This is a genomic window from Pantoea sp. X-Soil-TKNS-1280, from assembly GCF_059730475.1.
Map to the genome: position 1 here is coordinate 1,032,330 of NZ_AP035962.1, position 57,224 is coordinate 1,089,553.

Annotated in this window: 53 protein-coding genes (1 of these 53 only partly in view); 36 read left to right on the top strand and 17 right to left on the bottom strand. The window is 55.2% G+C overall.

The features are described 5' to 3' along the window. Positions 1 to 50: 50 nt before the first annotated feature. The 8 genes from aroL (at position 51) to AC6I8X_RS04740 (ending at position 7,337) form a co-directional block, all read left to right on the top strand. The gene (gene aroL / locus AC6I8X_RS04705; protein WP_299457101.1) at positions 51 to 575 is read left to right on the top strand and encodes a shikimate kinase AroL; all 525 of its coding nucleotides are present in this window, start codon (positions 51 to 53) and stop codon (positions 573 to 575) included. A 116-nt stretch (positions 576 to 691) separates the two neighbouring features. Further along, a complete protein-coding gene (locus AC6I8X_RS04710) occupies positions 692 to 883 on the top strand; it encodes a YaiA family protein (protein ID WP_084873037.1) in 192 nt (63 codons plus the stop codon). A 282-nt stretch (positions 884 to 1,165) separates the two neighbouring features. After that, the gene (locus AC6I8X_RS04715; RefSeq protein ID WP_497840651.1) at positions 1,166 to 1,918 is read left to right on the top strand and encodes an IclR family transcriptional regulator; all 753 of its coding nucleotides are present in this window, start codon (positions 1,166 to 1,168) and stop codon (positions 1,916 to 1,918) included. Positions 1,919 to 2,078: 160 nt separating this feature from the next. Continuing rightward, positions 2,079 to 3,638, top strand: coding sequence for an OPT/YSL family transporter (locus AC6I8X_RS04720; protein WP_497840652.1), 1,560 nt, complete (start codon positions 2,079 to 2,081; stop codon positions 3,636 to 3,638). 14 nt (positions 3,639 to 3,652) lie between these two features. Beyond that, positions 3,653 to 4,585: a DUF1177 domain-containing protein gene (locus AC6I8X_RS04725; protein ID WP_497840653.1), complete on the top strand. Its 933-nt coding sequence runs from the start codon at positions 3,653 to 3,655 to the stop codon at positions 4,583 to 4,585. A gap of 2 nt (positions 4,586 to 4,587) precedes the next feature. Next, on the top strand, positions 4,588 to 5,265 hold the full coding sequence (locus AC6I8X_RS04730) for an AroM family protein (protein WP_299457090.1): 678 nt from the start codon (positions 4,588 to 4,590) through the stop codon (positions 5,263 to 5,265). Between the two features lie 104 nt (positions 5,266 to 5,369). Then, the gene (ppnP, locus tag AC6I8X_RS04735; RefSeq protein ID WP_299457088.1) at positions 5,370 to 5,654 is read left to right on the top strand and encodes a pyrimidine/purine nucleoside phosphorylase; all 285 of its coding nucleotides are present in this window, start codon (positions 5,370 to 5,372) and stop codon (positions 5,652 to 5,654) included. A 273-nt stretch (positions 5,655 to 5,927) separates the two neighbouring features. Next, positions 5,928 to 7,337, top strand: a complete 1,410-nt coding sequence (locus AC6I8X_RS04740) for a hypothetical protein (RefSeq protein WP_497840654.1) — start codon at positions 5,928 to 5,930, stop codon at positions 7,335 to 7,337. Positions 7,338 to 7,497: 160 nt separating this feature from the next. Here AC6I8X_RS04740 and mak read toward each other — a convergent pair whose 3' ends face one another. Continuing rightward, positions 7,498 to 8,409 carry a fructokinase gene (gene mak, locus AC6I8X_RS04745; protein ID WP_497840655.1) on the bottom strand — a complete coding sequence of 304 codons (912 nt, stop codon included), beginning with the start codon at positions 8,407 to 8,409 and terminating at the stop codon, positions 7,498 to 7,500. Positions 8,410 to 8,554: 145 nt separating this feature from the next. On the opposite strand from mak, the gene rdgC reads away from it, so the two are divergent. Further along, positions 8,555 to 9,466: a recombination-associated protein RdgC gene (gene rdgC, locus AC6I8X_RS04750; RefSeq protein ID WP_299457082.1), complete on the top strand. Its 912-nt coding sequence runs from the start codon at positions 8,555 to 8,557 to the stop codon at positions 9,464 to 9,466. 109 nt (positions 9,467 to 9,575) lie between these two features. On the opposite strand, the gene eat is transcribed toward rdgC, so the two are convergent. Beyond that, the gene (gene eat, locus AC6I8X_RS04755; RefSeq protein WP_084873057.1) at positions 9,576 to 10,940 is read right to left on the bottom strand and encodes an ethanolamine permease; all 1,365 of its coding nucleotides are present in this window, start codon (positions 10,938 to 10,940) and stop codon (positions 9,576 to 9,578) included. Positions 10,941 to 11,203: 263 nt separating this feature from the next. Between eat and AC6I8X_RS04760 the strand changes: the two genes are divergently transcribed. Both AC6I8X_RS04760 and qhpR read left to right on the top strand, forming a co-directional pair. After that, the gene (locus AC6I8X_RS04760; protein WP_310616562.1) at positions 11,204 to 12,208 is read left to right on the top strand and encodes a phosphotransferase enzyme family protein; all 1,005 of its coding nucleotides are present in this window, start codon (positions 11,204 to 11,206) and stop codon (positions 12,206 to 12,208) included. 160 nt (positions 12,209 to 12,368) lie between these two features. Continuing rightward, on the top strand, positions 12,369 to 13,424 hold the full coding sequence (gene qhpR / locus AC6I8X_RS04765; RefSeq protein ID WP_409521673.1) for an AraC-like transcriptional regulator QhpR: 1,056 nt from the start codon (positions 12,369 to 12,371) through the stop codon (positions 13,422 to 13,424). On the opposite strand, the gene AC6I8X_RS04770 is transcribed toward qhpR, so the two are convergent. Continuing rightward, the gene (locus tag AC6I8X_RS04770) at positions 13,384 to 13,812 is read right to left on the bottom strand and encodes a cell envelope integrity TolA C-terminal domain-containing protein (protein WP_299457076.1); all 429 of its coding nucleotides are present in this window, start codon (positions 13,810 to 13,812) and stop codon (positions 13,384 to 13,386) included. The genes qhpR and AC6I8X_RS04770 overlap by 41 nt on opposite strands. Positions 13,813 to 13,963: 151 nt before the next feature. Between AC6I8X_RS04770 and AC6I8X_RS04775 the strand changes: the two genes are divergently transcribed. Genes AC6I8X_RS04775 through AC6I8X_RS04785 form a run of 3 tightly spaced genes read left to right on the top strand, consistent with a single transcriptional unit; the run spans position 13,964 to position 15,665 of the window. Further along, positions 13,964 to 14,641, top strand: a complete 678-nt coding sequence (locus AC6I8X_RS04775) for a CsgG/HfaB family protein (protein WP_208714159.1) — start codon at positions 13,964 to 13,966, stop codon at positions 14,639 to 14,641. Positions 14,642 to 14,652: 11 nt separating this feature from the next. Beyond that, positions 14,653 to 15,012: a DUF4810 domain-containing protein gene (locus AC6I8X_RS04780; RefSeq protein WP_084873065.1), complete on the top strand. Its 360-nt coding sequence runs from the start codon at positions 14,653 to 14,655 to the stop codon at positions 15,010 to 15,012. Then, positions 15,009 to 15,665 (top strand): DUF799 domain-containing protein, encoded by a 657-nt coding sequence (locus AC6I8X_RS04785; protein ID WP_313683620.1) that lies wholly within the window; start codon positions 15,009 to 15,011, stop codon positions 15,663 to 15,665. Before AC6I8X_RS04780 ends, AC6I8X_RS04785 begins: the two co-directional genes overlap by 4 nt. 60 nt (positions 15,666 to 15,725) lie before the next feature. On the opposite strand, the gene AC6I8X_RS04790 is transcribed toward AC6I8X_RS04785, so the two are convergent. Beyond that, the gene (locus tag AC6I8X_RS04790; RefSeq protein ID WP_497840656.1) at positions 15,726 to 19,274 is read right to left on the bottom strand and encodes an AAA family ATPase; all 3,549 of its coding nucleotides are present in this window, start codon (positions 19,272 to 19,274) and stop codon (positions 15,726 to 15,728) included. Beyond that, a complete protein-coding gene (sbcD, locus tag AC6I8X_RS04795; protein ID WP_313683622.1) occupies positions 19,271 to 20,488 on the bottom strand; it encodes an exonuclease subunit SbcD in 1,218 nt (405 codons plus the stop codon). The genes AC6I8X_RS04790 and sbcD overlap by 4 nt, the downstream gene beginning before the upstream one ends. 178 nt (positions 20,489 to 20,666) lie before the next feature. Between sbcD and AC6I8X_RS04800 the strand changes: the two genes are divergently transcribed. From AC6I8X_RS04800 to proY, 7 genes are all read left to right on the top strand, one after another. After that, positions 20,667 to 21,557 carry a hypothetical protein gene (locus AC6I8X_RS04800; RefSeq protein WP_313683623.1) on the top strand — a complete coding sequence of 297 codons (891 nt, stop codon included), beginning with the start codon at positions 20,667 to 20,669 and terminating at the stop codon, positions 21,555 to 21,557. A gap of 264 nt (positions 21,558 to 21,821) precedes the next feature. After that, the gene (gene phoB / locus AC6I8X_RS04805) at positions 21,822 to 22,511 is read left to right on the top strand and encodes a phosphate response regulator transcription factor PhoB (RefSeq protein WP_003852491.1); all 690 of its coding nucleotides are present in this window, start codon (positions 21,822 to 21,824) and stop codon (positions 22,509 to 22,511) included. Between the two features lie 14 nt (positions 22,512 to 22,525). Further along, positions 22,526 to 23,839, top strand: coding sequence for a phosphate regulon sensor histidine kinase PhoR (gene phoR / locus AC6I8X_RS04810; protein WP_313683624.1), 1,314 nt, complete (start codon positions 22,526 to 22,528; stop codon positions 23,837 to 23,839). Positions 23,840 to 23,857: 18 nt separating this feature from the next. Further along, positions 23,858 to 24,784: a PstS family phosphate ABC transporter substrate-binding protein gene (locus AC6I8X_RS04815; protein WP_497840657.1), complete on the top strand. Its 927-nt coding sequence runs from the start codon at positions 23,858 to 23,860 to the stop codon at positions 24,782 to 24,784. 175 nt (positions 24,785 to 24,959) lie between these two features. Beyond that, entirely contained in the window at positions 24,960 to 26,066 is a 1,107-nt protein-coding gene (locus AC6I8X_RS04820; protein WP_313683626.1) for a cobalamin-independent methionine synthase II family protein, read from the top strand. Positions 26,067 to 26,469: 403 nt separating this feature from the next. Beyond that, positions 26,470 to 27,789 carry a branched-chain amino acid transporter carrier protein BrnQ gene (gene brnQ / locus AC6I8X_RS04825; protein ID WP_497840658.1) on the top strand — a complete coding sequence of 440 codons (1,320 nt, stop codon included), beginning with the start codon at positions 26,470 to 26,472 and terminating at the stop codon, positions 27,787 to 27,789. Positions 27,790 to 27,856: 67 nt separating this feature from the next. Continuing rightward, complete coding sequence (proY, locus tag AC6I8X_RS04830; protein ID WP_299457027.1) at positions 27,857 to 29,209, top strand: proline-specific permease ProY; 1,353 nt, start codon at positions 27,857 to 27,859, stop codon at positions 29,207 to 29,209. Between the two features lie 142 nt (positions 29,210 to 29,351). On the opposite strand, the gene AC6I8X_RS04835 is transcribed toward proY, so the two are convergent. The 4 genes from AC6I8X_RS04835 to AC6I8X_RS04850 form a co-directional block, all read right to left on the bottom strand. Then, positions 29,352 to 31,304, bottom strand: a complete 1,953-nt coding sequence (locus tag AC6I8X_RS04835; protein WP_497840659.1) for an acyltransferase family protein — start codon at positions 31,302 to 31,304, stop codon at positions 29,352 to 29,354. A 256-nt stretch (positions 31,305 to 31,560) separates the two neighbouring features. Beyond that, positions 31,561 to 32,823, bottom strand: a complete 1,263-nt coding sequence (locus AC6I8X_RS04840) for a histidine-type phosphatase (RefSeq protein ID WP_497841013.1) — start codon at positions 32,821 to 32,823, stop codon at positions 31,561 to 31,563. Positions 32,824 to 32,841: 18 nt separating this feature from the next. Further along, a complete protein-coding gene (locus AC6I8X_RS04845; RefSeq protein WP_313683630.1) occupies positions 32,842 to 33,654 on the bottom strand; it encodes an inositol monophosphatase family protein in 813 nt (270 codons plus the stop codon). A 151-nt stretch (positions 33,655 to 33,805) separates the two neighbouring features. Continuing rightward, positions 33,806 to 34,387, bottom strand: coding sequence for an ACP phosphodiesterase (locus AC6I8X_RS04850; protein ID WP_299457019.1), 582 nt, complete (start codon positions 34,385 to 34,387; stop codon positions 33,806 to 33,808). A gap of 102 nt (positions 34,388 to 34,489) precedes the next feature. Between AC6I8X_RS04850 and queA the strand changes: the two genes are divergently transcribed. Genes queA through secF form a run of 5 tightly spaced genes read left to right on the top strand, consistent with a single transcriptional unit; the run spans position 34,490 to position 39,924 of the window. After that, complete coding sequence (gene queA, locus AC6I8X_RS04855) at positions 34,490 to 35,560, top strand: tRNA preQ1(34) S-adenosylmethionine ribosyltransferase-isomerase QueA (protein WP_313682152.1); 1,071 nt, start codon at positions 34,490 to 34,492, stop codon at positions 35,558 to 35,560. A gap of 30 nt (positions 35,561 to 35,590) precedes the next feature. Continuing rightward, a complete protein-coding gene (tgt, locus tag AC6I8X_RS04860) occupies positions 35,591 to 36,715 on the top strand; it encodes a tRNA guanosine(34) transglycosylase Tgt (RefSeq protein ID WP_084873092.1) in 1,125 nt (374 codons plus the stop codon). Between the two features lie 24 nt (positions 36,716 to 36,739). Then, positions 36,740 to 37,072: a preprotein translocase subunit YajC gene (gene yajC, locus AC6I8X_RS04865; protein ID WP_084873094.1), complete on the top strand. Its 333-nt coding sequence runs from the start codon at positions 36,740 to 36,742 to the stop codon at positions 37,070 to 37,072. A 25-nt stretch (positions 37,073 to 37,097) separates the two neighbouring features. Then, entirely contained in the window at positions 37,098 to 38,945 is a 1,848-nt protein-coding gene (secD, locus tag AC6I8X_RS04870; protein ID WP_084873096.1) for a protein translocase subunit SecD, read from the top strand. A gap of 10 nt (positions 38,946 to 38,955) precedes the next feature. Continuing rightward, the gene (secF, locus tag AC6I8X_RS04875) at positions 38,956 to 39,924 is read left to right on the top strand and encodes a protein translocase subunit SecF (protein WP_299457009.1); all 969 of its coding nucleotides are present in this window, start codon (positions 38,956 to 38,958) and stop codon (positions 39,922 to 39,924) included. 76 nt (positions 39,925 to 40,000) lie between these two features. Here the strand turns inward: secF and AC6I8X_RS04880 are convergent, their stop codons facing one another. Next, complete coding sequence (locus AC6I8X_RS04880) at positions 40,001 to 40,552, bottom strand: SadB/YajI family lipoprotein (protein WP_313682162.1); 552 nt, start codon at positions 40,550 to 40,552, stop codon at positions 40,001 to 40,003. 195 nt (positions 40,553 to 40,747) lie between these two features. On the opposite strand from AC6I8X_RS04880, the gene nrdR reads away from it, so the two are divergent. The 6 genes from nrdR (at position 40,748) to pgpA (ending at position 44,790) form a co-directional block, all read left to right on the top strand. Beyond that, positions 40,748 to 41,197, top strand: a complete 450-nt coding sequence (gene nrdR / locus AC6I8X_RS04885) for a transcriptional regulator NrdR (RefSeq protein ID WP_021185864.1) — start codon at positions 40,748 to 40,750, stop codon at positions 41,195 to 41,197. A gap of 3 nt (positions 41,198 to 41,200) precedes the next feature. After that, positions 41,201 to 42,304: a bifunctional diaminohydroxyphosphoribosylaminopyrimidine deaminase/5-amino-6-(5-phosphoribosylamino)uracil reductase RibD gene (gene ribD, locus AC6I8X_RS04890; RefSeq protein WP_497840660.1), complete on the top strand. Its 1,104-nt coding sequence runs from the start codon at positions 41,201 to 41,203 to the stop codon at positions 42,302 to 42,304. Positions 42,305 to 42,377: 73 nt separating this feature from the next. After that, complete coding sequence (gene ribH / locus AC6I8X_RS04895; protein WP_084873109.1) at positions 42,378 to 42,848, top strand: 6,7-dimethyl-8-ribityllumazine synthase; 471 nt, start codon at positions 42,378 to 42,380, stop codon at positions 42,846 to 42,848. 19 nt (positions 42,849 to 42,867) lie between these two features. After that, entirely contained in the window at positions 42,868 to 43,287 is a 420-nt protein-coding gene (gene nusB, locus AC6I8X_RS04900) for a transcription antitermination factor NusB (RefSeq protein ID WP_084873111.1), read from the top strand. A gap of 44 nt (positions 43,288 to 43,331) precedes the next feature. Next, positions 43,332 to 44,309, top strand: coding sequence for a thiamine-phosphate kinase (gene thiL, locus AC6I8X_RS04905; RefSeq protein ID WP_313682167.1), 978 nt, complete (start codon positions 43,332 to 43,334; stop codon positions 44,307 to 44,309). Further along, positions 44,254 to 44,790: a phosphatidylglycerophosphatase A gene (pgpA, locus tag AC6I8X_RS04910; RefSeq protein ID WP_299456996.1), complete on the top strand. Its 537-nt coding sequence runs from the start codon at positions 44,254 to 44,256 to the stop codon at positions 44,788 to 44,790. Before thiL ends, pgpA begins: the two co-directional genes overlap by 56 nt. Before the next feature lies 1 nt (position 44,791). Here pgpA and AC6I8X_RS04915 read toward each other — a convergent pair whose 3' ends face one another. From AC6I8X_RS04915 to xseB, 4 genes are all read right to left on the bottom strand, one after another. Then, entirely contained in the window at positions 44,792 to 45,766 is a 975-nt protein-coding gene (locus tag AC6I8X_RS04915) for an aldo/keto reductase (protein ID WP_313682170.1), read from the bottom strand. Positions 45,767 to 45,851: 85 nt separating this feature from the next. Continuing rightward, positions 45,852 to 47,717, bottom strand: a complete 1,866-nt coding sequence (gene dxs, locus AC6I8X_RS04920; RefSeq protein WP_299456992.1) for a 1-deoxy-D-xylulose-5-phosphate synthase — start codon at positions 47,715 to 47,717, stop codon at positions 45,852 to 45,854. Positions 47,718 to 47,736: 19 nt separating this feature from the next. Beyond that, the gene (gene ispA, locus AC6I8X_RS04925; protein WP_084873121.1) at positions 47,737 to 48,636 is read right to left on the bottom strand and encodes a (2E,6E)-farnesyl diphosphate synthase; all 900 of its coding nucleotides are present in this window, start codon (positions 48,634 to 48,636) and stop codon (positions 47,737 to 47,739) included. Further along, on the bottom strand, positions 48,636 to 48,878 hold the full coding sequence (gene xseB / locus AC6I8X_RS04930) for an exodeoxyribonuclease VII small subunit (protein ID WP_084873123.1): 243 nt from the start codon (positions 48,876 to 48,878) through the stop codon (positions 48,636 to 48,638). The genes ispA and xseB overlap by 1 nt, the downstream gene beginning before the upstream one ends. A gap of 235 nt (positions 48,879 to 49,113) precedes the next feature. Here xseB and thiI point away from each other — a divergent pair, with 235 nt between their 5' ends. Beyond that, positions 49,114 to 50,562, top strand: a complete 1,449-nt coding sequence (gene thiI / locus AC6I8X_RS04935) for a tRNA uracil 4-sulfurtransferase ThiI (RefSeq protein ID WP_497840661.1) — start codon at positions 49,114 to 49,116, stop codon at positions 50,560 to 50,562. Between the two features lie 70 nt (positions 50,563 to 50,632). Here the strand turns inward: thiI and yajL are convergent, their stop codons facing one another. Then, positions 50,633 to 51,232: a protein deglycase YajL gene (gene yajL / locus AC6I8X_RS04940; RefSeq protein ID WP_313682175.1), complete on the bottom strand. Its 600-nt coding sequence runs from the start codon at positions 51,230 to 51,232 to the stop codon at positions 50,633 to 50,635. Then, complete coding sequence (gene panE / locus AC6I8X_RS04945) at positions 51,186 to 52,106, bottom strand: 2-dehydropantoate 2-reductase (RefSeq protein ID WP_313682177.1); 921 nt, start codon at positions 52,104 to 52,106, stop codon at positions 51,186 to 51,188. Before panE ends, yajL begins: the two co-directional genes overlap by 47 nt. Positions 52,107 to 52,232: 126 nt before the next feature. Between panE and AC6I8X_RS04950 the strand changes: the two genes are divergently transcribed. Continuing rightward, positions 52,233 to 52,724: a YajQ family cyclic di-GMP-binding protein gene (locus AC6I8X_RS04950; protein WP_084873131.1), complete on the top strand. Its 492-nt coding sequence runs from the start codon at positions 52,233 to 52,235 to the stop codon at positions 52,722 to 52,724. Here the strand turns inward: AC6I8X_RS04950 and AC6I8X_RS04955 are convergent. Further along, positions 52,721 to 54,499, bottom strand: coding sequence for a sigma-54-dependent Fis family transcriptional regulator (locus tag AC6I8X_RS04955; RefSeq protein ID WP_313682179.1), 1,779 nt, complete (start codon positions 54,497 to 54,499; stop codon positions 52,721 to 52,723). The genes AC6I8X_RS04950 and AC6I8X_RS04955 overlap by 4 nt on opposite strands. A gap of 290 nt (positions 54,500 to 54,789) precedes the next feature. On the opposite strand from AC6I8X_RS04955, the gene exaC reads away from it, so the two are divergent. Then, on the top strand, positions 54,790 to 56,310 hold the full coding sequence (gene exaC, locus AC6I8X_RS04960) for an acetaldehyde dehydrogenase ExaC (RefSeq protein ID WP_313682181.1): 1,521 nt from the start codon (positions 54,790 to 54,792) through the stop codon (positions 56,308 to 56,310). Positions 56,311 to 56,342: 32 nt separating this feature from the next. Beyond that, a protein-coding gene (gene adhP, locus AC6I8X_RS04965) for an alcohol dehydrogenase AdhP (protein ID WP_313682183.1) crosses the window boundary here: on the top strand, positions 56,343 to 57,224 show its 5' portion. Its footprint extends 159 nt past the window's final position; the window shows 882 of its 1,041 coding nt (coding positions 1-882); it begins with the start codon at positions 56,343 to 56,345; its stop codon lies off the right edge, out of view.

Sequence of the window (57,224 nt, forward strand, 5' to 3'; positions counted from 1 at the left end):
GACCTGATGACAATGCCCGTGCGGCAAAACACGGCGGAGGATGAGCCAGGATGTCATTACCCATCTATCTGATCGGCGCACGCGGTTGCGGTAAAACCACCATTGGCCAGGCGCTGTCGCAGGCACTCGGCTACGACTTCCGCGATACCGACCATCACCTGCAAACCACCACCCAGCGCAGTGTCGCCGAAATCGTGACGGCTGAGGGCTGGGACAGCTTCCGTGCACGCGAAACCGAATCACTTCAGGCAGTCACCGCACCCTGCACCATCATTGCCACCGGTGGCGGCATGGTGCTGGCGGAAGTGAACCGTCGCTTCATGCGCGAGCATGGTCAGGTCATTTGGTTAAATGCCCCCTCCAGCGTACTGGCAGATCGTCTGGAGCGGCAGCCCGAAGCAGATCAACGTCCGACACTGACCGGTCGCCCGATTGCGGAAGAAATGGGCGATATTCTGCGCCAGCGTGCACATTTGTACCATCAATCGGCCCATCATGAAGTGAATGCAATGCAATCGCCGGAATTGGTGGTTGAAGAGATCCTCCGCTCGCTGTCACTGGCCCGCGCCAGCTAACCTCCTCAGATTTCTCCCTGTTTAAATTGCGACCATCCCCGCTTGTCTATACTTAAGGACGGGCAGGGGATTGCTGCTGTCCGTTTGGATAACTGACATACCCAGGAGGGAGATGTATGCCATCAAGACCACCTTATCCGCGACATGCTCGCATCGTCGCCGTTGAAAAAGGCACGCCGGGCAACACCGTGACCTGGTACGAATTACGCGCCGATCATCCACGTCCGGATTCGCTAATCAGCGAACATAAAACTGCTGCTGAAGCGCAGGATGCTAAACTTCGCTATGAAGATGTGGAAAAAGAGTAATATCGGCTGGCAGGGATGCCGGTTATTAGTTTGTGCCGCTCAGGGTCATTTTCTATTCACATGAAATAACTACAAAGCTGCCACAAAGTTACCACCTTTTCTGCATTCAATTTATTCCTCCTGATAAAATCATTTGGTTTTAACTTTATTCCTCATTTTATGCTGCCTTAATTTCCCCCCTGATTTGACCGGTACAAAATTTGCGCTTGACCGCAAAAACCTGACGTTTTACTTTCGGGGTATTGATTCAGGAACTTAGTTCCAAATAGTGAAACTACCTGCATGACCACACTCGAAAATGCCGCCGCAGTACTTAAATTATTTCAGCGCTTTGGCGTGACGCAGGGGCATCCAGGTCTCACCTTTACCGAAGTGGTTGAGGCGCTGGATCTGCCGAAAAGTACCGTTTCCCGTTTACTGGCGACGATGGAAAGCCAGGGATTACTGGAGCGCGATCCCGATAGTCGTTGTTTCCATATTGGCCGCGTGTTGTTGTCGGTGGCGGGACATTATCTTTCCACCCCGCTGGTGGATAGCGCCTCTGCTGCCATGGCGCGCCTGGCGGCCAGCACCGGCTGCATGGGCTATATCTCGGTGCTGGACGGCAACGACATCATCGTGATGCGCATGTACCACGGCCGCCTGTTTACCCAGTTGATCACCCCGCCAGGTACCCGTATGCCTGCGGCGGGCACCTCCACCGGGCGAGTGCTGCTGGCACAAAGCAGCGATGATGTGGTGCGCGAGCGTTTTGCCCATGAGTGGCATGCCGCTTCACAGAACTCACCGCTCGATCCTGATGCGCTGTGCGCTGAACTGGCGACCATCCGCCAGCAAGGCTGGGCGCTGGCGCGTAATGAGACGCTGCCAGGCATCAGCTCGATGGCGGTTGCCGTCACCAACAAGCACCGCGGCGAAAGTGTCGCACTCTGCCTGTCATTTCTTTCACAAGAAGCCGCGCCCGGTTATCCGGAAGCGCTGCTCAATGCATTACGCGCCACTGCGGCCCTGATGGCCGAAAAATATGGCGCATGATTTAACGGCGTAATACTTCGCGCCACACCAGGGAAATAACAGGCCTCCGGGCCTGCTTATTTCAACCATCAGGGAACGATATTTAACTAAAACGCCGCTGTCCCGCGTGACGGGCGGTGCGTAATAACGTTTTCGCCAGGGTGAAAATACGGGGAATACCATGCGTCACCATAATCCAATAAAAAGTGTCGGAGTCGGTTTAATGCTGGTGTTGTTGTCCATTGCGGGCGCGATCATTGGCGTACAATTAATTACTACCATCGGGGTCACCCCCAATACTTCAATTATCGGCGCGCTGTTTGCCATGCTGCTGGCGCGTATTCCGTTGCAATTGTTTCGTCGCTACCGTTCGGTGGAAGTGCAGAACCTGGCGCAAACTGCCATCTCATCTGCCACTTTCGGTGCCGCCAACAGCCTGCTAATGCCGATTGCGGTACCCTGGGCGCTGGGCGAGCCACAGCTGGTGCTACCGCTGTTTGTCGGGGTCAGTGCAGCAATGCTGCTGGATGCTTATCTGCTGTATCGCCTGTTCGATACCCGCGTATTTCCGGCCAGCAATGCCTGGCCGCCAGGCGTTGCCGCAGCGGAAGCGATCAAAGCCGGTGACAAAGGTGGCCGCCAGGCGTGGCTGCTGGTGGTGGGGATTGTCGGCGGGATTGTGGGTTCGATGCTGAAGATTCCGATGTCGGCATTTGGCACGGCGTTTATCGGCAATATTTGGGCGCTGACCATGCTTGGCATGGGTTTCCTGTTACGCGCTTATGCCCAGCCGGTGGCGGGCATTGATATTAACGCGTTGTATATTCCGCACGGGGTGATGGTCGGTGCCGGTGTGGTGGCCCTGATTCAGGTGGTACAGGTGATTCGCAGCCGCCGTCATGATGCGCTCAGCGTCAGTCGCAGCGATAGCGAAGTGAAACGCTCGCTCGGTTTCGGCACCGTCGGCTATATCGTCATTTCCGCACTGCTGGCGCTGGCAGGCGGATTGTGGAGCCAGATGGGCTTGCCAATGCTGGTGCTGTTTATTGTTTACGCTGCTTTTGCTGCTTTTGTTCATGAGTTGATCGTCGGTATCGCTGCGATGCACTCCGGCTGGTTTCCGGCTTTTGCGGTGGCGCTGATTACCCTGATCCTCGGTATTTTGCTCGGCTTCCCGCCGCTGGCGCTGTGTCTGCTGTGTGGCTTTACCGCCGCGACCGGCCCGGCATTTGCGGACATGGGTTATGACCTGAAAGCCGGTTTTATCCTGCGCGGTAACGGTGCGGATGTGCAGCAGGAGTTGTGGGGCCGACGCATTCAGCTGATTGCGGCGATGATCGCCTTTGTGATCGCCATTCCGGTGGTGTGGTATGCCCATACCCTGTTCTTTGCGGAAAACCTGCTGCCGCCGGTAGCCCGCGTTTATGCCAAAACCATTCAGGCCGGTGCGGAGCCGGGTATCGCGGGTAACCTGCTGCTTTGGGCCATTCCCGGTGCGATTATTCAGCTGATTGGTGGACCGAAGCGTCAGCTTGGCGTGCTGCTGGCTACCGGCCTGCTCATCAACAATGCCGCTGCCGGTTGGGCGGTGCTGGTGGGGATAGCATTACGCATTCTGATCCTGCGCGTGTGGGGCGAGCGCGGTCGTTCACCGATGGAGGTGATGGCGGCGGGTTTTATCGCCGGTGATGCACTCTACAGCTTCTTCCACTCACTTTTTGCCAGTAGCAGTAAGAAATAACCAGGGAATCCAATATGAGTTTACAGCAGACATTGCAGGTTTTTGAGTTACTCGATAGCGCCTTTGTGGATGGTCAGCAGGTGGTTGATCTGTTTGCCGCGTATCCCGGCGTCAGCGCCAGCACCAAACGCGTGAGTGGCCCGAAAGGGCGTACCGACTTTGTGCGCATCGATATCCCTGGCACTAAAGGTAAAAGCCAGGGGGGCAGTGCGCCGACCCTCGGCATTATTGGGCGTCTCGGCGGGATTGGTGCCCGTCCGACCCGTATCGGCATGGTGTCGGATGCTGACGGTGCCGTGGCGGCCATCAGCAGCGCGCTGAAACTGGCGCAGATGCAAACCCGGGGCGATGTGCTGGCCGGTGACGTGATCATTACCACCCATATCTGTCCGGATGCACCGACACGCCCGCACGAGCCGGTGGATTTTATGGATTCACCGATTGATGACGTCACCATGAATGACAACGAAGTGGTGGCCGGAGTGGACGCTATCCTCTCCATCGATACCACCAAAGGTAACCGTATCCTGAATCACAAAGGTTATGCCCTGTCACCGACGGTGAAAGAAGGCTACATTCTGCGCGTATCGGAAGATTTGCTGCGCATTATGGAGATGACCAGTGGCCGCCCGGCAGTGACGTTCCCGATCACCACCCAGGATATCACGCCGTATGGCAACGGGGTTTATCACCTCAACAGCATTCTGCAACCTTCAACCGCCACCGATGTGCCGGTGGTAGGTGTGGCCATTTGCGCTGAGTCGGTGGTGCCCGGCTGTGGGACGGGTGCCAGCCACGAAGTGGATATCGCCAGCACGGTGAAATTTGCCGTGGAAGTGGCTAAAGAGTTTGGTCGCGAGACTTGTCAGTTCTACGACGCGCAGGAGTACGCTCTGCTGCTATCTTTGTATGGTAGCCTCAGTCATTTGCGTTCCCGGAAATCCTAAGTATGAAAACATCTCTGGTTACCCTGACCATTGGTCAGTCACCGCGCAGCGACATTCTGCCACTGTTGCAGGCGTATCTGCCCGCAGAGCAGGTGGCGCACGCCGGTTTACTCGACGGCCTCTCTCTGGCGGAAGTGGAGCAGCACTACACACCAGCGGCTGGTGAGAAAGTGCTGGTTTCGCGGATGCAGGATGGACAGCAGGTACGCCTGGCGGCACGTCTGGTGGAGCAGGGATTGCAGCAGAAAATCTACGCACTGGAGGAGCAGGGTTACAACACTATCCTGCTGCTGTGCACCGGAGAATTTGGTGCACTGAAAACACATAAAGCGTTGTTGCTGGAGCCTGATCGCATCATTCCGCCGCTGGTGGGGGCGATTGTGCACGGCCACAAAGTAGGGATTGTGGTGCCGGTGGAAGAACAGATTGCTGAGCAGGCCAGCAAATGGCGTAACCTCGGTACTCCTCCTTGTTTTGCCGTCGCCAGTCCTTATCTGGCGCAGCAGGCGGATCTGATTGAAGCCGGCCTGTCGCTGCAGGAGCAGGGAGCCGATGTGGTGGTACTGGATTGCATCGGCTATCACCAGAAACATCGTGATTTTCTGCAGAAAATGCTGGGGATCCCGGTCCTGCTGTCTAATGTACTGGTAGCCAAACTGGCAGCGGAATTAATCGTTTAATCCACAGGGATCACAACTTGCGATCCCACCTGTCATTTCGCGTGACAGATCAGCGAGTTCCCTTGTAATCTGCCAGTCAACCTAATGTGCTGTGAGGAAGTGACATGCTCAACGTGAGTGAGTATTTTGACGGAAAAGTGAAGTCCATTGGTTTCGAGAGTGTCACCATTGGACGCGCAAGCGTGGGCGTGATGGCGGAAGGTGAATATACCTTCGGTACAGGGCAGCCGGAAGAGATGACGGTGGTCAGCGGTGCACTGAAAGTGCTGCTGCCGGGTGAAACTGAGTGGAAATGGTTTGAAGCTGGTAGCGTGTTCAACGTACCGGGCCAAAGCGAGTTCCATCTTCAGGTCGCTGAGCCAACCTCTTATCTGTGCCGCTATCTGTAAGCAGTTGCCCCAGGCCGCAGATTGCGGCCTTTTTTGTCAGATTTACATCACAAAATTTGTAAATTTAATTTTTTATCCTATCTTCATTTAGAAATAATCACTTCTTTTTTATTCGACGTTTTTCAGGCAGATAAATTAAAGTTAATTAGTCGAATAAGTAATTAATAAGTCGTCATGTTAATTTTTCTGGCGATTATGCTGGTTGCATATTGATTTTATCTGTATTAAAAATGGATCCGTTCGCTGAATAATGATTCTAAAAAGGAGGTTAGCATGTCGATTGGTCGAATATATTCCGCACCGATTTTACCGAAGCCTGTTATTCGTTCTGGTAAAGATAATTCTGAGTTGTCACCGTTTGGTTTTATTCCCCGTGTTTTTTATTCAGCATGTGAAGAACGACCGGTTTCATTTAAGTATCCGGTTAATTCGCGTGCCAGTCTGAATGAATTACCCGCGGCAAATAAACGGTGGTTTGGGGAGGCGGTGCCGCCACTTTCTGAACCTGTTGTCAAACCTGCACCGGTTAAACTCACCTGGGGAGCTTTCTCTCCCTTTAGCGGAGCGCTGAATATCCGCAATCTCCAACCCAAAAAAAACGGCAGCTATTCACTCGTGGAGGCTGCGGCTAAATCCGTGCAAAAGAATTTTGTGCCAGAACCAAAAAAAGTTATTCAGGATGCGGGATGTGTTTCTGGGTTAGGGCAGTTTGTTCGTACAATTAGTAAATCAAATAAGTATCCCGATGATAAAACGCTGGAAGCAATAATGGCTTCACTGGAGACAGGAAGAAACCCTTCCGGGAGTTACCGGAGCTGGCCATTTGATTCTGAATGCAGAACAGTGCCAGAGCCTGTTTCTGAGCATCTGATGCCACCGACGCCTGAGCCAGAGCCTGTTTCTGAGCATCTGACAGCACCGAAGCCTGAACCCGGGTATCAAACGTTTCCGAAGGATATCGAAGAGACCTCTTCGTTGTCCGGCAGTGACTCCGGGTGCGACATTCTTTCTGACAGTGAAGACCCATCCAGGCCACCAATCCCACTTGAGCCAGTTGTTATTATAAAAACGGCAATGGACAGAAAAACAGAGAATTTGCAGGTTAAAGTGGATAATTTTTATAACCAATTTGATGAAAGCCGCACCAGGGAAAATGACGAACGAAGGCCTAATCCTTCTGGTTTTACGCTAAGATCGAAGATGAGCAATCATTATCTTTGTCAAAATGCTAAACCACCCGCTATCGTCAGAACCATTCTTAAAAATGAAGTCCCGACCAGCAAGTATGAGAGCTTTGTCATTCCTTTTACTCATTCTGACTATTTGAAAATGGAGAATGACAGGAATAGAAAATTATCGGTCCGGGATTCTGATGATCAATTCTTAGAGGAGCTGAAAAAAGAAATAAATGATTGTGCTCGTATGTTTGAAGAGAGCCAGGCGTATCATTATTCACGTTATACGAAAATCAGAGAGAAAATTGATGGTCTCAATGGTGTGCTGGAAGCTATCGATGAAGACAGTGTTTTATACCTCCCTCCTAAGGTAGAGTTAAAAGACTATTACTATAGTCTACGCGATGAAGTTATGCAGGCTATTGCAAGCGAGAAAAAGACCATCCTTGTTGATAATGCAGGCAGGAAAATAAATCCGCTGTATGTGGAGGACGAACCTGACTATTAGAAGTATCAACGTTTTTACTGAACTGAACGGACTCGTAGCGGCGCGATTTATCGCGCTGCTACGTACGTGATATCGGAAATAAATGTGCGATTTCCTTTTCCTGCGCGATGCGTCAAAAAAACCGCGCGATAAATCGCGCCGCTACATTAGAGCTCCGCCTTTATTCTTTTAATGGCCATAACCAGGCGGCACCCCGTACACCGCTGGAATCGCCATGCACCGCTTTGAGTACCGGTGTTTCGCACTCACGACCAAAGACCCACTGCTTCATCAGCGCCGGTACGGTCTGATACAACCGATCGTTATTACTCATGCCACCCCCCAGCACAATGACATCCGGGTCGAGCAAATTCACCACCTGAGCCAGCGATTTCGCCAGACGCATTTCGTAACGGTGCATCGCCAGCTCAGCCACCGGGTCCTGCTGTTCTATCAGCTTAATGATCTCTGCCCCTTTCAGCGCTTGTCCGCTCAGACGCTGATAATCGATGGCAAACCCCGTGCCGGAGACAAAGGTCTCGATGCAGCCCTGCAAACCGCAATAGCACGGCACCTCCGCGCGATAACGCAGCTCATCTTCATCCATCCACGGCAGTGGATTATGGCCCCATTCACCGGCATTGCCGTTGCCGCCGATACGCGACTCACCGTTTATCGCCACCCCTGCACCCGAGCCGGTGCCGATAATTACCGCAAACACCAGCGGTTGTCCCGCACCGGCACCATCCACCGCTTCGGATACCGCCAGACAATTCGCGTCGTTAGCGATACGCACGTCACGATTCAGCGCCTGTGCCAGATCCTTATCCAGTGGTTGCCCATTCAGCCAGGTGGAGTTGGCGTTTTTCACCCGCTGAGTATAGGGCGAAATGGTGCCCGGAATGCCGAGTCCGACCGTACCCTGCTGCCCGGTTTTCTCTTCCGCCAGCTGCACCAGATCGACAATCGCCTGAACCGTCGCACCATAGTCATCACGCGGGGTATTCACGCGGTGCCGAAACAGCTCCTGACCCTGGTCTGACAGCGCAATCACTTCAATTTTGGTGCCACCTAAATCGATACCAATACGCACGTTTTATTCCTCATTATTCGTTCTGGTGAGAGATACAGTAGAAGGCCGTTTGGGTAAAGGCAATGAAACCCATCCGATGTTTCGCTATCATGCGCGCTGACTCGTAGACTTGTGCGTCCGATCGCACCCCCGGTAAGGAATCCCGATGTTGTGGTTTAAAAATATGATGGTTTATCGTCTGAATCGTGACATCCCGCTGTCCGCAGACGATCTGGAAAAACAGCTCGACGCCTTTACCTTTTCACCCTGTGGTAGCCAGGATATGGCCAAAACCGGTTGGGTCTCCCCAATGGGTAACCGCAGCGAGGCGCTGACGCACGTGATTAATGGTCAGATTGTGATCTGTGCACGTACTGAGCAAAAAATCCTGCCTTCTCCCGTGGTGAAGCAGGCACTGGAAGCCAAAATTGACAAGCTTGAGGCGGAACAGAGCCGCAAGCTGAAAAAGACCGAAAAAGACTCGCTGAAAGATGAAGTGCTGCATAGCTTGCTGCCGCGTGCCTTTAGCCGCTTCAGCCAGACCTTTATGTGGATCGACACTGTCAACAACCTGATTATCGTTGACTGCGCCAGCGCAAAGAAAGCTGAAGACACGCTGGCGCTGCTGCGTAAAAGCCTGGGTTCGCTGCCGGTGGTACCGCTGACGCTGGAAAAGCCGATTGAAATGACGCTGACCGAATGGGTGCGTTCTGGGGAGCTGCCTGCCGGTTTTGCCCTGATGGATGAAGCGGAGTTGAAAGCGTTGCTGGAAGACGGTGGCGTCATCCGCTGTAAAAAGCAGGATCTGGTGTCAGACGAAATTGCGACCCATATCGAAGCCGGGAAAGTGGTGACCAAACTGGCACTCGACTGGCAGGAACGTATTCAATTGGTAATCGCCGATGACGCATCGGTAAAACGTCTGAAATTCAGCGATACGCTGCGTGAGCAGAATGACGATATCGATCGTGACGATTTTGCCCAGCGTTTCGATGCAGACTTTATCCTGATGACCAGCGAACTGGCTGCGCTGATCAGTAACCTGGTCGAAGCGTTAGGCGGCGAAGCCCAGCGTTAAGCATGACATCCACACTCGTAGCGGCGTGATTTATCACGCGCCTTTCAGCCGGGGCACTTCCCTGGCTGAAAAACAGCGCGATAAATCGCGCCGCTGCGTAATGCTATTGTTATTCGCCCACCAGCATTGAATCCTGCGGTGCGTTGTCGCGCTGCGCTTTCGTGGCAAGGAAGTAGACATAGCCCACCGCCATAATCGCCACAAACAGGCCGCCAATCACCGGGTTAAACCACAGCATCGCCACCAGGCACACCAGCGACAGCACCAGCGCGATACCTGGCACAATCGGATAGCCCGGTGCGCGGAAGCTGCGTTCCAAATCCGGCGCGGTGCGACGAAGTTTAAACAAGCTCAGCATGCTCATCAGGTACATCACAATCGCGCCAAACACCGCCATGGTGATCATGGCCGCCGTCAGGCTCATACCTTGCAGGTTAATCCAGCCGTCACTGTAAATCGCCGCAATCCCAATCAGGCCACCGGCAATAATGGCACGGTGCGGCGTCTGAAAGCGTGACAGTTTCGCGAGGCTTTGCGGCAGATAACCGGCACGCGCCAGCGCAAAGAATTGACGTGAATAGCCCAGAATGATGCCGTGGAAGCTGGCAACCAGGCCAAACAGGCCGATCCACACCAGCATATGCATCCAGTTAGAGTTTTCACCGACGATCATCTTCATCGCCTGTGGCAGCGGGTCATTGATGTCCGACAGTTTGCGCCAGTCACCGGCACCGCCCGCCAGCAGCATCACGCCAATCGCTAAAACCACCAGGGTCAGAATGCCGGTGATATAGGCTTTGGGGATGGTACGCTTCGGATCTTTCGCTTCTTCTGCTGCCATCGCGGCGCCTTCAATGGCAAGGAAGAACCAGATAGCAAAGGGTATGGCGGCAAAAATGCCAGATACCGCAGGCATACCAAAATGTTCGCTGCCCGCCCAGCCGTTGGCGGCGAAATTAGCAATGCTGAAGCCGGGTGAGACTACGCCCATAAACACCAGCAGTTCCAGCACCGCCAGCACCGTAACCACCAGCTCAAACATCGCCGCCAGTTTCACGCCGAGAATATTCAGCGTCATAAACACCACATAAGCCCCGACCGCAGCGGTTTTGGGGTTGAGTTCCGGGTATTGCACATTGAGATAGGCACCAATCGCCATGGCGATGGCCGGGGGCGCGAATACGAACTCGATCAGGGTTGCCAGACCGGCAATCAGGCCACCGGTTTCACCAAAGGCGCGGCGGCTATAGGCAAACGGACCACCGGCATGCGGGATAGCGGTAGTCAGTTCGGTGAAGCTGAAAATAAAACAGGTGTACATGGTGGCGATCAGCGCCGTCGTAATGAGAAATCCCAGCGTCCCTGCTACGCCCCAGCCGTAACTCCAGCCGAAATACTCCCCGGAAATGACCAGGCCAACCGCGATACCCCAAAGATGCAGGGTTCCCAGGGTGGGTTTGAGCTTGCTCGTCATAATCTTATCCCCGTCGTTTTTGTTGAGTGCGGTAACTTCACCGCGCCGGTTTATCGTTTGCGCTACAGTGAAGGGGATAATGCCGCTGCCTCTTACGGGAAAACTTGACGCAGGCGCAGTGAGTTTTGTCCTCCACGGTCAACTCTGACGCAAGAAAAGTGCCAGATGCACGCTGCGGTCAACTTTGGGTCATCTGCGGTCAAGCAGTCAGGACGACGTCATCCCATGCTGATAACACTGTTGTCATCCCTGGAGCCTGATGAATGAGTGCCAAACAATCCGACACCCTGACAAATGCTGAAATCACCGTGCTGGCGCAACAGGCGTTGGCGTGCTATCCCGCCGCGCTACAGGGCGAGCTGAAGCTGCTGTGCCGTTCTGAAAATGCCACCTTCCTGGTGCTGGCAGGCGGCAAACGTTATGCGTTGCGTCTGCATCGCCCGGACTACCACAGCAAAGCGGATATCCAGAGCGAGTTGCTATGGCTGGATGCATTGCGCGACACCGGCATCATGGTGCCGGAAGCGATCCCGGCCAGCGATGGTGAAACTGTGCTGTCGCTGCGCCTGCCGGATGGAGAAGTACGTCATGCGGTGCTGTTTCACTGGATCGAGGGCGATATGCCGACCACCGATGTCGATCCCAAAGCCTTCCAGCAGCTCGGTCACATCACCGCGCGGTTGCATCAGCACAGCAAGCGCTGGCAGAAACCGCAGGGCTTCCAGCGCATCATCTGGGATCATCACACCATGGTGAGCGATCACAGCCATTGGGGACGCTGGCAGGATGCCCCCAACCTGAATCCGGCCGATCATCCTGTTGTGCAACAGGCGATCGCCCGCGTGGGGCAGGAGTTGCAGGATTTTGGCAAAGGCGAGGATCGTTATGGTCTGATCCATGCCGATCTGCGCCTGACTAACCTGCTGCTGCATAAAGGGGAAACCCGGGTGATCGATTTTGATGACTGCGGCCTCGGCTGGTATCTGCACGATCTGGCGGCGGCGATCAGTTTTGTCGAGCATCATCCGCGCGCAGAAGAGTGGGTGGATAACTGGATCCGCGGCTACGAGCAGGTGGGGCATATCACTGATGCGGAAATGGCGCTGGTGCCCACCTTGCTGATCCAGCGTCGTATTCAACTTACCGCCTGGATGGGTTCCCATGCCGAAACCGAAATGGCGCTGAGCCTCGGGCCGCGCTGGGCCGATCATTCAGTACGGCTGTGTCATCGCTATCTGGAGAATAGCCAGCTGCCTGTCGGGGCCTGATGCACCATCAGCGGGCGTGGCTGCGCCGTTACGGTGCTCGCCGCGTCCGCTATCCACCCTAATCGCCTCTTTTTCTGCGTTGCCCGCCTGGTACGAAAATTGCTGGATACGGTAATTCGATTCACTCTGCGTATCCTGTGAGGTCAGCATGAATTCACTGATGAGACAGCCCGAGGCGTTCAACGCCTTGTCAGCGCATGCCAGTGCCTGTAACCGTGGCGTACTGGCGGCAGCGGCCACTGGCCTGAGCGACTTCATTACCGGTAAAGGCGGTGATGTGGATCGCATCTTTGGCATCAGCGGCATTGATTCAGAATTGCTCGCCAGCCCAACCCTCAGTCTGGGCCTGGTGAACTATTGCCGCGTGATGGAAGAAGCGGCGCGACACTCCGGTTTTGATAACTTCGGTTTGCACTACGGCAGGCAGTTCAAACCGCAGTCATTAGGCCTGATTGGCTACATCGGCCTATGTTCGCCAACGCTGGAGCAGGCACTGCATAACGTGGTGAATGCTTTTCCGTGGCACCAGCACGACACCCTGACGCGCCTGGTGGATAAAGGCGACTGCTGGCGGCTGGATTACCAGGTACGCCACGGGGCGATTCTGTCGCGTCGGCAGGATGCGGAGCTGACGCTCGGCATGTTTCTCAACCTGATCCGTCATGTAGCAGGGAAAAACTGGGCACCACGCGAAGTTCACTTCGAACATCCACGCCCGGAGCAGTGGCATGAGCACTGTAAAGTCTTTGATGCGCCGGTGTGGTTCGAACAACCCTTCAACTCGTTATTGATCCCGAAACGCGATCTGTTACGTACCATGCCAGAGCAGGATCCGATGTTGCTGATGGTAATGCAGGATGCGATCCGCCGCCTCAACAGCAGCGCCAGCCAGCAGAGCGTGGTGGAGCAGGCGCGTTCGCAGGTCAATCTGTCGCTGATTCAGGGCGAGCCGGTGCTGGAGGAAATTGCCGACAAGATGGGGCTGTCGAGCTGGTCGTTACAGCGCCGGTTGCGTGAAGAGGGCATCAGTTTCACCGCGCTGGTGGACAAGGTGCGGTGTGAAATGGCCACCCATTATCTGCAACAGAAACAGCTGCCGATTTCCGAAATGGCGCTGTTGCTGGGCTATTCCGAAGTGAGCGCGTTTTCACGCGCGTTTCGTCGCTGGTTTGGCATCAGTCCGCGTCAATGGCGGCAAGATGGACTGGTAAATTAACCTGCTGCGGCGCAAAGCCAAACCACGCTGGCTGCCCACGATCGGGTGGCGGCGGTAATCCTTTCGACTGACCAATCAACTGCCAGGCACGCAGACACAGCGGCTCATCGCCCTGGGTCTGGGTGACGGCATAGCGCCCGCTTTTTTCCCACTCCAGCCGCACCAGGCACCGCTGACCAGCATAATGACTGGCATCACGGAAATCATGTACCAGCTTCAGCTGCATTTCATCAGCCCATTTGCAGGATGCACTCGTGGGTGACTTATCCGGCTGGCAGACATTGCTCGCCTCATCCTGTTGTTGTGATGAGGAATTCTGACAGGCGCTAAGCACTACCCCAATGGTTAGCAGGCCCAATAGTCCCGCCATTCTATTAATTAAATTCATTAATATGCCGTTATTAGCCCTAAAGATCTGATTGTGCCCTGCCGACAGTCTACAGACCGACTCTCTGAATGCTATGGCAATCGTCTTACTGTCGGAAAAACCAGAATTTGCCGCCCCGTGCGGTTTTCTCTTCTTTATTCATGGATCTGAAATGCAAAAAAAATATGCCTTCGCGGCACTCTCCTTGTTATCGGCAGCACTGCTGAGTGGCTGTGCCACTGAGTCTTCGCGCGCCATCGAAGCCCCGCAGGTGCGGGCCGCCAGCCAACCGGCGTACCAGGGCGTGCGTAGCCCGATTGCAGTAGGCCAGTTTGATAACCGTTCGTCGTATATGAACGGCATCTTCTCTGATGGCGTGGATCGTCTGGGTAATCAGTCAAAAACTATTTTGATCACCCATTTGCAGCAAACCGGGCGTTTTAACGTGCTGGAACGCAGCAACCTGAAAGAGTTGCAGCAGGAAGCGAACTTTAAGCACAGCCAGCAAAACATTAAAGGGGCCAACTATATCGTCACCGGCGATATCACCGAGTTTGGTCGCAAAGAGGTGGGGGATCAGCAGCTGTGGGGCATTCTGGGCCGCGGTAAAACCCAGGTGGCTTACGCCAAGGTCAACCTCAATGTGGTTGACGTCACCACCTCTGAAGTGGTTTACAGCGCGCAGGGGGCGGGCGAATACCAGCTTTCCGCACGTGAAGTGATTGGTTTTGGCGGCACCGCCAGCTACGACTCCACCCTGAACGGCAAAGTGATGGATCTGGCGATCCGCGAAGCAGTCGATCATCTGGTTGACGGCATTACCAGTGGCGCCTGGCGTCCGGCGAAATAAGGATATTCCCGATGAAATTGATCAAACTGAGTGCCGCGCTGATCGCGGCAGGTGTACTGGCAGGCTGTGCACCAAAAGGGCCGGAACCGATTTATTACTGGGGTGATTACCAGCAGCAGATTTATAGCTATTACCAAAAAGACAAAGATCCGATGCAGCAGATTGATGCGCTGAATCTGGATATCGAAAAAGCCCGTTCGGTGAATAAACCGGTTGCCCCAGGTCTGCATGCGCAGCTGGGCCTGCTGTATGCCCAGACCGGCCAGACGGATAAAGCGTTCAGCCAGTTTGCCGCGGAGAAGCAGCAATTCCCGGAATCCGCCCCGTATATGGATTTTCTGATGAGTAAGAAAAAAGGAGCAACCCAGTGAACAAACTGATTGCAGGCTTCGCGGTGCTGACGGCGCTGCTGCTGACCGGCTGTGCGCCGCATAAAAAACCTTATGACTACAGCGCGTTTCGTGCCAGCAAACCGGCTTCGATTCTGGTGCTGCCGGCGGAAAACAAAGCACCGGACGTCAATGCCGCGCATAGCTTTACTTCGCTGGTGACGGAGCCCCTGGCGGAAGCGGGTTATTACGTGTTCCCGGTGGCGGTGGTGGAAGAGACGTTCCAGCAGAACGGTCTGACCAGTGGTCATGATATTCAGGCGGTAAGTACCCAGCGTCTGCACGATATTTTCCATGCTGACAGCGCACTGTATATTTCGATTACCGATTACGGTACCCGTTATTTAGTGGTGGACAGCAGCACGACGGTATCGGCATCGGCGCGTCTGGTGGATCTGCGTACCGGTAAGGAACTGTGGCAGGGCAGCGCCACCGCCAATGACGCGGAGAACAGCAACAACAATAACGCTGGCATCATCGGCATCCTGGTGTCGGCGGCGGTGAAACAAATCGCCAATAATGTCACCGATAAAGCACATACCATTGCCGGTGTGACCAGCGCACGTTTGCTGGCACAAAACGAAGATGGCGGCCTGCTGGCGGGACCGCGTCGTCCGGTAACGGCGGCGCGTTAAGTGATCGCAAAGGGAGCGGGGTATCCGCTCCCTTCCACACGAAAATCACGTCGCAACGGCTTATTCCCCTGGCAACTCCAGCTTGCTGTAACCCAGCCCGTTCATCTTACGCACCTTGATCTGCACCGGAATGCGTTCCTTCATGGCTTCCACATGGCTGATCACGCCGATGGTTTTGCCACTGGCATTCAGTGCATCCAGCGCATCGAGCGCGGCATCCAGTGTCTCGGCATCCAGCGTGCCGAAGCCTTCATCAAGGAACAACGATTCAATACGCGTTTTATGGCTGACCAGGTCGGACAAGGCCAGCGCCAGCGCCAGACTCACCAGAAAACTCTCGCCGCCTGACAAGGTACGGGTATCACGGGTGGCATCGGCCTGCCAGGTATCCACCACATCCAGCTCCAGCTCATCGCTGACGCGGCGTTGCAGCAAATAACGGCCATGCAGACGATCGAGCTGACGATTCGCCAGCCACACCAGATGATCGAGCGTCAGGCCCTGTGCGAAACGGCGGAATTTGTCACCTTTGGCTGAGCCAATTAACTCATTGAGCTGGCTCCACTGTTGCAGCTCTGCTTCGTTGTCGCTGATTTGGCTCAACAGAGAATGCTGCTGCTGACGCAAAGCGGTGTCACTTTGCAACTGTTGCTGTGCTTCGCCCTGATGGCGGGCATTATCGCGCAGCGCCATGCGCAGGTTTTCCAGCCTTGCATCAATATCCGCCGTCCTGTCATCGCTCAGCTCTGCCGGACGTTGCTGCTGATGTGCGTTCAGCCTCTGCTCCAGCTGCCGGGTCAGGGTGATTTGCTGCTGACGTTGCTGCTCCAGCGCCTGTAAATGCTGACGCAGTTGCAGCGCCTGATGTTCATCGAGTAACGCCTCACGCAGCGCCACCTCGTCGGCGAAATCACTTTTCCGCAATGCGCTGAGGAAGGTGCTTTCGGCGTCCTGAACCCGCGCAGCCAGCGTTTGCTGTTGCTGGTCGATTTGCGCCCGTTGCCCATTCAGGCTATGCAGCGTACTTTGCGCCTGCTGCCATGCCTGCAACTGCTGCGCCAGCTCCCGTTCGCACTGCTGCATCAATTGCTGCTGTGCCTGGCGCTCGGCCTGCACCTGACGATCGCCAAACAACTGCTGGCGCTGTTGCTGCTGTTCTGTCCGTTGCTGCTGTAAACCGTTCAGTCCCTGTTGCAGGGTGTCCAGGCGCTGTTGTTCACGCGCATGGTTTTGTTGCAGATTATGGTATTCACTTTCGGCTGTGGCGCGCTGCGGTTGCAGGGTAGTAAGTAATCGCTCACTCTCCTGCCATTTTTGCCAGCGCTGTTGCAACGTCGCCAGCCAGCTATCACGGCTATCACGGGCGGGCAGGGTGAGTTGATGCGGTGCCAGCTGCTGTTCAAGTTGCTGGCTTAATTGCTGCCAGGCCGCGCGCTCAGTTTCGCTGCGCTGGCTGAGATCGTTCAATGTCTGCTGGACGCTGGTAATCTGCTGCTGCGCCAGCTGCTGCTGTTGCAGATGTTCCAGCCATTCCCGTAGCTGGTTTTCCTGCTGATCCTGCTGCTGTTGCCAGCAGGTAACTTCATCCTGCTGCTCCAGCGCAAAGGTGAGCGCCAACTCACCGGTCAGCCGTTGCCACTGCTCAGTCAAGGTGGTGATTTGCTGCCCGATATCCTTGAGTTCCTGCTGCAACGCGTGCTGTTGCAGCAGCGACAGGCGTTGTTGCTCACCTTTAGCGGTGCCGGATTCCTTTAACTGAGTTTCCTGAGTTTGCAGTGCGACAAGCCGCTGCTGATTTTCACCGGGTTCCAGCTGCCGATATTCTTCGATAGCCGGATGCTGACAGGAGCCGCACAGCGGGCAGGGTTGGTCCGGCTGTAACCGGGCGCGTTCATCCGCCAGCCGGGCGATAGCGAGTTCCAAATCACAGATTTTCTGCACATCAATTCGCGCTTGATTGATGCGCTTCCACTCCTCGCGCAGCGCCTGTAAAACCTGTTCTTCCGCGTGATATTGCTGGGTTAACGCGTGCAGTTTCTGCTGGCGTTGTTGCTGTTGTGGCTGGAGCGAACGCCACTGCGCAGCCAGCAAGGATAGCTGCTGACGGGATGCACGCTGCGCCTGATGCTGTGTCAGCGCATCACGCACCTGACTGATATCATGTTGTCTCCCCAGCTCTGCCACGGGCTGCGCCGCATGCTGGCGGGCGGAGAAGGCTTGCTGTAGCTGGTCGAGCTGCTGTCGCTGTTGCTGCTGCTGGTTGCTCAACTGGGCGATGGCCTGCTCGCGCTCATCCAGTCGCGCAATATCGGCTTGCCAGCGCGCCAGATGTTCTCCCCATTCAGCAACGCTGGCTTGTTTGGTGCGCCACTGCTGCTGTTCATCCCAGATCTGTTGTAAGCGTTCACTCTCCTGTTGTTGCTGGTTAAGTGCGGCTCCGCTTTGTTGCAACACTTGCTGCTGCTGGGCTATCTGACGCTGTTGCTCGGTGATCTGCTGTTGCAGGGTGGCGATTTGCTGATCCAGCGGGATGACCTGCTCTGTCAGTAACGTTTCCAGTTGCTGTTGTCCGGCCTGCGCCTGATCTCGCGCCTGCTGTGCCGCCTGATAACGCACTTCACCCTGCTGCTGAGTGTCGAGTGCCTGTTGCTGCTGCGCCTGTAACTGCTGTGATTGCTGCGTCAGTGCCGCCAGTTCCTGGCGTAACTGTTCCCGCTGTTGCAGCTTATCGCGCAGTTTTTCCGCCGGTTCGGCGCGTGCCAGTCGCTGGCGTTCCGGTTCCGCCTGCTGCCAGGCACTTTCTGCGCTATATAGCGCCTGTTGCGCCTGCTGTTGTTCACTGCTCAGCTGCCGGGCCTGAGTTAACCACTGCTGCTGTTGCTGGGTGGTGATCAGCTGCTGGTTGAGTGCCTGTTCGCTGGCGCTGAGTTGTTCCAGTTGCGAAGTCAGTTCTGCCCGCCGGGTTTCATCGAGCAGCACCATGCCACCGGCACGGGCGCGCAGGGTATCCAGATCGGTACGCGCGATTTTGTAACGCTCAAAAATCTGCATCGAGATCTGTCCGTAGATCTCGGTGCCGGTCAGCTCTTCTAGCAGTTCGGCGCGTTCGCCTGGTTTAGCGTTGAGGAAGGCGGCAAATTGTCCCTGCGACAACATCATCGATCGGGTAAAACGGGCGAAGTCGAGGCCAGATAAGCTTTCAATCAGCCTGAGTTTGTCACCGACTTTATCGGCGACGATTTGGTTATCAGCGCAGCGTGCCAGTTCAACACGCGGAGCCTGCAATTTACCATCGGCCTGACCCCGGGCGCGGTTCTGGCTCCAGAAGGCACGCCAGGCTTCACCTTTGATTTCAAACTCCACCTCGGCCAGACATTCGGTGGCATCGCGGGTGATAAGTTCGTTCTGGGTTTGTGACAACACGCCGAGGCGGGGTGTCTGGTGATAAAGCGCCAGACAGATAGCATCCAGCAGGGTGGTTTTACCCGCCCCGGTGGCACCGGTAATGGCGAACAGACCATTGCTGGCAAAAGGTTCACGACGAAAATCGATAAACCACTCACCGCGCAGGGCGTTGAGATTTTTAAAACGCAGCGTCAGGATTTTCATGCGGAAGGGTTCTCCAGCGCGGCAAGGGTGGTGCGAAACAGTTGGGTGAGCCGCGCAGCCTGTTCCGTATCCAGATCTTCTTCCAGCGCCAGACGACGTGCAAATACCTCTTCAACCTGCAATTCGCTCAGGGTTTCATTATCCAGCCGTGCCAGGCTGCGGCTACGTTGCTCACGGCTGCGGCGTACCAGTAGCACGTCCACCGGTAAGCCTTCTGTCAGTTGCTCAATCCGTCGTTGCAGATCGCTGAGATGTTCCTGAGTGGTGATTTCAATGTCCAGCCACACCGGTTGTGATGCATCACTATCTTTAAAGGCGGCCAGCTGCTGTTCAATCTCTGCCAGCGAACCTTTGAGCATTTGCATTGGCTGAAACAGTGGAATGATCAGCGGTGTTACGGCATCGAGGCCTGTGCTGAAATCAAGCAGGAACACGCTTTTATCCCGACCCAGCTCATCAAAACTCAGCGGGATGGGGGATCCGCTGTAGCGAATATGGTCGCTGTCGGCAATGCGTTGTGCACGATGGATATGGCCGAGGGCGATGTAATCCGCGGCGGGAAAGGCCTGGGCCGGGAAGGCATCCAGGGTGCCGATATAGATATCGCGTACTGAATCACTTTTGGTCACCCCCACGGTAGTGAGATGGCCGGTGGCGATAATCGGCAGCTGGCCGCCCAACGCCGCGCGCTGTGCTTCAGCGGCGGCAAAGCAGTGCTGATAATGCTGCTCGATGGCTTCCAGTAGCGAAAGCTGTTTTTCCCGGCCGGATTGTCCGGCCTGGCTGCGCAAAATATCGCGTGGACGCAGATAAGGGATGGCGCACAGCACCGCCCCTGGCGAGCCGTCACGCTGTTTCAGCGTCAGGATCTGCTGCTCGCCCTGTGGCGTTGCGCTGGTGATCACCTGGGTATTCAGGCAGGCGAGCAGTTCACGGGATTCATTTAGCGTGGCTACCGAATCATGGTTACCGGCCAGCACAATCAGCTGGCAACCGCTGGCCTGTAAGGCCACCACAAAGCGGTTAAACATTTCACGCGCGTAACTCGGGGGTGAACCGGTATCAAACAGGTCACCGGCGATAATCAGTGCATCCACCTGATGCAGCTCAATTTGCTGGCGCAGCCAGTCGAGAAAGGCCTGATGTTCCGCCGCACGACTTTTGCTGTAAAAGAACTGGCCCAGATGCCAGTCCGCCGTATGAATGATGCGCATGGATGCTCCCTGCCAGATTTCGCGTTGGGCGATTATATACGGATGGGACTGCCACTGACATGCGTATTAGCCGATCAAATGTGCCGGAAAAATCATCAATTCCTCAGAAGTTAACTATTCAGCGCGGAAAAATATCAGAGGTGAAATAAAGGCTCACTGATAACGTAAGGAGATAAATATGTTTCCTGTTAACCGTAGCGAATCTGTAACCTCCACCTCCGCCATGGGTTCAGCACCCGATAGCCATGCTTTAGCTTCTGCGGCCGGGGACAATATTGTCGTGGTGGCGAATTCAGCACAGCGTATGGCTTCTGCGACCTCTCAATACGACACAGAAGCGCCCGTCACAATGGGGCCTGAAGAGTATGAAAAACTGATTTACGGCAGGGCAACGGGAAGAACATCGTCCTTATTGCCTTTCGGGGCCGGTGTCGTTCCTGCGGGTGATACTGCTGAGCTTTTCGCAACGTTTGTTACTACCAGAGGAAGAACGGTAGACGATGATGCGGTGGTTTATAACCGTGCTCCAGGTTGGGTTTTTATCGCCCATCCTCCTGTTGTTGGCCCCTCTCCGGCCTATTTAGCCTCGTTGCGGGAAGATTTCTTAGCGATGGTGCTGAACCCCGATTTTAATTATCGCGCTGAAAACTGCCTGCCGAACTACGGGGTAATGACAACAATATCAATGCCCTATGTTGAGGGTGCCGAACCCGGGAGTGCGCGCGCGCATTTCTTTTATCTTGATGCCTTCCGACCAAAAGATGTGAGCGCTTTCCTGCGCGATTTTTTCGATGCCATTATTTCCGCCAGCCAGAAAGTCACAACCCACGATGAAGCCATGGCTATAACGACCCTGATGAGTATGAATTATTACTGGGACCAGGCGGACGTCCCACCGGTATTTGCGGGTGATATTACGCAGGATGAGTTTATCAGCATGCGTGATCAGCTGCTGGCAACGGATAAGTTCTCTGCGCTGAAAGCACAGATGGCGGAAAAAGCGAAATCCTGCGAGAAGATGGAAGAATTAGTACGCCAGATGGATCTGAATGACCATCCTGAGGTATAAAATACGTCATTAACCCAGCTCTGGGGTAGCACCCTGCTGAGGGGCCGGGAAGGTCCACTTCCCTGCCTGGAAAAAATCATTTTTTCTTAATAGTTACCTGAGAAGCATATTCGTATGCTACCCGCCAAAAATCCTGTTTCTGCTGTCACATTTCTGTTTTTATACTCCAGAGCACCCGTTGGTTTTTTCATAAAAGTGTCATAAAACTGACGCATAATGACGCCGCAAATCTCAGTGACAGCCGTCATATCAGCAGGAGTAATAATGGCTAAGCGCATTTTGGTTGTGGAAGACGAAGCTCCCATCCGTGAAATGTTATGTTTCGTGCTGGAACAGAACGATTACCAGCCGATTGAGGCGGAAGATTATGACAGCGCAGTAGGGAAGCTGATTGAACCCTGGCCAGATTTGATTTTGCTGGACTGGATGTTACCCGGAGGTAGCGGTATCCAGTTTATCAAACACCTGAAGCGTGAAGCCATGACGCGGGATATCCCGGTGATGATGCTGACAGCGCGTGGTGAAGAGGAAGATCGCGTACGTGGTCTGGAAGTGGGCGCGGATGATTACATCACCAAACCTTTCTCCCCCAAAGAACTGATGGCCCGTATCAAAGCGGTGATGCGCCGTATTTCACCGATGGCAGTGGAAGAAGTGATTGAGATGCAGGGGCTGAGCCTCGACCCATCATCGCATCGCGTGATGTCAGAGACCACGCCACTGGAGATGGGGCCGACCGAGTATAAACTGCTGCACTTCTTTATGACGCACCCGGAACGCGTTTACAGCCGCGAACAGCTGCTGAACCATGTCTGGGGCACCAATGTGTATGTCGAAGATCGTACTGTCGATGTGCATATCCGTCGTTTACGTAAAGCGCTGGAGGTCTCCGGCCACGACCGCATGGTACAAACCGTACGTGGAACAGGGTATCGTTTCTCTGCCCGCTACTAAACGGAGTTTATACCGTGCTGGAACGACTCTCCTGGAAGAGATTATTGACCGAGCTGGTGCTGGCTTGTCTGCCGGCACTGATTCTCGGTTTGCTGTTTGGTTATCTTCCCTGGCTGCTGCTGGCTTCGGTACTGGGTGTGCTGTTATGGCACTTCTGGAACCTGATGCGGCTGTCGCACTGGCTGTGGGTTGATCGATCCATGACGCCACCCGGCGGGCGTGCCAGTTGGGAACCGTTGTTTTACGGTCTGTATCAAATGCAGTTGCGTAACCGCCGCCGCCGCCGCGAGTTAGGCAATCTGATCAAGCGTTTTCGCAGTGGTGCAGAATCGCTGCCGGATGCGGTGGTTCTGACCACGGAAGAGGGGGCTATTTTCTGGTGTAACGGTCTGGCACAGCAGCATCTCGGTCTGCGCTGGCCGGAAGATAACGGCCAGAACATCCTCAACCTGCTGCGTTATCCTGAGTTCTCCCGCTATATTCGCCAGCGTGATTTCAACAAGCCCCTGACACTGGTGCTGAATAATCAGCATCATATGGAGTTTCGCGTGATGCCTTACAGCGAAGGCCAGTGGCTGATGGTGGCGCGCGATGTCACGCAAATGCACCAGCTGGAAGGCGCACGACGTAGCTTCTTTGCCAACGTGAGCCATGAACTGCGCACGCCGCTCACCGTGTTGCAGGGCTACCTTGAAATGATGAACGATTCGGTAATGAACGAACGTTCGCGCAATAAAGCGTTGCAAACCATGCAGGAGCAAACCCGGCGTATGGATAGCCTGGTGAAACAACTGCTGACGCTTTCGCGCATTGAGGCCGCTCCCGCCATTGATCTGAAAGAGACCGTTGATGTGCCAACCATGCTGCTGCTGTTGCAGCGTGAGGCGGAGACCCTCAGCCAGGGACGACACGAGATTCACTTCCACACTGACCCGCACCTCAAAGTGCTCGGCAATGATGAGCAACTGCGTAGCGCAATCTCCAATCTGGTGTACAACGCGGTGAACCATACACCGGAAGGTACGCGGATTGATATCAGCTGGCTGCGGAGTAAGCAGGGTGCGGAGTTTAAGGTGTGCGATAACGGGCCGGGTATCAGTGCTGAACATCTGCCCCGTCTCACCGAACGTTTTTATCGGGTGGATAAAGCACGCTCACGCGCCACCGGGGGAAGCGGGCTGGGACTGGCGATCGTGAAACATGCTCTCGGCCACCACAATGCGCGGCTTGAGATCAGCAGTGTGCCGCATCAGGAGACGAGCTTCAGCTTTATCCTGCCACCAAGGTTGATTGTCGCCAGTGGGATACGGGAGAATGTGGCGCAATAACTGTCACGGAAATCCCGCATGAAATCGTTGCTGCTGTTCATTTTGCTGTCGTTCTCTGTCCTGGCACAGGGGCAACAAACCATGCTGGCTGGCAATCTGAGTAGTGTGGGTTCCGATACCCTTGGTTATCTGATGACGCTGTGGGGTGAGGATTTCAGCCGCCAGTCGCCCGGTGTGAATGTGCAGGTACAGGCGGCGGGATCATCAACCGCTCCCACGGCGCTGGCTGCCGGGGCGGCGCAACTCGGTCCGATGAGCCGGCCAATGCAGGCAGACGAGCGCCAGCTGTTTACTGCCCGCTACGGTTACCCGCCGCTGGCAGTGCCGGTGGCGATGGATGCGCTGGTGGTGGTGGTGAATCAGGACAACCCGCTGACGCGCATCGAACCGCAGCAACTTGATGCGTTGTTTTCGGTGACGCGTTTATGTGGTGCACCACATGCCGCACAGCGCTGGGGCGATGTGGGGCTGACGCTTCCCGGCTGGGAAACGCGCAGCATCCAACGTTATGGACGTAACTCAGCTTCCGGCACCTGGGGTTTCTTCAAGCAGCAGGTGCTGTGTAAAGGTGATTTCCGTGCCGATGTATCCGAATTTCCCGGTTCCGCAGCGGTGGTGCAGGCCGTGGCGGCGACGCCCAACAGTATCGGCTATGCCAGCTTTGGTTTTCATCTGAGTGGGGTAAAAACCTTACCGGTGGTGACTGCCAGTGGCGACAGTGTGATGCCTGATGCTGAGTCTATCCGCAGCGGGCGCTATCCGTGGTCTCGTCCTCTTTATCTCTACATCAACAAAGCGCCCGGCAAACCTTTGCCACCGCTGGTATCCGCATTTCTGCACCAGGTATTGTCGCCACAGGGACAGCGTCGCGTCAGTGAGGCAGGCTACCTGCCGCTGTCAGATAGCCAGATGGCGCTGGCGCGGGCGGCCATTGAGGGGAATTGAAGAACGTGCATCGCAACATGAATTTTCTTCATGTCACCTGAATTTTCTTCGTTTGCCCAATTTTACTTAGCATGTCACTCTTCTTAGCCATATAGCCATCCAGATGGCTAAAAATAACCGGACGAAATTATTACCTGACGCAACCATGCGTTTACGGCTTTAGCCAGGAGTGATCATGCAACGAGTTACCGCCCCGTTCCGCGCCGATACCGTCGGCAGTTTTCTGCGTCCCGCTGCGATCAAGCAGGCGCGTGAGCAGTTTGCTCAGGGTGAGATTGATGCCGCCCAGCTGCGCCAGGTAGAAGATGAGGCCATCCGCCATGTCGTGGAGCAGCAGCGGGCTAATGGCCTGAAAGTGGTGACTGATGGTGAGTTCCGTCGTGCATGGTGGCACTTTGACTTCTTTGACAGTCTGCTGGGCGTGGAGCGTTACGAAGCCGAGCAGGGCATTCAATTCAACGGCGTCCAGACCAAAGCGCGTGGCGTCAAAGTGACTGGCAAAGTGGCGTTTAACCCCAATCACCCGATGCTGGAACATTTTCGCTTCCTGCAAAGCATTGCCGGTGATGCGGTACCGAAGATGACCATCCCCAGCCCGAGCGTGCTGCACTTCCGTGGTGGCCGTAAAGTGATCGATGCCACCGTCTATCCGGATCTGAAAGACTATTTCGCCGATCTGGCGCAGACCTACAAAGATGCCATCAAGGCGTTTTACGCTGCGGGCTGCCGTTATCTGCAACTGGATGATACCGTCTGGGCCTACCTGTGCTCGGTGGATCAGCAACAGCAGATCCGTGAACGTGGCGAAGATCCACAGGAACTGGCGCACATCTACGCTCAGGTGCTGAATACGGCGCTGGAAGGTAAACCGGCGGATCTGACCGTGGGACTGCATGTGTGTCGTGGCAACTTCCGTTCAACCTGGATCTCGGAAGGCGGCTATGAGCCGGTGGCTGAAATCCTGTTTGGCGGCGTGAATATCGATGCTTTCTTCCTCGAATATGATAACGAGCGTTCAGGTGGTTTTGAGCCGCTGCGCTTTATTAAGCCGGGCCATCAACAGGTGGTACTGGGCCTGATTACCACCAAAACCGGTGAGCTGGAAGATCCGGCACAGGTGAAAGCGCGTTTGCAGGAAGCGGCGCAATTCGTCAGCCTGGAGCAAATTTGTCTCAGCCCGCAGTGTGGTTTTGCCTCCACTGAAGAGGGTAACAGCCTGAGCGAAGAGCAGCAGTGGCAAAAAATTCGCCTCGTGGTCGATATCGCCAATCAGGTATGGTGATGCTGTAAAGTTGTGCAAACAGGCGCGTAAATCGCGCCTTTTGTGCATCGTAAAGGGAAGTTTTGCGTGAATATCTCTCGCGCTGTGGAAAGTTTAAGCAAATCATCTGATGCGTTATCGACCTTATCTATATTGATTCACTGCTTTTTACTTGATTCGTGCTATATCCTTCTGGTTTTCCGATCCCGTATTGCCTTTCTTCGCTATAAACGTTTTACTACGGCCCGTTGTCAATCCATCCCTCTGTGAACAGAAGAAAAGCAGTTTAAATCACCTGCGCTTTGAGTATACGGCGAGCATAACGCACTGGCATTGCCTGATAAGTCGTTGTTTTTAGCGCGGTCAGGGGACAACACGAACCCAACTTCCACCGCAACATCAGTTACAGGCAGTACAGAAGTTTATGACATATCGTTTAACCCCGAAGGATATCCTCGCGCTGGGCTTCATGACGTTTGCCCTGTTTGTCGGCGCAGGAAACATCATTTTCCCACCGATGGTCGGTATTCAGTCTGGCGAACACGTCTGGACTGCCGCTATTGGTTTTCTGATTACCGCGGTAGGTCTGCCGGTGATGACCGTCATCGCCCTGGCGCGTGTGGGCGGCGGTATCGATGCCCTTAGCTCACCGATTGGCAAAGCCGCCGGTCTGCTGCTGGCGACCGTGTGCTATCTGGCTGTGGGCCCGCTATTCGCGACGCCGCGTACCGCAACCGTATCCTTTGAAGTGGGCATTGCCCCGCTGACCGGTGATGGCGCGCTGCCGCTGTTTATCTACAGCCTGATCTACTTCTCGCTGGTAATCGTCATTTCCCTCTATCCGGGCAAATTGCTGGATACCGTGGGTCATTTCCTGGCACCGCTGAAAATTGTTGCGCTGACGGTGCTGGGCATCGCTGCGCTGCTGTGGCCTGCCGGTGGTCTCTCTCCGGCGACGGCGGATTATCAGCGTGCAGCCTTCTCCAGCGGTTTTGTTAACGGCTATCTGACCATGGATACGCTGGGCGCGCTGGTGTTCGGTATTGTTATCGTCAACGCAGCCCGTTCACGCGGTGTGGAAGATGCGCGCCTGCTGACCCGTTACACCATGCTGGCGGGGGTCATCGCCGGTGTCGGTCTGACGCTGGTTTATCTCTGCCTGTTCAAGCTGGGTTCAGACAGTGGCGCGATTGTTGATCAGAATGCCAACGGCGCGGCGATTCTGCATGCTTATGTACAACAGACTTTCGGCGGCATGGGCAGCTTCTTCCTGGCTGCGCTGATCTTCGTGGCCTGTATGGTAACGGCTGTTGGCCTGACCTGTGCCTGTGCAGAATTTTTTGCGCAATACCTGCCGTTATCGTATAAAGCCCTGGTCTTTATCCTCGGTCTGTTCTCTATGGTGGTGTCGAACCTCGGCCTGAGCCATCTGATCCAGATTTCGATTCCGGTGCTGACGGCCATTTATCCGCCGTGCATCGTGCTGGTGGTGCTGAGCTTCACCCTGAGCTGGTGGAACAAAAGCAGCCGTATTATCGCTCCGGCGATGTTGGTCAGCCTGCTGTTCGGTATTATTGATGCCATCAAAACCACCAGTTTTAAAGACGCGCTGCCGTTATTCAGTCAGCACCTGCCGCTGGCCGATCAGGGACTTTCCTGGTTGCCGCCTTCGCTGGTGATGCTGCTGATCGCGGCGGTGGTGGATCGCGTAAAAGGACGCGAACAAGTCGCCGTTCACCAGTAAGCGACATTGCTGTTAATTTCGACCACGGGCCTGCCCGTGGTTTTTTCATTTGCAAGGTACTGTTGTTATGCAAGAAACCAATAAGCTCAAACGCGGACTGAGCACGCGCCATATCCGTTTTATGGCGCTGGGGTCAGCGATTGGCACCGGGCTGTTTTATGGCTCGGCTGATGCCATCAAAATGGCCGGTCCCAGCGTGTTGCTGGCGTATATCATTGGCGGCGCGGTGGCTTATGTCATCATGCGTGCGCTGGGCGAGATGTCGGTCAACAATCCGCAGGCCAGTTCATTTTCGCGCTATGCGCAGGATTATCTTGGCCCGCTGGCCGGTTACATCACCGGCTGGACTTATTGCTTCGAGATTCTGATCGTGGCGATCGCCGACGTGACAGCTTTTGGTATCTACATGGGGGTGTGGTTCCCCGAGGTCCCGCACTGGATTTGGGTGCTGAGCGTGGTGCTGATCATCGGCGCGATTAACCTGATGAGCGTGAAGGTGTTTGGTGAAGTGGAGTTCTGGTTCTCCTTCTTCAAAGTCGCCACCATCATCGTGATGATTATCGCCGGTTTTGGCATGATTTTCTGGGGCATCGGCAACGGTGGGCAGCCAACCGGTATCCATAATTTGTGGACCAATGGCGGCTTCTTTGCGCATGGCGTGGTGGGGATGTTGCTGTCGTTGCAGATGGTGATGTTTGCCTATGGCGGGATTGAAATCATCGGTATCACAGCCGGTGAAGCGAAAGATCCGGAGAAGTCGATTCCGCGTGCCATCAACTCGGTGCCGTGGCGTATTCTGGTGTTCTACGTGGGTACGCTGTTTGTGATTATGTCGATCTACCCGTGGAACCAGGTCGGTACTTCTGGCAGTCCTTTTGTGTTGACCTTCCAGCATCTCGGCATTGCCGCAGCGGCGTCAATCCTGAACTTCGTGGTGCTGACGGCTTCTCTGTCAGCGATCAACAGTGATGTATTTGGTGTCGGACGTATGCTGCACGGCATGGCGCAGCAGGGCCATGCACCGAAGATGTTTATGAAGGTCTCAGAACGCGGTATTCCGTGGGTCACGGTGCTGGTGATGATGCTTGCCATGCTGGTTGCGGTCTATCTCAACTACCTGATGCCGGAGAAGGTCTTTCTGGTGATCGCCTCCCTGGCGACCTTTGCTACCGTCTGGGTGTGGATCATGATTCTGCTGTCGCAGATTGCCTTCCGCCGCAAGATTAGCCAGCAGGAAGTGGGTAAGCTGAAGTTTGCCTTGCCTGGCGGCAGTGCCACGGCGTGGGTTGGGGTGGTGTTCCTTGCCTTTATCATCGCCCTGATTGGTTACTTCCCGGATACGCGCGTGTCGCTGTATGTCGGTTTTGCCTGGATAGTGCTGCTGATGCTGGCATGGCCGCTGGCGAAGCGAAATAAATAATAAATTGGGCGGCCTGGGCCGCCCAATTTATTTAGGGGGTAGCGGCGCGGTTTATCGCGTTATTTTTGTTTTGTCCAGTGACGGTGTCTACCCGTCCCGGCATTGCGCGATAAATCGCGCCGCTACGTATTTTTGTGGTTTCTCACCAGTTCTTTCCTAACGCAATCTCGCCACCATAGGGGCTGAGATGGTTGTTGTCGTAATACAACGGCAAGCCGTTATTGGCAAACAGGCAACCATGGTCATTACAAAGGTTTTCACGCAAAGACAGCACCCGCACACCGGCACTGGCATAGCTTTGCAGCAGTTTATCCACTGCCGCTTCCGGGTACTGGAAGAGTTTGGTGCGTGCCGTGCTCAATGGCGGGGTATCCCAGCGACCCAGCCAGTCGCTCAGTTCACGGCGAATCGGGATATTACGGTTGTTGCTGTAGCGCAGAGGATCGATATCCAGCGATGGGGCATCCTCAATGATGGTGACTTTCTTCCCGGCCTGTTGCAGTGCCGCCACCACCTTATCCATACCGAATTTTAACGCCTCCAGATTGCTTTTTTCCGGATGCGCCAGCTCGCGGAAACCGGAGCCTGGCAGGATGCTCATGCCGGATGCCCAGTAGGCGCTGATCACCACTTCATCAATCTTGTCACTCAGCACCATTTTCAGTACCTCACGATTAAAATCGACGCACTGCTGGGCATGGGCGGGTTCCTGAACTACCACCCGCGTCGCATCAATCAAAAACGGACAGGAGGCTTTTGTTAGCTGAAACAGCGGCTTGTGCTGGCGCAATGCATAACCCGCGACCGGGGTGCGCAGCGCGGCGGCATGGCTATCGCCGATTAAGGCAATACCGGGCTGATCGGTGTCCGGATGGCACTGCGCATTCAATGACGGGAAATTGGCGCCGTAGTCCAGCAGGCATGGGTTGCGCTGCGCCGAAATTTTCCACGACTCACCGTTGACCACCTGTTCGCTGACGCGATACTTCAGGCCGCCGGTTTGCCACAGGATCACCATCGCACCGGCGGCCAGCAGTGAGGAGGCACAGTAAACCGGGATCACCAGGCGGGTGGCACGTTGCGGATGACGGAAAGGTTGCTCGACAAAGCGCCAGGAGATCCAGGCAATCAGCAACGCCAGGGCGCTAATCGCCAGACCCTGCCAGACCGTTAACGGATGATCGCTACAAATGCGCGCCAGGCTGAGCAGCGGCCAGTGCCATAAATACCAGGAGTAGGAGACGGTGCCGATAAAGCGCATCACGCGGTTTTCCAGCAGCAGCTGGTTCAGGCGACCGCGCGCGCCGATCATCAGGCAACCTGCCGCCACCGGAATCATGGCCAGCCAGCCGGGGAAGTCACTGTTGTTGGCCAGCAGCATGGCGGAGGCCACAATCAGCAGCCAGCCGAGCAGATTACACCCGTTGGCGGCGCGCCCTTGTATTGGCTGTGGTTGCCACAGTGCCAGCAGCACCCCGGCACCCAGCTCCCAGGCGCGGGTCGGCAGCAGATAGAACGCGCGGGTACTGTTAACCGGGGTCATCCACAGGCAGGCGATTAGCGAGGCGATGCTGATCACCAGAATCACCCCTGGCATGGAGCGTCTGAAGCGTGCGGTCAGCAGCAAAATAAAGGGCAACACCACGTAGAACTGTTCTTCGATGCCGAGTGACCAGGTCATCAGCAGCGGGTTTAAATCGGAATCGGTGCTGAAGTAGTCGCCACTTTTCATCAGCAGCATATTGGGCACGGAAATAAACACCGCCACGCTGTATTTTGCCAGCTGACTGAATTCGAGAGGGGAAAGCAGGAGGTAGCCGAGTAATAGCAGGATCGCCATCATAAAAAACAATGCCGGGGCAATGCGTCGTATACGTCGTAAGTAGAATTGATAAAAGGAGAAACGCGCTTCGGTTATTTCCCGACTGATAATGCCACCAATTAAAAAGCCAGAAATAACAAAGAAAATATCTACGCCAATAAAACCACCGGGCAGGAAGGTCACACCTGAATGGAACAACACCACTGATAAGATCGCGACGGCGCGCAGGCCGTCAATATCCGCGCGATAACCGAAATTACCCGATTTGGTCATAAGGCCACCCGTTGCTCTTAAATATCCTGACGCCTGAGGCGAAAAAAATAAATCGGCGCATCCTGTCGCCGAAAAACAAGGGTAAAAAAATAATGAATCAAGGGATGATTGACGTTTAAAGGTTAACGCGAGGTAAACGGAATGCGTACCTCTGACGGAAAATATAGATAATTCTCAGACGACCCTGGCGAATTACTCACACAATCTTAATGATTGTCTTTTTTATCTGATAAGCCGTGTGAGTATAAATAATGGGTTATTGTGGGTAATTGACCGGGATTATCGCCTGTTTATCCAGCGCCTGGCTGAAGGTATTCAGTGTCGATTGATAAGGACACAAGGTGCCGACATCGGTAATTCGACAGTTTTTCTCATGCCACTCCTCGCGCAGCAACGGATGGCGATCGTCTACCGGGGCTAAGTGCCGCAGATCATCCAGACTTTGTGCCTGGAAGTAGATATGTAAAAAACGCTCGCCAGTTTGCGTATCACGCCAGCGTTCGAACACCAGGCTACTGCCGGGTGGAACATTGCCACGGGAATACCCCGGCAACTGCCAGCTGAAGTTCATCAGCGTTCGCACACGAGCAATATTGGTATCGTGCGCCACCAATAGCAGCCAGCGGGTAGCCGGTGACGCGTGCTGTGCCGGGCCGACACCCTGTTCCAGCCCTTTAATGATGGCATCCAGCAAAATCGATCCACGGCGCTGTGCCAGATAAGGGACGTCGTTGCTGAGATCATAGCTGGCGGTCAAAATCGGTAACAGTGCGGTGATCTGGCTGGAGGCGGTGATATTGCCCCATGCCAGCTGGCTGAGCGGCAGGTTTTCGCTCCAGCCCAGCCGCAGAGTTTCCACCATACTGGCCAGCACGCTCAGGCCCTGTACATAAGTGTGTCCTTTTTTGGTTTGTTTCAGCTGCCACGGGCGATCAAACTGGGCGCAGTCGTTACCGGGCGCACAAACCGCCTGTTTAAGCAGCTGCACAGCGGGTTGCAGCTGCTGTTGCAGTGCCGCCAGATCACCGGCTTTAGCCACCATCGCGGCATATTCCCTGGAGGGATCGAGGTCAGCAAAGGGCAAATCCTCCGACTGGAACAGTGGGTCTATATCGCCATCAACATGATGTATCGCGACCCCACAGCCAGGAAATGCACCATCAACCAGCGCCTGTGCGGTGGCGCGCGTGCGCTGTTTGGGGCTGGCACGCACGTAAATTTCGTCGCCAGCAGGACAGCCCTGGGTCAGCAGACCGAGCTGTCGATAATGCTCGCCTTCCCAACGACCTTTGTTCACCACTGCGGCGTAACCGTGTCCGGTCAGTTCACCGTCGGCAGTGACCCAGCGTGTCCAGGGGCGATCGGTTGCCGCTTCGATCTCTTTACGATTGCCGGGAGTGGGGGGACGCACGCCGTGTCGGCTGAGCTCCACTACTTTTTCCAGCTGATAGTGATCGGCAGCCTGACTGCTACCGATCAACAGCCACAGCGCACTGACCAGCAGCAAAGACGAACGCATGGACATCGGTGAATCCTTTTATAAGCGGGCAGAGGAGGCTGGTAGCAGCGCTTTCAGCTGTGGATAGAGCGTCGCATTGGTCAGCAGCACCGGATTGCCGTTTTTCAGCCCGTCGTTGTGCAGATAATCATTGGTGACGCCGCCTGCTTCACGCATCAGGACGATGCCTGGCAAACCGTCCCACGGGTGCATATGGGCTTCGAAATAGCCGATCAGACGCCCGGCAGCGGCCCAGGCGCTCATCAGCGCACCCGAACCGGTACGGATAAACATGCCACCCTGTTGCAGCAGGGCAGAAATAAAGTTTGTAAGAGGTTCTGGCGGCTGGCTGTTGGAGCTGCTGATACCCAGCACCCCCTGATCCAGCTGCCGGGCGCTATGTACCTGGATACGTTTGTCATTAACCCAGGCACCTTTGCCGCGGCAGGCATGAAACAATTCGTGATGATTGGGATCGCACACCACGCCAATCACCGCTTCATTTTCACACACGATGGCCAGCGACACGCACCAGTTATGCAGACCATTAATAAAACAGCTGGTGCCATCGATCGGATCCACCACCCAGATAAAGCGCGCACCTTCCGTCTCGCCGCCGCTTTCTTCGCCCAGCACCGCGTCTTCGGGAAAACGCTCGGCAATCAGAGATTTAATCAGCTGTTCCACATTGCGATCGGCTTCACTGACCACATCCTGGAGGTCCTTCTTATGCTCAATCACCAGTTGGTGGCGCTGCTGATACCAGGAAAGCGCGCGACTGGCGGCAGCTTTGGCGACATCACAGGCATAGTGATAACGCGCGTCAAGTTCAGTAAGTGATGCTGATGACATCTTTCCCTCTTATGATTTGCGACAGGCGAACCAGGTTAAATCGCCCGGACAGGCGAATTGGCTGTGTGATCCAGGTAACGAAAGTTAAGAAAGGCTTCATTAAGCCGCAGATAAAAGCGGCTGGCAAGAGGGGCGATGGATTCGAAATGCGTTATAGCTGTTGCGTGCGTGCCAGCGCCATCAGACGCGGATAGAACTGAAAGAACTGTTGCTCCAGCCCGGCATAGTGTTCAACGAAATCCTGATATGAATCGCGCAGTGCTTTGAGGCGCGGGCGGCGCAGTGCCATGCCATTCAGTACCCGCGCCAGACGCGCAGGTTCAGCATAATGTTCAAACCAGCGATCGCGCCACATCACATCATTCAGCTCGATAAACCCTTCCGGTGTGCCGTTCAACTGAGGAACAATGTCCCGTTCGGCATCGGCGGTAAAGGCCACCAGCGATTGCTCTGGATGTATTTTATCCCAGTGACGTGCCAGGAAATGGTCCCAGATAACGTCCAGCGTAATCGGCGCGACACGTCGGGTTTCGGCACGGAACCACTGACGCGCTTCGCGTACTTCCGGCAAATTATCGGTCATGATGTCGAGACGCCGGTGCAGCATGATGCCATCGGCAACCGGGGTCGGCCAGTCCTCATGCGGGTTACCGCGCACAAAGTCGGCCATTAAGTTACCGAGCAGTGAGCTGTCAGCCAGATGGGCCAGATGAAGGTGAGCAAGAAAGTTCATGGCGCATTATAGCCAGAATCAACGAGACGCAGCCAGTTGTTCAGAATTAGTCGCTTTTCCGCTAAACTATGCCGCCTGTTTTTAGTCCTGAAGAAGTGAAGTATGCGTGTAGCCGATTTTGCCTTTGAGTTGCCGGAATCTTTGATCGCCCATTATCCCCAGGCGCAGCGTAGCGGTTGCCGTCTGTTGTCGCTGGATGGCCCGAGCGGCGCGCTCAGCCACGGTGTGTTTACCGATGTACTGGATAAACTCAATCCGGGGGATCTGTTGGTTTTCAACAACACCCGCGTCATTCCCGCGCGCGTTTTTGGTCGCAAGGCCAGCGGCGGCAAAATCGAAATGCTGGTGGAGCGCATGCTGGATGACAAACGCGTGCTGGCGCATGTGCGTGCTTCAAAAGCACCGAAGCCGGGTACCGAATTGTTGCTGGGCGATGATGAAAGCGTCAAAGCCACCATGGTCGCGCGTCATGATGCGTTGTTCGAGATCGTGTTTGAAGACGACCGTGCGGTGCTGGATATCCTGAATAGCGTCGGCCATATGCCGTTGCCGCCTTATATTGATCGTCCGGATGAAGATGCCGATCGTGAGTTGTACCAGACAGTGTACAGCGCGCGTCCGGGTGCGGTGGCCGCGCCGACAGCGGGCCTGCACTTTGACGAGCCTTTACTGGAGGCGCTGAAAGCCAAAGGCGTCGAAATGGCCTTTGTCACGCTGCACGTGGGGGCGGGCACATTCCAGCCGGTGCGGGTGGAAACCATCGAAGATCACACCATGCACGCGGAATACGCCGAAGTGCCGCAGGACGTGGTGGATGCGGTACTGGCCTGTAAAGCACGGGGTAATAAAGTGGTCGCGGTTGGCACCACCTCGGTGCGGTCGCTGGAAAGTGCAGCGCAGGCAAGCAAAGATGCGCTGATTGCACCGTTCTTCGATGATACCCAGATTTTTATATATCCCGGTTATCAGTACCAGGTGATTGATGCCCTCATCACCAATTTCCATCTGCCGGAATCTACCCTGATTATGCTGGTATCGGCGTTTGCCGGTTATCAGCACACCATGGCGGCCTATCATGCGGCGGTCACGGAGCAGTACCGTTTCTTTAGCTACGGGGATGCCATGTTCATCACCCGTAATATGAATGCACCTGACGAAAACGTCGGGGTTTAAAAATCAGACTGTCTCTCTGATGAGGTCATTGTGAAATTTGAGTTAGATACTACCGACGGGCGCGCACGCCGTGGCCGTCTGGTTTTTGATCGTGGCGTGGTGGAAACCCCGGCATTTATGCCAGTGGGCACCTATGGCACAGTAAAAGGCATGACGCCGGAAGAAGTCCAGGATACGGGTGCACAGATTATCCTCGGCAATACTTTCCACCTCTGGCTGCGCCCAGGGCAGGAAATCATGAAGCTGCATGGCGATCTACATGATTTCATGCAGTGGAAAGGACCTATCCTTACCGATTCGGGCGGTTTCCAGGTGTTCAGCCTGGGTGATATCCGTAAGATCACCGAAGCCGGTGTGCATTTCCGCAACCCGATCAATGGCGATCCGATTTTCCTCGATCCGGAAAAGTCGATGGAGATTCAGTTCGACCTCGGTTCCGATATCGTCATGATCTTCGATGAATGTACGCCTTACCCGGCCGACTGGGACTACGCGAAGCGCTCAATGGAGATGTCGCTGCGCTGGGCAAAACGCAGCCGCGACCGCTTTGACTCACTTGGCAACAAAAATGCGCTGTTTGGCATCATTCAGGGCAGTGTTTACGAAGATTTACGTGATGTCTCCGTCAAAGGTCTGGTAGAGATTGGCTTTGATGGGTACGCTGTGGGCGGCCTGGCGGTGGGTGAACCAAAAGAAGACATGCACCGCATCCTGGAACACGTCTGTCCGCAAATTCCGCACGACAAACCGCGTTATTTGATGGGCGTTGGCAAGCCGGAAGATCTGGTGGAAGGCGTTCGTCGCGGTATCGATATGTTTGACTGCGTTATGCCGACGCGTAACGCGCGTAACGGTCATCTGTTCGTCACCGATGGCGTGGTGAAAATCCGTAATGCGAAGCATAAAGATGATACCTCGCCACTCGATGCCGAGTGTGATTGTTACACCTGTCGCAATTACAGCCGTGCATACTTGCATCATCTCGATCGCTGTAACGAAATACTGGGCGCACGTCTGAACACCATCCACAATCTGCGCTATTACCAGCGCCTGATGGCGGGTTTACGCAAGGCTATCGAAGAGGGTAAATTAGAGCACTTTGTTAGCGAGTTCTATCAACGGACGGGCAAAGCGGTTCCACCGTTAAACGTCTGATAATTCATCAATGAGGGAAATTTAATGAGCTTTTTCATTTCTGACGCTGTGGCTGCAGCAGGCGCACCGTCTCAGGGAAGTCCTTATTCTCTGGTGATCATGCTGGTGGTCTTTGGTCTGATCTTTTACTTCATGATTCTGCGTCCGCAGCAGAAGCGTTCGAAAGATCACAAGAAATTGATGGATTCCATCTCCAAAGGGGATGAAGTGCTGACCAGCGGTGGTTTAGTGGGTCGCGTGACCAAAGTGGCAGAAACTGGCTACATCTCTATCGCCCTGAACGACACCACTGAAGTAGTGATTAAACGTGATTTCGTGGCTGCCGTTCTGCCGAAAGGCACCATGAAGGCGCTGTAATTTTTTCTTCCCGAAGGAAACTGCCGTGTTAAACCGTTATCCTTTGTGGAAGTACATCATGCTGGTCGTCGTGATTCTCGTCGGCCTGCTCTATGCGCTTCCCAACCTTTATGGTGAGGATCCGGCCGTTCAAATCACTGGTGCGCGCGGTGGCGCCGCCAGTGAGCAAACGTTGGATCAGATCCAGACTGCATTACAAAAAGATAATATTCAGAGCAAATCCCTCGTTCTGGAAAATGGCGCGATTCTTGCGCGCTTTGCTAATACGGATGTGCAGCTGCGCGCCCGTGAAGCGATTACCAATGTGCTTGGCGAGAACTACGTTGTTGCGCTCAACCTGGCTCCGGCTACCCCGCGCTGGCTGAGCATGCTGTCCGCAGAACCGATGAAACTCGGTCTTGATCTGCGCGGCGGCGTACACTTCCTGATGGAAGTGGATATGGATACCGCTCTGGGCAAACTGCAGGAGCAGAACGCCGACGGCCTGCGCAGTGACCTGCGTGATAAAGGCATCCCCTACGTTACCGTGAATAAAATCGCGAACTATGGCGTGGAAATCCGTTTCCGTGACGGCACCAGCCGTGATGCGGCCATCAGCTACCTGTCTTCGCGTCACCGTGATCTGGTGATCTCAAGCCAGGGGAGCGATACCCTGCGTGCGGTGATGACCGATGCTCGCCTGAGCGAAGCGCGTGAGTATGCGGTTCAGCAGAACATCAATATCCTGCGTAACCGTGTTAACCAACTCGGCGTAGCCGAACCGCTGGTGCAGCGTCAGGGTTCTGACCGCATTGTGGTTGAGTTGCCAGGTATTCAGGATACGGCGCGTGCCAAAGAGATTCTGGGTGCAACCGCAACCCTCGAATTCCGTCTGGTTAACACCACCGTTGACCCGAGCGCTGCGGCCAGCGGCCGTGTTCCGGGTGACTCTGAAGTGAAAATGACGCGTGATGGTCAGCCGGTTGTGCTGTACAAACGCGTGATTCTGACTGGTGACCACATCACGGATTCCACGTCGAGCATGGATGAGTACAACCAGCCGCAGGTGAACATTTCACTGGATGGCGCAGGCGGTAACATCATGTCTAACTTCACCAAGGACAACATCGGTAAGCCGATGGCGACCTTGTTCGTGGAGTACAAGGACAGTGGTAAGAAAGATGCCAACGGTCGTGCGATTCTGGTGAAACAGGAAGAAGTGATTAACGTGGCGAACATCCAGTCGCGCCTCGGTAACAGCTTCCGTATCACCGGCATCAGCAACCCGAACGAAGCTCGTCAGCTGTCGCTGCTGCTGCGTGCCGGTGCGCTGATTGCGCCGATTCAGATTGTGGAAGAGCGTACTATCGGCCCAACTATGGGTCAGCAGAACATCACACAAGGTCTCGAAGCCTGCCTGTGGGGTCTGATCGCCTCCATCATCTTTATGGTGGTGTTCTATAAGAAATTCGGTCTGATCGCCACCAGTGCTCTGCTGTGTAACCTGGTGCTGATTGTCGGCATCATGTCACTGCTGCCGGGGGCCACGCTCACCATGCCGGGTATTGCCGGTATCGTGCTGACGCTGGCGGTAGCGGTGGATGCGAACGTACTGATTAACGAACGTATTAAAGAAGAGTTGCGTAACGGGCGTTCCGTGCAGCAGGCGATTCATGAGGGGTACAAAGGTGCCTTCTCCAGTATCGTCGATGCTAACGTGACCACGCTGATTAAAGTCATCATTCTTTATGCGGTCGGTACCGGTTCAATCAAAGGTTTTGCGATCACCACGGCTATCGGTATCGCCACCTCCATGTTTACCGCTATCGTCGGCACCCGTGCCATCGTTAACCTGGTGTACGGCGGCAAACGCATCAACAAGCTGTCTATCTAAGGAGTGCGTTGTGGCACAGGAATACAGTATTGAACAGCTGAACCATGGGCGTAAGGTCGTTGACTTTATGCGCTGGGACACGCTGGCCTTTATCATCTCCGGTCTGCTGATTCTGGCGTCTATCGCCATCGTCAGCGTGCGAGGCTTCAACTGGGGCCTCGATTTTACCGGCGGGACGGTGATTGAGATCAACCTGGAAAAACCAGCCGAGCTGGATACCCTGCGCGTTGCGCTGGTGAAAGCAGGCTTCCAGGAACCCCTGGTGCAGAACTTTGGCAGCAGCCGTGACGTGATGGTACGCATGGCTCCGGTTCAGGGCCCGGCGGGTCAGGAACTGGGCAACAAAGTGGTGTCGGTGATTAACGAAACCGCACAGCAGAACGCCACCGTGAAGCGTATCGAGTTCGTTGGCCCGAGTGTGGGCAGCGATCTGGCGCAGGCGGGGGCGATGGCACTGATGTCGGCACTGATTGCGATTCTGATCTATATCGGTATTCGTTTTGAGTGGCGTCTGGCACTGGGTACCGTGCTGGCGCTGGCGCACGACGTGATCATCACCTGCGGCATTTTGTCGCTGGCACATATCGAGATCGACCTGACTATCGTCGCGTCGCTGATGTCGGTGATTGGTTACTCGCTCAACGATAAAATCGTGGTTTCCGACCGTATTCGTGAGAACTTCCGTAAGATCCGTCGCGGTTCTTCTTACGATATCACCAACGTGTCGCTGACCCAGACGCTGAGCCGTACTCTGATCACCTCGCTGACCACGCTGGCGATGATCCTGATCCTGTTCATCTTTGGTGGTGCGCTGCTGAGAGGCTTCTCGCTGACCATGTTGATTGGTGTGACCATTGGTACCATCTCATCAATCTATGTCTCTTCAGCGCTGGCGCTGAAACTGGGCATGAAGCGTGAACATATGCTGGTGCAGAAAGTGGAGAAAGAGGGCGCCGATCAGCCTTCGATCATGCCGTAACTGTCAATCAGAACGATCACGGGCTGCCTAAGGGCGGCCCGTTTTTTTATATTCAATCAGCCAAACTCACTGGCGATCAGGGTGTCGTTGCGCTGGTCACATCATGAACACGGATATAGCCGAGCTGTTCAGGAGACAGTCCGCTGAGGCGCAGCGGTACGGTCACGGAACTGCGTGGCACCAGGCTGGCGGGCACGCTGATGGTTTGGCTCAGGCTGTCTGCATTGAGCGGTTTGCCGCTGGCCGGGTCCATTTCACCCCAGACCACGGTCGCGTTCAGCGCCGGAACCGGTTTGTCGTCTGTTGAGCGAATATTCAGATTGGCACGACTGCCGCTGGCTTCACCCTCTACGCGCGTGAGTGACAGGCGTAATTTGCCCAGCTGGGTTTGCAGCTCCACCGGCGTGTTGGCCTGGGGTAGCAACCATGCGCCCTGGCTGGATTGGCTATTCAACTGCCCCTGAATTTCCAGCGCACTGGCCTGATTGGTTAGCTGACGCATTTGCTGATTCAGCTGACTGACTTCCCGATGCAGTTGTTTGACCTGCGGTGAAACCGGGGTTGAACTACAACCACTCAAAACCAGCAAAGAAAGCGCTGCCGGCGCCCATAACATCCTGATCGTCATGCAATGTCCTTTCCATTGTTGGGAAAACCTCATGTTGCGCGATAAATCGCACCGCGACAACCCGTGCACTGTATCGTAGCGGCGTGATTTATCACGCTGTTTTAACCATTACCGTCCTTTTCCTGTCAACGCATTTTGTCGAAATCGAGATCGGCGCTACACTGTATGGCCCAAATTCTCGCGACAGGAAACGTCATGCATTGCCCATTCTGCTCCGCTGTGGACACCAAAGTGATTGATTCGCGCCTGGTCAGTGAAGGCTCCTCAGTGCGTCGTCGTCGCCAGTGTCTGGTGTGCCATGAGCGTTTTACCACCTTTGAAGTGGCTGAGCTGGTGATGCCGCGCGTGGTAAAAAGCAACGATGTGCGTGAACCCTTCAACGAAGATAAGCTCAGCAGCGGCATGATGAAGGCGCTGGAGAAGCGTCCTGTCAGCGCCGATGCGGTGGAAAGCGCGGTTAATCATATTAAAACGCAGCTGCGCGCCACCGGTGAGCGCGAAATTCCCAGTAAACTGATCGGCAATCTGGTGATGGATGAACTGAAGAAGCTCGATAAAGTGGCTTACATCCGTTTCGCGTCGGTTTACCGCAGTTTTGAAGATATTCGTGATTTTGGCGAAGAGATCGCCCGCTTACAGGATTAATTCATGACCGACGAACGCTATATGGCGCGCGCGCTGGAACTGGCGCGTCGCGGACGCTTTACTACCACACCGAACCCCAATGTCGGCTGTGTGATTGTGCGTGATGGCGAGATTGTCGGTGAAGGCTGGCATCAGCGTGCCGGAGAACCCCACGCAGAAGTTCATGCGCTGCGTATGGCTGGCGATAAAGCCAGGGGCGCTACCGCCTATGTCACTCTCGAACCCTGTAGCCATCATGGCCGGACCCCGCCTTGTTGTGATGCGTTGATAGCCGCCGGTGTCAGCCGCGTAGCGGCTGCGATGCAGGATCCTAATCCGCAGGTGGCCGGTCGAGGCCTTTACCGTTTGCAGCAGGCAGGCATTGAGGTGAGCCACGGTTTGATGATGAATGAAGCTGAAGCGCTCAATCGCGGTTTCCTGAAACGCATGCGTACCGGATTTCCGTGGATCCAGCTCAAGCTGGGTGCCTCACTGGATGGCCGCACTGCGATGGCAAGTGGCGAAAGCCAGTGGATCACTTCTGCAGCGGCAAGGCGCGATGTGCAACGTTTTCGTGCCCAAAGTTCAGCTATTCTTAGCACCAGCAGCACGGTGCTGGCGGATAATCCGTCGCTCACGGTGCGCTGGGGCGAGTTGAATGATGAAGTACGCCAGCAGCTGGATGAAAACCAGCTGCGTCAGCCGGTGCGGGTAGTGATCGATAGCCAGCAGCGTGTGACGCCGCAACATCAGTTGATTGACAAGCCGGGCGAAACCTGGCTGATGCGTAGCCAGGCGGATCAACAGGCCTGGCCTGCAAGTGTCAGCCAGATTGTCGTGCCGCAGCGTGAAGGCCAGCTGGATTTGGTGGCAATGATGATGTTGCTTGGTCAGCGCCAGATTAACAGCGTCTGGGTTGAAGCCGGTGCGTCGCTTGCCGGTGCGCTGTTACAGGCCGGATTGGTGGATGAGTTGATTATTTATCTGGCACCGAAGCTGCTGGGTAATGCCGCGCGCGGCCTGTGTGAACTGCCGGGTCTGGAGCGTCTTGCCGATGTTCCTGCCCTGAATTTTAGCGATGTGCGCCTGGTGGGCGAAGACCTGCGTCTGACCCTGACCCCGCGCTGAAAAGCCTGAGCGCGTCGCCAAAGAGTATGATAGAATCCGCCCCCTTCTCGGGGCTTAACTCCGAAGGATATGTATGAAAGTTATCGAAGCTCCTGTTGCCACGCCTGATGCCAGCATCGCCATCGTAATTGCGCGTTTTAACAACTTCATCAATGACAGCCTGCTGGACGGTGCGGTTGATGCGCTGAAACGTATCGGCCAGGTGAAAGACGAAAACATCACCATCGTCTGGGTACCGGGCGCTTATGAACTGCCACTGGCGGCGCGTGCGCTGGCCAAAACCGGTAAACATGACGCCATCGTTGCGCTGGGTACCGTGATCCGTGGCGGCACTGCACACTTTGAATATGTGGCCGGTGAAGCCAGCTCAGGTATCGCCAACGTGGCAATGACCAGCGATATCCCGGTGACCTTTGGCGTGTTGACCACAGAAAACATCGAGCAGGCGATTGAACGCGCCGGCACGAAAGCGGGTAATAAAGGTGCCGAAGCGGCCCTGACTGCACTCGAAATGATTAACGTATTGAAAGCCATCAAAGCCTGATTTTTGTAAGGGGAATTTTGTGAAACCTGCTGCTCGTCGTCGCGCCCGTGAGTGCGCTGTCCAGGCGCTTTACTCCTGGCAGTTGTCCAACAACGACATTGCCGATGTGGAATACCAGTTTCTGGCGGAACAAGACGTCAAAGACGTCGATATTAGCTACTTCCGCGAACTGCTGGGCGGTGTGGCGACCAACAGCGCATACCTGGATGGTTTGATGAAACCTTACCTGTCGCGCCAGCTGGAAGAGCTGGGCCAGGTTGAGAAAGCCATCCTGCGTATTTCGCTGTATGAGCTGAGCAAGCGTGCTGATGTGCCGTACAAAGTGGCCATCAACGAGGGTATCGAACTGGCAAAAGTATTCGGCGCGGAAGACAGCCATAAATTTGTCAACGGCGTGCTGGATAAAGCGGCTCCACAAATCAGACCCAACAGAAAATAGTGCAAGAGGCCGGATTCCCGGCCTTTTTTCATTGAGACCTGACTATGTCCTGTGGTGAATTCGAACTGATCGCACGTTATTTTAACCGCGTCACCAGCTCCCGCCGCGATGTGGAGAAGGGCATTGGTGATGACTGCGCGTTACTGAACGTGCCAGAAAAACAGACGCTGGCCATCAGCACCGACACGCTGGTGGAAGGCGTGCATTTCCTGCGTGATATCCATCCTGCCGATTTGGGCTACAAAGCTGTCGCGGTCAATCTGAGCGATCTGGCGGCGATGGGAGCCGATCCGGCATGGCTGACGCTGGCACTGACGCTGCCGGAAGTCAACGAAAGCTGGCTGGCGGCGTTCAGCGATAGCCTGTTCGAGCTGCTTGATTACTACGATATGCAGCTGATCGGTGGTGATACCACCCGTGGCCCGTTAAGCATGACGCTGGGTATTCACGGCCTGGTGCCGACAGGTCGGGCGCTGAAACGCTCCGGTGCGAAGCCAGGCGACTGGATTTTTGTCACTGGTACGCTGGGAGATAGCGCAGCCGGTCTGGCGCTGTTGCAGCATCGCTACCGTCTGTCTGATCCGGCGGTGCATGAAACCCTGATTAAGCGCCATCTGCGCCCAATGCCGCGTGTACTTCAGGGGCAGGCACTGCGTAATCTGGCGACCTCGGCTATTGATGTGTCAGACGGATTGCTCTCCGATCTTGGCCATATCCTGCAAGCCAGCCGCGTTGGTGCACGACTCAATCTGGAAGCATTGCCGCTCTCAGCGGCGCTGCGTGACCATTTCGAGCTGCCGCAGGTGCAGCGCTGGGCGCTCACTGGCGGTGAAGACTACGAACTGTGCTTTACCGTGCCGGAAGTGAATCGTGGCGCGCTGGATGTGGCGCTGGGCCATCTCGGTGTTCCCTATACCTGCATTGGTCAGATAGCGCCGGAAGCGGATGGACTCACGTTGCTGGAACATGGCAAACCGGTCAGCTTCAATTACAAAGGATTTGATCACTTTGACGTTAAATAAAGATGTGGCGAAAGGTCGCCTGCGGATGTCCAATCCGTGGCATCTGCTGGCGACCGGATTTGGCAGTGGCCTCAGCCCGGTCGTGCCGGGCACCATGGGATCGCTGGCGGCGATCCCTTTCTGGTGGCTGATGACCTTTTTACCGCTCCAGATTTATTCCCTGGTGGTGCTGATCGGCATCAGCGTGGGAGTGTATTTGTGTCATCGTACTGCCAAAGATATGGGTGTTCACGACCACGGCAGCATCGTCTGGGACGAGTTTATCGGCATGTGGATCACGCTGATGGCGATACCGATGATGAGCTGGCAGTGGGTGCTGGCGGGCTTTGTCATTTTCCGCATTCTGGATATGTGGAAGCCCTGGCCGATCCGCTGGTTCGATCAGAATGTGCATGGCGGCATGGGGATTATGGTCGATGACATTATCGCCGGGGTAATTTCCGCGGCGATTTTGTACGGGTTAGGGCATGCGATGGCTTAAGCTATTCAAACCCCACCACTGGATGCGGTTGATAAACCGTCTCCAGTTCGGCGATATCGGTTGAACTTAGTTCCACATCCACCGCTTTCACCAGCTCATCAAACTGCTCAGCGCGTGAAGCGCCGATAATTGGCGCAGTTACTGCCGGTTTATGCAACAGCCACGCCAGTGCGACCTGAGCACGCGTCACGCCTTTATCGGCGGCGATGGTGGCAAGACGCTCTGCGATGGCGGCATCATTCTCCTCGGTGTTGCTGTAGAGTTTTGCCATCACATTATCTGAAACGGAACGTGCGGTAGTTTCTCCCCATGGGCGTGTCAGTTTGCCGCGCGCCAGCGGGCTCCACGGCAGTACCGCAATCCCTTCACGCAGGCACAGCGGATGCATTTCGTTCTCTTCCTCACGCTGAATCAGGTTGTATTGATCCTGCATGCTGACAAAACGCGCCCAGCCTTCATCCGCCTGTAACTGGAGCGCCTGCTCAAATTGCGACGCATGCATTGATGATGCGCCGATATAGCGCGCTTTACCTGCTTTAACCACGTCATGCAACGCTTCCAGCGTCTCTTCAATCGGCGTGTCGTAATCCCAGCGGTGAATTTGCAGCAGATCGACATACTCCATGCCGAGGCGTGTCAGGCTGTCATCAATCGATTGCAGGATATTTTTGCGTGATAGGCCCTGCGACAGATTACTCAGCGGAAAATAAACCTTGGTGGCGACAACGATATCTTCGCGGCGGGCAAAATCTTTCAACGCCCGTCCGACAATCTCTTCACTGCTGCCATCGGAATAGGAATTGGCGGTATCGAAAAAATTAATTCCGGCGTCCAGCGCTTGTTTAATCAGGGGGCGGCCACTTTCCTCCGGCAGCGTCCAGGCGTGATTACCACGCATCGGATCGCCAAAGGTCATGCAGCCTAAACACAGGCGTGAAACCTGTAAGTCGGTGTTGCCTAAGGGGATGGTTTTCATGAAGGCTCCTGCTGCGATGCTTAAGGGAAATCGATCCCTAAGCATAGCAGCAGGTCCGCTCATCGGTCGATGAGCGGAGAGGGGACTATTGTGCCAGCCAGGCGGTGATTTGCTGCTGAATACCGGCGGCATCCAGCTGATAATCGTGACGCACTTCTTCCTGGGTCCCCTGAGGGATGAACTCATCGGGCAGGCCGAGGTTCAGTACCGGGATGCCGAGGCGCTTCGCCATGACAAACTCGTTAACGCCGCTGCCCGCGCCGCCCATGATCGCCCCTTCTTCCAGGGTGATCAGCGCGTCGTGGCTGCCCGCCAGTTCAGCGATCAATGCCTCATCCAGCGGTTTAACAAAACGCATATCGACCAGGGTGGCATTCAGTGCTTCTGCCGCCGCTGCCGCTTCGGGTAACAGTGTGCCGAAGTTGAGAATAGCCAGTTTCTCGCCCTGGCGCTTCACCACGCCTTTGCCCAGCGGCAGGCTTGCCAGCGGGTCCAGCGTTGCTCCGGTGCCGGTGCCGCGCGGATATCGCACTGCACTCGGACCCTCCTGATAATGGTAACCGGTGTACAGCATCAGGCGACATTCGTTCTCGTCGCTGGGCGTCATGATCACCATTCCCGGAATGCAACGCAGATACGCCAGATCAAACGCACCCTGGTGGGTTTGTCCATCCGCGCCGACGATACCGCCACGGTCAATGGCAAACAGCACCGGCAGCTTCTGGATCGCCACATCGTGGATCACCTGATCGTAGGCACGTTGCAGGAAGGTGGAGTAAATCGCCACAATCGGTTTGTAGCCGCCGATAGCCATACCCGCAGCAAATGTCACCGCGTGCTGTTCCGCAATCGCTACGTCGAAGTATTGCTGTGGATAGTCGCGGGAAAAACCGACCATGCCGGAGCCTTCACGCATCGCCGGGGTGATCGCCATTAGACGGGGGTCATCCGCAGCTATCTCGCACAGCCAGCTGCCGAATACTTTTGAATAGCTCGGTAAACCGCCCGCGCTTTTCGGCAATGAACCGCTGGCCGGATCGAATTTGGGCACCGCATGCCAGGTGATCGGATCTTCTTCCGCCGGGGCGTAGCCTTTGCCTTTTTTGGTCATGATGTGCAGGAACTGCGGGCCTTTCAGGTCACGCATGTTCTTCAGCGTACTGACCAGCGCCAGTACATCGTGACCGTCTACCGGGCCGATGTAGTTAAAACCGAGTTCTTCAAACAGCGTCCCCGGCACCACCATACCTTTCAGATGTTCTTCGGTCCGTTTGACCAGTTCTTTGATCGGCGGCAGGTTGTCGAGCACCCGTTTGCCACCTTCGCGCAGGCGGGAATAGGTTTTACCGGAGAGAATTTGCGCCAGACGGTTGTTGAGCGCCCCCACGTTTTCAGAGATCGACATCTCGTTATCGTTGAGGACCACCAGCATATCCGGCTTAATGTCGCCCGCGTGGTTCATGGCCTCAAACGCCATGCCTGCGGTGATCGCACCATCGCCAATGATGGCGGCGGTGCGGCGGCCTTTGCCTTCACGCTCGGCAGCGGCAGCCATACCCAGAGCGGCGCTGATGGAGGTGGATGAGTGACCGACGCTCAGTACGTCGTATTCGCTCTCTTCGCGCCACGGGAAGGGATGCAGGCCATTTTTCTGGCGAATGGTGCCGATACGATCGCGGCGACCGGTCAGAATTTTATGCGGATAAGCCTGATGGCCTACGTCCCACACCAGATGGTCAAACGGGGTGTTGTAAACATAATGCAGCGCCACTGTTAGCTCGACGACGCCCAGACCCGAAGCGAAGTGACCACTGGAGCGGCTGACGCTGTCCAGCAGATACTGACGCAGCTCGTCACACAAAGCCGGAAGCTTCTCTTTTGGCAGTAAACGTAATTCCTGTACCGTGCCTGCCAGCGCCAGTGTCGGGTATTTTGCAATATCAAAACTCATCAGAGACTCATTATGAAAGTTATTTATCGCGTTCAATTATGAAGCTAGCCAGCGCTTGTAATGCTGTGGTGTTGAAAGATTGCGCGGCCAGAATATCCAGCGCGCCCAGTGCCTCCTGATAGAGGTCCCAGGCTTTTTGACGGGCGTTATCCAGCCCCATCAGCGCCGGATAGGTACTCTTGCCCAGTGCCTCATCGGCACCCTGGGTTTTACCCAGTACGGCGGTGTCGCCAACCACATCCAGAATGTCATCCTGGACCTGAAACGCCAGCCCGATGGCATTAGCATACACGTCCAGCACTGGCAGGGCAGCGCGGCCTTGCTCACCTGCCGTCAGCGCGCCAAGGCGGACTGCGGCGCGAATCAGTGCGCCGGTTTTATGGCGGTGGATCTGCTCCAGTTTCGCCAGGTCGATGTTTTTACCTTCAGCAGCAAGATCCAGCGCCTGTCCGCCGCACATCCCGGCCACGCCACTGGCCTGCGCCAATTCCGAGATCATGCTAATACGGGCTTCTGCACTGACGCCAGGCATTGGTTGGTCGGCCAGAATAGAAAACGCCAGAGTTTGCAGGGCATCGCCAGCGAGAATTGCCGTGTCTTCACCATATTTAATATGGCAGGTTGGCTGCCCGCGGCGCAATGCATCGTCATCCATCGCAGGCAGATCGTCATGAATTAAAGAGTAAGCATGGATACATTCAACCGCTGCAGCGGGCGCATCCAGACTGGCCGGATCGGCCTTCAGCATCTCACCCGTGGCGTAGACCAGAAAAGGGCGCAGACGCTTACCGCCTAATAGTGCCCCATATTGCATGGCATTCACCAGAGGAGAACTCTGAAAAGGAAGTGGATCTAACAGGCGCGTCAGCGCAAGGTTCACGCGTTCGTGATAGGCGCTCAGCAGTTCAGGAAAATCCATCAGTTATCTTCCGGGGTAAAAGGGGCGAGCGCGGCGTCTTTATCATCGCTGAGCAGAATCTGCACGCGCTGCTCTGCCTGTTGCAGGGTTTGCTGACCACTACGTGCCAGCTGAACACCGCGTTCAAATTCTTTCAGCGCCTCTTCCAGCGGCAGCTCACCACTCTCCAGGCGGCTGACGATTTGTTCCAGCTGCTGTATTGCGCTTTCAAAACTGGCAGGCGCTTCGGCTTTTTTCGGCATAATCAGTGTCGACTCACAGGTTGGGACATCATCTTGCAGTCGGTCATGGTAGCCGACGAGGATTAATTAGCAAAATAATGAATGTGACTGCGGTTGCAGAAGAAGTCACCTGACAAAGGTGATATACTCTCGCGCCTCGGATGCGGGTGCTCCTGCTTAACCCGCAATTATATGATTTTAACAGCTAAGTGCCGATGCTTTTAGCACTTATTTGCCCAAACGAACCTGTGTCGCCATGAAGTTTATCATCAAGCTCTTCCCCGAAATCACCATCAAGAGTCAGTCGGTGCGACTGCGCTTTATCAAGATTCTGACCGGGAACATTCGTAACATTCTTCGTACCCTGGATGATGACGTCGCGGTAGTGCGTCACTGGGACCATATTGTGGTACGGGCGAAGAATGAGTCGCTGCGCGAAACGGTGATTGCCGAGCTGACGCGCATTCCTGGCATTCATCATGTGCTGGCGGTGGAAGATCATGAATACACCGACATGCATAACATCTTCGAGCAGACGCTGGCGTTATATCGTGACCGTCTCGAAGGCAAAAGCTTCTGTGTGCGTGTGAAACGCCGTGGCAAACACGACTTCAGCTCGCAGGATGTGGAGCGTTACGTCGGTGGCGGTCTGAACCAGCATATCGAAACCGCGCGCGTGCAGCTGAATCACCCGGATGAAACGGTCAATCTGGAGATTGATAACGATCGTCTGTTGCTGATCACCGGCCGTTATGAAGGGCTGGGTGGCTTCCCGATTGGTACCCAGGAAGATGTGCTATCGCTAATTTCCGGTGGCTTTGACTCCGGCGTCTCCAGCTACATGCTGATGCGGCGTGGTTGCCGTGTGCATTATTGCTTCTTCAACCTCGGCGGCGCAGCGCATGAAATTGGCGTACGTCAGGTGGCGCATTATCTGTGGCAGCGTTTTGGTCGTTCGCATCGCGTGCGTTTTGTCGCCATCAATTTTGAACCGGTGGTGGGCGAGATTCTGGAGAAGGTCGATGACGGCCAGATGGGCGTGGTGCTGAAGCGTATGATGGTGCGTGCCGCGTCAATGGTTGCTGAACGCTACGGCGTGCAGGCGTTGGTCACCGGCGAGGCGCTGGGCCAGGTATCGAGCCAGACCCTAACCAACCTGCGTTTGATCGACAACGCATCGGACACGCTGATTCTGCGTCCACTGATTTCGCACGACAAAGAACACATCATCAAACTGGCGCGTGAAATTGGCACTGAAGATTTTGCCCGTACCATGCCGGAATATTGTGGCGTGATTTCGAAAAGCCCGACGGTGAAAGCGGTGAAAGCGAAGATCGAAGCGGAAGAACAACATTTCGATTTCGCGATTCTCGATCGTGTGGTGCAGGAAGCCAGCAACGTTGATATCCGCGACATCGCCGAGCAGGCTGATGAAGAAGTGGCGGAAGTGGAGACGGTGGCGTCATTCACGAATAATGATGTGGTACTGGATATCCGCTCGATCGATGAACAGGATGACACTCCGCTGGCGCTGGAAGGCGTGGAAGTGAAATCACTGCCATTCTACAAACTCAGCACCCAGTTTGGCGATCTTGACCAGAGCAAAACCTGGTTGCTGTATTGCGATCGTGGCGTGATGAGCCGTTTGCAGGCGCTGTACCTGCATGAGCAGGGTTTTAAAAATGTGAAGGTTTATCGACCGTAACGTCGATAAACCTCTGTAGCGGCGCGATTTATCGCGCGGGTTTAATTGAACCGCGCAATAAATTGCACTGCTACGATTCCTGATAATCATAAATCCCGGCCGCCAGCACCAGTTGTGATGCCACTTCGCGCGCTTTGTCCTTATCTACCAGTAAATCAATCAGCTTCAGCGCAAAATCAATCGAGGTACCCGGTCCCTGGCTGGTCAGCAGATTGACACGCGGATCCCACACCACCCGACGCTCCATCCATTTCCCTTCCGGGATGGTCTCTTTCAGGCCGGGAAAACCCGTCATATTACCCACCGGGAACAGATCATGTGGTATCAGCACCGTGCCGGGTGCGGCGCAAATCGCCGCGACAATCCGACCGGAAAGATGAAACTGGCGCACGGTTTCCACCAGCAATGGACTGTCGCGAAAGGTTTCTGCCCCTTTTAAACCGCCCGGCAGGACGATGGCGGCAAAATCATTATCCGCCACTTCCACTAACGGCGCGTCGGCCAGCAGGCGGACGCCACGCGAGCAGACGATCTCCCGGCTGCCATCGCTTTCGACACTGGCGGTGGTGACCTGCAAACCGCCACGCACCAGTAAATCGATGGTGGTGACCGCTTCGGTCTCTTCACTGCCATGTGCCAGGCAAACCAGAACCGATGCGTTCGTGCTCATATTGGGACTCCTTGCGTTTAATCAGGTCATACAAACGGGTGTTCTCCGGCAACGCGATGCCCTGCGCCCGTGCGCGGCGCAGCAGGTAGCCGGTGATGTAATCAATTTCGGTCTGACGTTGCGCACGTACATCCTGCAGCATCGATGAAACGTTAGCTGCGGTGGTGTCGATCACGTCATAGATGATGTCGCGCAGATTATCGACGGCAATATGATGGCCTTCACGCTCCATCACCCAGGCGATTTCTTCACACAATGTTGCAATCTGTTCAGGATAAGCGCGCAGCGCGCCGTTCTGGCAATCGTGTTCCACTGTCATGGGATTGATTACGCAGTTTACCGCCAGCTTACGCCAGCAGGCAGCGGCGATGTGGTTATGCCAGGCGACATCCGGCAGGGCCTGATGGAGGATATCGGCAATATCGCTTAGCGCCTCACTCTCGCGGCTGGTCGGGCCGATATGAGTAATGCCCTGCGCCACATGTTTGATCACTGTGCCATCGCGCATCGCCGCATGGGTGGTAATGCCGCGCAGCAGCGGCTGCTGGATATCTTTCAGCTCATCCAGCGTGCCCATGCCGTTGTGCAGCAGCAGAATCGGCGCATGGGCGGGCAGTACGCTTTGCAGGTTCTTTACCGCCGGTGAGACCTGAGGTGCCTTCAACGTCACCAGCAATAGCTGGCTCTCCGCCAGAAACAGCGGGTCATTGGCGATAAAAGTATGGTTACTGACCTGTCCTTCGGGATCGATCACATTGACCGAACAGTAAGGTTGCGGCACCCGCAACCAGCCCTGAACATCATGTCCCTGGCGTGCGAGTGCGGCGAGCCAAATCTGACCCAGGGCGCCGCAACCCAACACGGTAATTTTCATATTGCCTCCCGCTGGCGGGTTATTGTTTTTACACTCACCATCAATTATAGCTTTCGGTGTAGCGTGTTTTATTCGCGTGACAAGACGCGTATTATGCATGTCACTTTAGCGTCAGGAGAAGACAAGATGCCATCTTTCGATATCGTTTCCGAAGTCGAATTGCAGGAAGTCCGTAATGCGGTGGAAAATGCCAGCCGTGAACTGTCTACCCGTTTTGATTTCCGCAACGTCAGCGCCAGCATTGAGCTGAACGAAAAGAATGAGACCATCAAAATCACCACGGAGTCTGATTTTCAGGTCAAACAGCTGGTGGATATTTTAAGAGAAAAACTGCTGAAGCGCGGGATTGAAGGGGCAGCGATTGACGTCCCGGAAGAGATCGAGCACAGCGGCAAAAGCTGGAGCGTCGAAGCCAAACTGAAAAAAGGCATCGAAAGCGACGTGGCGAAGAAGCTGGTCAAGCTGATTAAAGACAGCAAACTCAAAGTGCAGACCCAGATTCAGGGTGATGAACTGCGCGTGACCGGTAAGTCGCGTGACGATCTACAAGGCGCTATGGCACTGGTGCGCGGCGGCAACCTCGGCCAGCCTTTCCAGTTCAAAAACTTCCGCGATTAATCGCGTTTGTCGCGTGCAGCACGGCGATAGAGCGTGCTGCGCGCGACACCTAACGCCTCGGCGGTTTTGCTGATATTGCCGTTAAAGCGTTGCAACGTTGCGGCGATCAGCCGTTCATCATGACTTTGCCTGTCCTCAGCTACCGGGGCCGCCCTGCGGTATTCGGCTGGCAAATGTACTTCACTGACTTCTTCCCCTTCATCCGCCAGCGCAAGTAACACGCGCAGCAGGCTGCGTAGCTGACGCACATTGCCCGGCCAGGGAAGCTGTGCCAGGGAAGCCAGTAACGCGGGTGCCAGCTGGATGTCGCGTTCTCCGCCCCCCAGCTCAAGCCACAGGCGGTGAATGAAGCCGGTGAGATCCGGCCATTCACGCAACGGCGGGATGGTCATCGAGAATTCCTGCAGGCGATAAAGTAAATCTTCCCGGAACTCACCTTCAGCAACGCGTTGCGCCAGATCGCGGTGGGTGGCACAAATCACCGCAAAGTTTACCGGCCAGCTGCGGCTGGAGCCCAGCGGCGCTACCTCTTTTTCCTGCAATACCCGCAGCAGACGGGTTTGCAGTGCCAGCGGCATATCGCCAATTTCATCGAGGAACAGCACGCCCCCATCGGCTTCACGGATCTTACCGATGTAGCCATTTTTACCTGCACCGGTGAAGGCACCCGGCTGATAGCCAAACAATTCGGACTCAATCAGCGATTCGGGGATGGCGGCACAGTTAATGGCGACAAATTTACCCTCACGCCAGCGGCTCTGCTGATGCAATGCCCGGCTGACATACTCTTTGCCGCTGCCGGTTTCACCGTGAATACACAATGAAACCCCGGCATTTAGCAGACGCACCATTTTTTCGCCGTCACGACGTAGCGAGAAGGGCAGGTCGCTGTGCGGATCGGCTGGGGTAGCAAAATGGGTGCGATGCGGTGCGCGCAGACGGAAATACCAGGCTTGCGCGCCATAATGCAGTGGCAGCGGGATGGTGTTGGCTGCCTGCTCTTGCTGCGGGAACAGTTGCTGGAAAGTCAGACAACCGAGCTGCTCAGCGCTGAGTGCCAGTTCCCGCATTGCCAGGCGATTAGCTGCCATCAATACATTATCGGAAAACACCAGCAGCAGCTCGTCGCTGGTATCAATGCCCTGCGGTTCGCGATGCAGGCTCATCAGCCACTGCTGTGGATGCAGACTCTGCTTCACCCACAGATACTCAATTTGTTTCGCGGCAGCTTTTACCCAACTAAAGGTTTGCGGGTGAGGGAAGTGGGCCGGGCCGGAGATATCCAGCACGCCCGCAATCTGACCATTGGGCATCTGCAACGGCATGGCGGCGCAGTACAGCCCCTGATTGCGCGTCAGGAAATGCTGATGACCATCGATTTCGCAGCCGTCGTCAATCGCCAGCGCGGTACCGATGGCATTGGTGCCGCGTCCGCATTCGCTCCATAAATTGCCGGGCGCCAGCGCATAACGTTGTGCTTTTTCCATCGACTGCATATCGCCAAAGGTATGGAGCACCATGCCACTGGCATCGGAGAGAATCACAACCGATTGCAGTTCTGCCATCTTTTGCGCCAGCTGTTTGATCACTGGCTGGGCAAACTGCTGTAACCCAAGATTATTCGCCAGCAGGTCTGCCAGTTCGCCCTGGCGTACACGGGGAAAATCATCAGCGGTGCGATCAAGACCGTAAAGCTGGCTGCGGAACCAGGAATCGCTCAGAAGCGGAGTGGAATCTACGGCTGGTGCAATCGCGACGGATGAATTTCCCTGCATTGGTAACCTCATGCCTTAGCAAAGTGTTGCGACATTGTAGCTATTTGGTTTTTTTGGTGTTGCGATATGCAACACAGATGGCGATTTTTACCGCACTATCCCATGCGCTCGTCAGGGGTAATCCATTTATAAACGACTGATTAACATTATCATTTTTTAGATTATCGCCAACTAAAAAAAACTGGCACGCCTGGTGCAATAACCTATCCGGCAGCGGGCTGTTCAACCTGTGACCCTCAGGTTGCCGCTGCCAGCTCCAGAACATCTGACCCTACATTAAGGAGTTTGCGATGCGTTATGCACATCCCGGTACGCCCGGTGCTTTGGTTTCTTTTAAAGCGACTTACGGCAACTACATTGCGGGCAAATTCACAGAGCCGCTGAGCGGCCAGTACTTCACCAACACCTCGCCAGTTGATGGCAGCGATATTGCGCAGTTCCCTCGTTCGGACGCGCGTGATATCGACTTAGCACTGGACGCTGCTCATCAGGCCGCCGACGCCTGGGGAAAAACCAGTGCCCAGCACCGTGCTAACCTGCTGTTACAGGTGGCCGACCGGATTGAAGCCAATCTGGAAATGCTGGCCGTTGCCGAAAGTTGGGATAACGGTAAGCCCATCCGTGAAACCCTGAATGCTGATCTACCGCTGGCAGCTGACCACTTCCGCTATTTCGCGGGTTGCCTGCGGGCGCAGGAAGGCAGCACGGCAGAGATTGATGAACATACCGTTGCCTATCATTTCCACGAGCCATTGGGCGTGGTCGGGCAAATTATCCCGTGGAACTTCCCACTGCTGATGGCAGCGTGGAAACTGGCTCCTGCGCTGGCGGCGGGTAACTGCGTGGTATTGAAACCGGCTGAGCAGACCCCGCTGGGTATTACGCTGCTGCTGGAGTTAATTGGCGATTTGTTCCCGGCAGGTGTGCTTAACGTGGTGCAGGGCTTTGGCCGCGAAGCCGGTGAAGCGCTGGCGACCAGTAAACGCATCGCCAAAATCGCCTTTACCGGCTCGACACCGGTGGGCCGTCATATCATGGCCTGTGCAGCGGAGAACATTATTCCCTGTACCGTGGAGCTGGGCGGTAAGTCACCCAACATCTATTTTGCCGATGTGATGGACGGTGAACCGGAATTTATCGAGAAAGCAGTGGAAGGACTGGTGCTGGGTTTCTTTAACCAGGGCGAAGTCTGTACCTGCCCGTCACGCGCCCTGATCCATGAATCGATTTATGCCCCCTTTATGGAGCGCGTGATGGCGAAGATCGCCACGATTCGCCGCGGCGATCCGCTGGATACCGAAACTATGATCGGTGCCCAGGCTTCCCGTCAGCAGTTCGATAAGATTCTCTCCTATATTGATATAGCGCGTCAGGAAGGCGGCCAGATCCTGACCGGTGGTGAACGTGCCAGCATTGCGCCTGCACTTGATAACGGCTTCTACATTCAGCCGACGTTGATCAAAGGTGACAACCAGATGCGTTGCTTCCAGGAGGAGATCTTTGGGCCAGTGATTGGTGTCACTACCTTCAAAGACGAAGCGGAAGCACTGGAAATTGCTAACCAGACGCAATTTGGCCTCGGTGCGGGCGTCTGGACACGAAACACTAATCTGGCTTATCGCATGGGGCGTAGTATTAAAGCCGGTCGCGTCTGGACCAACTGCTACCACATCTACCCGGCGCACGCTGCTTTTGGCGGTTACAAGCAATCCGGGGTGGGGCGCGAAACCCATAAGATGGCGCTTAACGCCTATCAGCAAACCAAAAACCTGCTTGTTAGCTATGACATCGCACCACTGGGCCTCTTTTAGGCCCACATCAGACCCTTTTGGAGAGTGAATTGATGACTATGAAGATCAAAAGCACGATGAAAGCGGCAGTTGTGAAATCATTCGGTGAACCATTGGTGATTGAAGACGTGCCGGTACCGTCCGTTGGACCGGGCCAGGTGCTGGTTAAAATCGCCGCCACCGGGGTTTGCCATACCGACCTGCATGCTGCCGAAGGTGACTGGCCCATCAAACCGAATCCGCCGTTTATTCCTGGCCATGAAGGCGTTGGTCAAATCGTGGCGTTAGGTGAGGGCGTGAAACATCTGAAAATGGGCGATCGTGTCGGTGTGCCCTGGCTCTACTCGGCTTGCGGCCATTGCGAATACTGCCTTGATAGTTGGGAAACGCTGTGTCTGTCGCAGCAAAACGCGGGCTACTCGGTTAATGGCAGCTTTGCTGAATATTGCCTCGCGGATGCAAACTACGTTGGTATCCTGCCTGATAACATCGAATTCAATGAAATCGCGCCGATTTTATGTGCTGGTGTGACGGTGTACAAAGGGCTGAAAATGACCGATACCAAGCCGGGTGACTGGGTGGTGATTTCCGGTATCGGCGGGCTGGGGCATATGGCGGTTCAGTACGCGGTAGCCATGGGGCTGAATGTTGCCGCTGTCGATATTGATGACGAGAAGCTGGCGTTTGCGAAACGCCTTGGTGCCAGCGTGGTTGCCAATGCGAAAAATGTCGATCCGGCCAAAGTGTTCCATGAAAGCTTTGGCGGTGCGCATGGTGTGCTGGTGACGGCGGTGTCGCCTAAAGCGTTTGAACAGGCGCTGGGGACCATGCGTCGCGGCGGTACCATGGTGCTGAATGGTCTGCCACCGGGCAAGTTTGATCTGTCGATCTTTGATATGGTGCTGGACGGCATTACGGTGCGCGGTTCGATCGTT

What these genes read in the sequence shown, in the direction of transcription:
- ribH (WP_084873109.1), top strand. Translation starts at nt 42,378, where the DNA reads ATGAAAGTTATCGAAGCTCCTGTTGCCACGCCTGATGCCAGCATCGCC.
- AC6I8X_RS04850 (WP_299457019.1), bottom strand. Translation starts at nt 34,387, where the DNA reads ATGAACTTTCTTGCTCACCTTCATCTGGCCCATCTGGCTGACAGCTCA.
- AC6I8X_RS04790 (WP_497840656.1), bottom strand. Translation starts at nt 19,274, where the DNA reads ATGAAAATCCTGACGCTGCGTTTTAAAAATCTCAACGCCCTGCGCGGT.
- panE (WP_313682177.1), bottom strand. Translation starts at nt 52,106, where the DNA reads ATGAAAATTACCGTGTTGGGTTGCGGCGCCCTGGGTCAGATTTGGCTC.
- qhpR (WP_409521673.1), top strand. Translation starts at nt 12,369, where the DNA reads ATGAGACAGCCCGAGGCGTTCAACGCCTTGTCAGCGCATGCCAGTGCC.
- AC6I8X_RS04725 (WP_497840653.1), top strand. Translation starts at nt 3,653, where the DNA reads ATGAGTTTACAGCAGACATTGCAGGTTTTTGAGTTACTCGATAGCGCC.
- AC6I8X_RS04775 (WP_208714159.1), top strand. Translation starts at nt 13,964, where the DNA reads ATGCAAAAAAAATATGCCTTCGCGGCACTCTCCTTGTTATCGGCAGCA.
- AC6I8X_RS04760 (WP_310616562.1), top strand. Translation starts at nt 11,204, where the DNA reads ATGAGTGCCAAACAATCCGACACCCTGACAAATGCTGAAATCACCGTG.
- brnQ (WP_497840658.1), top strand. Translation starts at nt 26,470, where the DNA reads ATGACATATCGTTTAACCCCGAAGGATATCCTCGCGCTGGGCTTCATG.
- proY (WP_299457027.1), top strand. Translation starts at nt 27,857, where the DNA reads ATGCAAGAAACCAATAAGCTCAAACGCGGACTGAGCACGCGCCATATC.
- AC6I8X_RS04815 (WP_497840657.1), top strand. Translation starts at nt 23,858, where the DNA reads ATGAAATCGTTGCTGCTGTTCATTTTGCTGTCGTTCTCTGTCCTGGCA.
- AC6I8X_RS04950 (WP_084873131.1), top strand. Translation starts at nt 52,233, where the DNA reads ATGCCATCTTTCGATATCGTTTCCGAAGTCGAATTGCAGGAAGTCCGT.
- AC6I8X_RS04730 (WP_299457090.1), top strand. Translation starts at nt 4,588, where the DNA reads ATGAAAACATCTCTGGTTACCCTGACCATTGGTCAGTCACCGCGCAGC.
- AC6I8X_RS04770 (WP_299457076.1), bottom strand. Translation starts at nt 13,812, where the DNA reads ATGAATTTAATTAATAGAATGGCGGGACTATTGGGCCTGCTAACCATT.
- AC6I8X_RS04740 (WP_497840654.1), top strand. Translation starts at nt 5,928, where the DNA reads ATGTCGATTGGTCGAATATATTCCGCACCGATTTTACCGAAGCCTGTT.
- AC6I8X_RS04800 (WP_313683623.1), top strand. Translation starts at nt 20,667, where the DNA reads ATGTTTCCTGTTAACCGTAGCGAATCTGTAACCTCCACCTCCGCCATG.
- pgpA (WP_299456996.1), top strand. Translation starts at nt 44,254, where the DNA reads ATGGCAAACCGGTCAGCTTCAATTACAAAGGATTTGATCACTTTGACG.
- AC6I8X_RS04710 (WP_084873037.1), top strand. Translation starts at nt 692, where the DNA reads ATGCCATCAAGACCACCTTATCCGCGACATGCTCGCATCGTCGCCGTT.
- eat (WP_084873057.1), bottom strand. Translation starts at nt 10,940, where the DNA reads ATGACGAGCAAGCTCAAACCCACCCTGGGAACCCTGCATCTTTGGGGT.
- phoB (WP_003852491.1), top strand. Translation starts at nt 21,822, where the DNA reads ATGGCTAAGCGCATTTTGGTTGTGGAAGACGAAGCTCCCATCCGTGAA.
- rdgC (WP_299457082.1), top strand. Translation starts at nt 8,555, where the DNA reads ATGTTGTGGTTTAAAAATATGATGGTTTATCGTCTGAATCGTGACATC.
- sbcD (WP_313683622.1), bottom strand. Translation starts at nt 20,488, where the DNA reads ATGCGCATCATTCATACGGCGGACTGGCATCTGGGCCAGTTCTTTTAC.
- dxs (WP_299456992.1), bottom strand. Translation starts at nt 47,717, where the DNA reads ATGAGTTTTGATATTGCAAAATACCCGACACTGGCGCTGGCAGGCACG.
- aroL (WP_299457101.1), top strand. Translation starts at nt 51, where the DNA reads ATGTCATTACCCATCTATCTGATCGGCGCACGCGGTTGCGGTAAAACC.
- queA (WP_313682152.1), top strand. Translation starts at nt 34,490, where the DNA reads ATGCGTGTAGCCGATTTTGCCTTTGAGTTGCCGGAATCTTTGATCGCC.
- AC6I8X_RS04845 (WP_313683630.1), bottom strand. Translation starts at nt 33,654, where the DNA reads ATGTCATCAGCATCACTTACTGAACTTGACGCGCGTTATCACTATGCC.
- AC6I8X_RS04915 (WP_313682170.1), bottom strand. Translation starts at nt 45,766, where the DNA reads ATGAAAACCATCCCCTTAGGCAACACCGACTTACAGGTTTCACGCCTG.
- yajC (WP_084873094.1), top strand. Translation starts at nt 36,740, where the DNA reads ATGAGCTTTTTCATTTCTGACGCTGTGGCTGCAGCAGGCGCACCGTCT.
- AC6I8X_RS04820 (WP_313683626.1), top strand. Translation starts at nt 24,960, where the DNA reads ATGCAACGAGTTACCGCCCCGTTCCGCGCCGATACCGTCGGCAGTTTT.
- ribD (WP_497840660.1), top strand. Translation starts at nt 41,201, where the DNA reads ATGACCGACGAACGCTATATGGCGCGCGCGCTGGAACTGGCGCGTCGC.
- xseB (WP_084873123.1), bottom strand. Translation starts at nt 48,878, where the DNA reads ATGCCGAAAAAAGCCGAAGCGCCTGCCAGTTTTGAAAGCGCAATACAG.
- AC6I8X_RS04840 (WP_497841013.1), bottom strand. Translation starts at nt 32,823, where the DNA reads ATGCGTTCGTCTTTGCTGCTGGTCAGTGCGCTGTGGCTGTTGATCGGT.
- thiL (WP_313682167.1), top strand. Translation starts at nt 43,332, where the DNA reads ATGTCCTGTGGTGAATTCGAACTGATCGCACGTTATTTTAACCGCGTC.
- nrdR (WP_021185864.1), top strand. Translation starts at nt 40,748, where the DNA reads ATGCATTGCCCATTCTGCTCCGCTGTGGACACCAAAGTGATTGATTCG.
- exaC (WP_313682181.1), top strand. Translation starts at nt 54,790, where the DNA reads ATGCGTTATGCACATCCCGGTACGCCCGGTGCTTTGGTTTCTTTTAAA.
- AC6I8X_RS04715 (WP_497840651.1), top strand. Translation starts at nt 1,166, where the DNA reads ATGACCACACTCGAAAATGCCGCCGCAGTACTTAAATTATTTCAGCGC.
- ispA (WP_084873121.1), bottom strand. Translation starts at nt 48,636, where the DNA reads ATGGATTTTCCTGAACTGCTGAGCGCCTATCACGAACGCGTGAACCTT.
- ppnP (WP_299457088.1), top strand. Translation starts at nt 5,370, where the DNA reads ATGCTCAACGTGAGTGAGTATTTTGACGGAAAAGTGAAGTCCATTGGT.
- AC6I8X_RS04720 (WP_497840652.1), top strand. Translation starts at nt 2,079, where the DNA reads ATGCGTCACCATAATCCAATAAAAAGTGTCGGAGTCGGTTTAATGCTG.
- AC6I8X_RS04880 (WP_313682162.1), bottom strand. Translation starts at nt 40,552, where the DNA reads ATGACGATCAGGATGTTATGGGCGCCGGCAGCGCTTTCTTTGCTGGTT.
- AC6I8X_RS04835 (WP_497840659.1), bottom strand. Translation starts at nt 31,304, where the DNA reads ATGACCAAATCGGGTAATTTCGGTTATCGCGCGGATATTGACGGCCTG.
- thiI (WP_497840661.1), top strand. Translation starts at nt 49,114, where the DNA reads ATGAAGTTTATCATCAAGCTCTTCCCCGAAATCACCATCAAGAGTCAG.
- yajL (WP_313682175.1), bottom strand. Translation starts at nt 51,232, where the DNA reads ATGAGCACGAACGCATCGGTTCTGGTTTGCCTGGCACATGGCAGTGAA.
- AC6I8X_RS04780 (WP_084873065.1), top strand. Translation starts at nt 14,653, where the DNA reads ATGAAATTGATCAAACTGAGTGCCGCGCTGATCGCGGCAGGTGTACTG.
- AC6I8X_RS04955 (WP_313682179.1), bottom strand. Translation starts at nt 54,499, where the DNA reads ATGCAGGGAAATTCATCCGTCGCGATTGCACCAGCCGTAGATTCCACT.